47 protein-coding genes and 4 tRNA genes (2 of these 51 cut by a window edge) are annotated in these 57,427 nt (G+C 61.6%); 18 read left to right on the forward strand and 33 right to left on the reverse strand.

Annotated features, from left to right (window positions below):
• The 9 genes from PG881_RS17790 to PG881_RS17830 form a co-directional block, all read right to left on the reverse strand.
• Positions 1 to 1,768: the 5' portion of a sensor histidine kinase gene (locus PG881_RS17790; protein ID WP_017410498.1), read on the reverse strand. It extends 821 nt beyond the left edge of the window; only the first 1,768 of its 2,589 coding nucleotides appear in the window; it begins with the start codon at positions 1,766 to 1,768; its stop codon lies beyond the left edge, outside the window.
• A gap of 103 nt (positions 1,769 to 1,871) precedes the next feature.
• Entirely contained in the window at positions 1,872 to 2,399 is a 528-nt protein-coding gene (locus PG881_RS17795) for a potassium-transporting ATPase subunit C (RefSeq protein ID WP_039214110.1), read from the reverse strand.
• Between the two features lie 60 nt (positions 2,400 to 2,459).
• Positions 2,460 to 4,517 (reverse strand): potassium-transporting ATPase subunit KdpB, encoded by a 2,058-nt coding sequence (gene kdpB / locus PG881_RS17800; RefSeq protein ID WP_270801777.1) that lies wholly within the window; start codon positions 4,515 to 4,517, stop codon positions 2,460 to 2,462.
• Positions 4,518 to 4,572: 55 nt separating this feature from the next.
• Positions 4,573 to 6,255, reverse strand: a complete 1,683-nt coding sequence (gene kdpA / locus PG881_RS17805) for a potassium-transporting ATPase subunit KdpA (RefSeq protein WP_270801778.1) — start codon at positions 6,253 to 6,255, stop codon at positions 4,573 to 4,575.
• 444 nt (positions 6,256 to 6,699) lie between these two features.
• On the reverse strand, positions 6,700 to 8,049 hold the full coding sequence (gene gorA, locus PG881_RS17810; RefSeq protein ID WP_270801780.1) for a glutathione-disulfide reductase: 1,350 nt from the start codon (positions 8,047 to 8,049) through the stop codon (positions 6,700 to 6,702).
• Positions 8,050 to 8,125: 76 nt separating this feature from the next.
• Positions 8,126 to 10,093 (reverse strand): ATP-binding protein, encoded by a 1,968-nt coding sequence (locus PG881_RS17815; RefSeq protein ID WP_175044303.1) that lies wholly within the window; start codon positions 10,091 to 10,093, stop codon positions 8,126 to 8,128.
• 122 nt (positions 10,094 to 10,215) lie between these two features.
• Entirely contained in the window at positions 10,216 to 13,296 is a 3,081-nt protein-coding gene (locus tag PG881_RS17820) for a multidrug efflux RND transporter permease subunit (RefSeq protein ID WP_270801782.1), read from the reverse strand.
• A 15-nt stretch (positions 13,297 to 13,311) separates the two neighbouring features.
• Positions 13,312 to 14,418, reverse strand: a complete 1,107-nt coding sequence (locus tag PG881_RS17825) for an efflux RND transporter periplasmic adaptor subunit (protein ID WP_011704066.1) — start codon at positions 14,416 to 14,418, stop codon at positions 13,312 to 13,314.
• A gap of 32 nt (positions 14,419 to 14,450) precedes the next feature.
• Positions 14,451 to 15,014: a TetR/AcrR family transcriptional regulator gene (locus PG881_RS17830; RefSeq protein ID WP_016348886.1), complete on the reverse strand. Its 564-nt coding sequence runs from the start codon at positions 15,012 to 15,014 to the stop codon at positions 14,451 to 14,453.
• Between the two features lie 260 nt (positions 15,015 to 15,274).
• On the opposite strand from PG881_RS17830, the gene PG881_RS17835 reads away from it, so the two are divergent.
• The 5 genes from PG881_RS17835 (at position 15,275) to PG881_RS17855 (ending at position 16,427) form a co-directional block, all read left to right on the forward strand.
• Positions 15,275 to 15,351 (forward strand) — tRNA-Arg (locus PG881_RS17835).
• Positions 15,352 to 15,401: 50 nt separating this feature from the next.
• Positions 15,402 to 15,477: transfer RNA gene (locus PG881_RS17840), tRNA-His, on the forward strand.
• 20 nt (positions 15,478 to 15,497) lie between these two features.
• Positions 15,498 to 15,583, forward strand: a tRNA-Leu gene (locus PG881_RS17845).
• 72 nt (positions 15,584 to 15,655) lie between these two features.
• Positions 15,656 to 15,732: transfer RNA gene (locus PG881_RS17850), tRNA-Pro, on the forward strand.
• Positions 15,733 to 15,917: 185 nt separating this feature from the next.
• Positions 15,918 to 16,427: an RICIN domain-containing protein gene (locus tag PG881_RS17855; protein WP_270801783.1), complete on the forward strand. Its 510-nt coding sequence runs from the start codon at positions 15,918 to 15,920 to the stop codon at positions 16,425 to 16,427.
• Positions 16,428 to 16,510: 83 nt separating this feature from the next.
• Here the strand turns inward: PG881_RS17855 and PG881_RS17860 are convergent, their stop codons facing one another.
• From PG881_RS17860 to PG881_RS17890, 7 genes are all read right to left on the reverse strand, one after another.
• Positions 16,511 to 17,323, reverse strand: coding sequence for a Cof-type HAD-IIB family hydrolase (locus PG881_RS17860; protein ID WP_029305093.1), 813 nt, complete (start codon positions 17,321 to 17,323; stop codon positions 16,511 to 16,513).
• Between the two features lie 93 nt (positions 17,324 to 17,416).
• Positions 17,417 to 18,457 (reverse strand): alpha/beta fold hydrolase, encoded by a 1,041-nt coding sequence (locus PG881_RS17865; protein WP_270801784.1) that lies wholly within the window; start codon positions 18,455 to 18,457, stop codon positions 17,417 to 17,419.
• On the reverse strand, positions 18,447 to 19,190 hold the full coding sequence (trmH, locus tag PG881_RS17870; protein WP_024945900.1) for a tRNA (guanosine(18)-2'-O)-methyltransferase TrmH: 744 nt from the start codon (positions 19,188 to 19,190) through the stop codon (positions 18,447 to 18,449). Before trmH ends, PG881_RS17865 begins: the two co-directional genes overlap by 11 nt.
• A 224-nt stretch (positions 19,191 to 19,414) precedes the next feature.
• Complete coding sequence (spoT, locus tag PG881_RS17875) at positions 19,415 to 21,532, reverse strand: bifunctional GTP diphosphokinase/guanosine-3',5'-bis pyrophosphate 3'-pyrophosphohydrolase (RefSeq protein WP_011704079.1); 2,118 nt, start codon at positions 21,530 to 21,532, stop codon at positions 19,415 to 19,417.
• A gap of 137 nt (positions 21,533 to 21,669) precedes the next feature.
• The gene (rpoZ, locus tag PG881_RS17880) at positions 21,670 to 21,945 is read right to left on the reverse strand and encodes a DNA-directed RNA polymerase subunit omega (protein WP_005307060.1); all 276 of its coding nucleotides are present in this window, start codon (positions 21,943 to 21,945) and stop codon (positions 21,670 to 21,672) included.
• A 79-nt stretch (positions 21,946 to 22,024) separates the two neighbouring features.
• The gene (gene gmk / locus PG881_RS17885; RefSeq protein WP_181014929.1) at positions 22,025 to 22,651 is read right to left on the reverse strand and encodes a guanylate kinase; all 627 of its coding nucleotides are present in this window, start codon (positions 22,649 to 22,651) and stop codon (positions 22,025 to 22,027) included.
• Between the two features lie 271 nt (positions 22,652 to 22,922).
• On the reverse strand, positions 22,923 to 24,005 hold the full coding sequence (locus tag PG881_RS17890) for a glycosyltransferase family 9 protein (RefSeq protein WP_270801789.1): 1,083 nt from the start codon (positions 24,003 to 24,005) through the stop codon (positions 22,923 to 22,925).
• A 164-nt stretch (positions 24,006 to 24,169) separates the two neighbouring features.
• On the opposite strand from PG881_RS17890, the gene PG881_RS17895 reads away from it, so the two are divergent.
• The gene (locus tag PG881_RS17895) at positions 24,170 to 24,883 is read left to right on the forward strand and encodes a 3-deoxy-D-manno-octulosonic acid kinase (protein WP_011704082.1); all 714 of its coding nucleotides are present in this window, start codon (positions 24,170 to 24,172) and stop codon (positions 24,881 to 24,883) included.
• Between the two features lie 70 nt (positions 24,884 to 24,953).
• Positions 24,954 to 25,817: a GGDEF domain-containing protein gene (locus PG881_RS17900; RefSeq protein ID WP_270801791.1), complete on the forward strand. Its 864-nt coding sequence runs from the start codon at positions 24,954 to 24,956 to the stop codon at positions 25,815 to 25,817.
• Between the two features lie 7 nt (positions 25,818 to 25,824).
• Here the strand turns inward: PG881_RS17900 and PG881_RS17905 are convergent, their stop codons facing one another.
• Positions 25,825 to 26,679 carry a carboxylate/amino acid/amine transporter gene (locus tag PG881_RS17905; protein ID WP_011704084.1) on the reverse strand — a complete coding sequence of 285 codons (855 nt, stop codon included), beginning with the start codon at positions 26,677 to 26,679 and terminating at the stop codon, positions 25,825 to 25,827.
• Between the two features lie 43 nt (positions 26,680 to 26,722).
• Between PG881_RS17905 and PG881_RS17910 the strand changes: the two genes are divergently transcribed.
• Complete coding sequence (locus PG881_RS17910) at positions 26,723 to 27,181, forward strand: DUF6314 family protein (protein ID WP_270801793.1); 459 nt, start codon at positions 26,723 to 26,725, stop codon at positions 27,179 to 27,181.
• A 138-nt stretch (positions 27,182 to 27,319) separates the two neighbouring features.
• Here PG881_RS17910 and PG881_RS17915 read toward each other — a convergent pair whose 3' ends face one another.
• Positions 27,320 to 27,481 carry a hypothetical protein gene (locus tag PG881_RS17915; RefSeq protein WP_016348904.1) on the reverse strand — a complete coding sequence of 54 codons (162 nt, stop codon included), beginning with the start codon at positions 27,479 to 27,481 and terminating at the stop codon, positions 27,320 to 27,322.
• Positions 27,466 to 28,365 carry a DMT family transporter gene (locus PG881_RS17920; RefSeq protein ID WP_016348905.1) on the reverse strand — a complete coding sequence of 300 codons (900 nt, stop codon included), beginning with the start codon at positions 28,363 to 28,365 and terminating at the stop codon, positions 27,466 to 27,468. The genes PG881_RS17915 and PG881_RS17920 overlap by 16 nt, the downstream gene beginning before the upstream one ends.
• A 91-nt stretch (positions 28,366 to 28,456) precedes the next feature.
• Here PG881_RS17920 and PG881_RS17925 point away from each other — a divergent pair, with 91 nt between their 5' ends.
• Positions 28,457 to 29,431 carry a LysR family transcriptional regulator gene (locus tag PG881_RS17925; protein WP_270801795.1) on the forward strand — a complete coding sequence of 325 codons (975 nt, stop codon included), beginning with the start codon at positions 28,457 to 28,459 and terminating at the stop codon, positions 29,429 to 29,431.
• On the opposite strand, the gene trpS is transcribed toward PG881_RS17925, so the two are convergent.
• The gene (trpS, locus tag PG881_RS17930; RefSeq protein WP_270801797.1) at positions 29,410 to 30,423 is read right to left on the reverse strand and encodes a tryptophan--tRNA ligase; all 1,014 of its coding nucleotides are present in this window, start codon (positions 30,421 to 30,423) and stop codon (positions 29,410 to 29,412) included. The genes PG881_RS17925 and trpS overlap by 22 nt on opposite strands.
• Before the next feature lie 191 nt (positions 30,424 to 30,614).
• The gene (locus PG881_RS17935; protein WP_010635648.1) at positions 30,615 to 31,049 is read right to left on the reverse strand and encodes a universal stress protein; all 435 of its coding nucleotides are present in this window, start codon (positions 31,047 to 31,049) and stop codon (positions 30,615 to 30,617) included.
• Between the two features lie 466 nt (positions 31,050 to 31,515).
• On the opposite strand from PG881_RS17935, the gene fabV reads away from it, so the two are divergent.
• Positions 31,516 to 32,703, forward strand: a complete 1,188-nt coding sequence (gene fabV / locus PG881_RS17940) for an enoyl-ACP reductase FabV (RefSeq protein WP_270801800.1) — start codon at positions 31,516 to 31,518, stop codon at positions 32,701 to 32,703.
• A 15-nt stretch (positions 32,704 to 32,718) separates the two neighbouring features.
• Here the strand turns inward: fabV and PG881_RS17945 are convergent, their stop codons facing one another.
• A complete protein-coding gene (locus PG881_RS17945; protein WP_270801827.1) occupies positions 32,719 to 34,509 on the reverse strand; it encodes a GGDEF domain-containing protein in 1,791 nt (596 codons plus the stop codon).
• Positions 34,510 to 34,718: 209 nt separating this feature from the next.
• Between PG881_RS17945 and ftnA the strand changes: the two genes are divergently transcribed.
• Positions 34,719 to 35,243 (forward strand): non-heme ferritin, encoded by a 525-nt coding sequence (gene ftnA / locus PG881_RS17950; protein WP_016348910.1) that lies wholly within the window; start codon positions 34,719 to 34,721, stop codon positions 35,241 to 35,243.
• Between the two features lie 160 nt (positions 35,244 to 35,403).
• On the forward strand, positions 35,404 to 36,588 hold the full coding sequence (locus PG881_RS17955) for an NAD(P)/FAD-dependent oxidoreductase (protein WP_270801829.1): 1,185 nt from the start codon (positions 35,404 to 35,406) through the stop codon (positions 36,586 to 36,588).
• A gap of 292 nt (positions 36,589 to 36,880) precedes the next feature.
• Here PG881_RS17955 and PG881_RS17960 read toward each other — a convergent pair whose 3' ends face one another.
• Positions 36,881 to 38,101 (reverse strand): MFS transporter, encoded by a 1,221-nt coding sequence (locus tag PG881_RS17960; RefSeq protein WP_158196397.1) that lies wholly within the window; start codon positions 38,099 to 38,101, stop codon positions 36,881 to 36,883.
• 275 nt (positions 38,102 to 38,376) lie between these two features.
• Between PG881_RS17960 and leuE the strand changes: the two genes are divergently transcribed.
• The gene (gene leuE / locus PG881_RS17965) at positions 38,377 to 39,015 is read left to right on the forward strand and encodes a leucine efflux protein LeuE (RefSeq protein ID WP_041216145.1); all 639 of its coding nucleotides are present in this window, start codon (positions 38,377 to 38,379) and stop codon (positions 39,013 to 39,015) included.
• A gap of 43 nt (positions 39,016 to 39,058) precedes the next feature.
• Here leuE and PG881_RS17970 read toward each other — a convergent pair whose 3' ends face one another.
• The 5 genes from PG881_RS17970 to ecpA all read right to left on the reverse strand — a co-directional run bounded on the left by PG881_RS17970 (position 39,059) and on the right by ecpA (position 45,199).
• Positions 39,059 to 39,745: a fimbrial biogenesis chaperone gene (locus tag PG881_RS17970; RefSeq protein WP_270801801.1), complete on the reverse strand. Its 687-nt coding sequence runs from the start codon at positions 39,743 to 39,745 to the stop codon at positions 39,059 to 39,061.
• Between the two features lie 2 nt (positions 39,746 to 39,747).
• Positions 39,748 to 41,373 (reverse strand): hypothetical protein, encoded by a 1,626-nt coding sequence (locus PG881_RS17975; protein ID WP_270801802.1) that lies wholly within the window; start codon positions 41,371 to 41,373, stop codon positions 39,748 to 39,750.
• The gene (locus PG881_RS17980) at positions 41,373 to 43,820 is read right to left on the reverse strand and encodes a fimbrial biogenesis outer membrane usher protein (RefSeq protein ID WP_270801804.1); all 2,448 of its coding nucleotides are present in this window, start codon (positions 43,818 to 43,820) and stop codon (positions 41,373 to 41,375) included. The genes PG881_RS17975 and PG881_RS17980 overlap by 1 nt, the downstream gene beginning before the upstream one ends.
• Positions 43,821 to 43,901: 81 nt before the next feature.
• Entirely contained in the window at positions 43,902 to 44,567 is a 666-nt protein-coding gene (locus tag PG881_RS17985) for a hypothetical protein (RefSeq protein ID WP_201887395.1), read from the reverse strand.
• A gap of 59 nt (positions 44,568 to 44,626) precedes the next feature.
• On the reverse strand, positions 44,627 to 45,199 hold the full coding sequence (gene ecpA / locus PG881_RS17990) for a common pilus major fimbrillin subunit EcpA (protein ID WP_043851709.1): 573 nt from the start codon (positions 45,197 to 45,199) through the stop codon (positions 44,627 to 44,629).
• 599 nt (positions 45,200 to 45,798) lie between these two features.
• Between ecpA and PG881_RS17995 the strand changes: the two genes are divergently transcribed.
• Both PG881_RS17995 and PG881_RS18000 read left to right on the forward strand, forming a co-directional pair.
• Positions 45,799 to 46,422 carry a response regulator transcription factor gene (locus PG881_RS17995; protein WP_041216171.1) on the forward strand — a complete coding sequence of 208 codons (624 nt, stop codon included), beginning with the start codon at positions 45,799 to 45,801 and terminating at the stop codon, positions 46,420 to 46,422.
• Between the two features lie 2 nt (positions 46,423 to 46,424).
• Entirely contained in the window at positions 46,425 to 50,012 is a 3,588-nt protein-coding gene (locus PG881_RS18000; protein WP_270801808.1) for an ATP-binding protein, read from the forward strand.
• A gap of 35 nt (positions 50,013 to 50,047) precedes the next feature.
• Here the strand turns inward: PG881_RS18000 and PG881_RS18005 are convergent, their stop codons facing one another.
• The gene (locus tag PG881_RS18005; protein ID WP_166464658.1) at positions 50,048 to 50,488 is read right to left on the reverse strand and encodes a hypothetical protein; all 441 of its coding nucleotides are present in this window, start codon (positions 50,486 to 50,488) and stop codon (positions 50,048 to 50,050) included.
• Positions 50,489 to 50,660: 172 nt separating this feature from the next.
• Between PG881_RS18005 and PG881_RS18010 the strand changes: the two genes are divergently transcribed.
• From PG881_RS18010 to PG881_RS18020, 3 genes are all read left to right on the forward strand, one after another.
• The gene (locus PG881_RS18010; protein WP_162275801.1) at positions 50,661 to 52,334 is read left to right on the forward strand and encodes a sensor histidine kinase; all 1,674 of its coding nucleotides are present in this window, start codon (positions 50,661 to 50,663) and stop codon (positions 52,332 to 52,334) included.
• Positions 52,335 to 52,463: 129 nt separating this feature from the next.
• Positions 52,464 to 53,195 carry a LytR/AlgR family response regulator transcription factor gene (locus PG881_RS18015; protein WP_042064388.1) on the forward strand — a complete coding sequence of 244 codons (732 nt, stop codon included), beginning with the start codon at positions 52,464 to 52,466 and terminating at the stop codon, positions 53,193 to 53,195.
• A 109-nt stretch (positions 53,196 to 53,304) separates the two neighbouring features.
• Positions 53,305 to 54,495, forward strand: coding sequence for an L-lactate MFS transporter (locus PG881_RS18020; RefSeq protein ID WP_016348936.1), 1,191 nt, complete (start codon positions 53,305 to 53,307; stop codon positions 54,493 to 54,495).
• Positions 54,496 to 54,569: 74 nt separating this feature from the next.
• Here PG881_RS18020 and PG881_RS18025 read toward each other — a convergent pair whose 3' ends face one another.
• The 4 genes from PG881_RS18025 to PG881_RS18040 all read right to left on the reverse strand — a co-directional run.
• Complete coding sequence (locus PG881_RS18025) at positions 54,570 to 55,694, reverse strand: 5-(carboxyamino)imidazole ribonucleotide synthase (protein WP_270801812.1); 1,125 nt, start codon at positions 55,692 to 55,694, stop codon at positions 54,570 to 54,572.
• Positions 55,691 to 56,200, reverse strand: a complete 510-nt coding sequence (gene purE / locus PG881_RS18030; RefSeq protein WP_011704108.1) for a 5-(carboxyamino)imidazole ribonucleotide mutase — start codon at positions 56,198 to 56,200, stop codon at positions 55,691 to 55,693. The genes PG881_RS18025 and purE overlap by 4 nt, the downstream gene beginning before the upstream one ends.
• A 62-nt stretch (positions 56,201 to 56,262) precedes the next feature.
• Positions 56,263 to 56,565, reverse strand: coding sequence for a P-II family nitrogen regulator (locus tag PG881_RS18035; protein ID WP_005306985.1), 303 nt, complete (start codon positions 56,563 to 56,565; stop codon positions 56,263 to 56,265).
• Between the two features lie 4 nt (positions 56,566 to 56,569).
• On the reverse strand, positions 56,570 to 57,427 hold the 3' portion of the coding sequence (locus tag PG881_RS18040) for a sodium-dependent bicarbonate transport family permease (protein WP_270801814.1). 69 nt of this gene lie beyond the right edge of the window; the window shows 858 of its 927 coding nt (coding positions 70–927); the start codon falls outside the window, past its right edge; the stop codon is at positions 56,570 to 56,572.

The following is a 57,427-nucleotide window of genomic DNA, read 5'->3' on the forward strand; positions in this document are numbered from 1 at the left end:
CCAGCACTATCCCCAGCACCAGTTCGTCGCTGAGGTGGTGGTACTGGGCCTCGGCCGCGTTGAGGGTAGCGGTGTGGGCGCCGGCGCTCTGCTTCTGGGCCAGACACCAGTCGATGGCCGCCTTGTCGGTCTGCCCCGGCTTGTGCTGGGTCGAGCCGGCCCTGTGCTGGTAGTGCTGATCGAGGGCGAACACCGGCTGGCCCAGCGCCAGCGAGATGGCCTGGGATCCCTGCCTGAGCACCTCTTCCGGACTGCTGGCGGTGGCCAGCCCCTGGCTCAGCGACAGCAGGGCATTGCCCAGTTGCTGGGTCTCGCGCAGGCCAATCAGCTGTTGGCGCTGACGGGAGGCGAGCCGCCCGGCCGTGATGCCGACGATCAGCAGCACGAACAGGGTGAGCAGATCGCTGTGGCTGGCCACGCTCAAAGAGAAGTAGGGGGCGGTGAACAGCAGATTGTGGCCGACGAAGCCCAGCACGGCGGCCAGGATGGCGGGCATCAGGCTGGTGGTGAGCGCGGTGGCCAGCACCCCCAGCACGAACAGCATGGGCAGGGAGGCGGGCGGCAGCCAGTGGGAGAGGCCCCAGACGGCGGCCGAGGTGGTCCCCATGATGGCCACCGCCAGCAGGCTCTGGCGAATGTCCTTGGGGTGGAGCGGCTGCAAGCCCAGGCTGGGCTTGCGCTTCTCGGTATCCACTAGCGTGATCTCGAGCCCCTGCGCCTGCTTGAGCAGGTGTTGCACCAGCGAGCGACGCCAGGGGGCCTTGTGAGGTTTGCCCAGCAACAGTTGCGACACCTGCTGCTGCTCGGCGGTCTCCAGCAGGGTGTCAGCCACCGCCGGACTGGAGAGGGTCAACACCTTGGCCCCCAGCTGGGAAGCGAGCGCCAGTGCCTGCTCCAGCTCGACCGAGCGCTGCCCCTTGCTGTCGATGTGCACCACCAGCCAGGGCAGCTGGCGGCGCTGGGCGAAGCGGTGACCGTAGCGCACCAGGGCGGCGCCGTGCTGATCGCCGAGGCAGACCATCAGCTTGCCCCGCAGCGGCAGTGTGGTCTTGCCGGCGGCCTGCCACTGCAACTGCAGATCCCCCTCCACGTGGCTGGCGGCGGTCTGCATCGCCAGCTCGCGCAGGGCGGTCAGGTTGTTGAGGGAGAAGAAGGACTGCAGGGCGGCCTTGGCCTGATGAGGCACATAGACCTTGCCCTCCTTGAGGCGGCCGAGCAGCTCCTTGGGGGGGAGGTCTATCAGCACCAGGCTGTCGGCCTCCAGCAGCACCTGATCCGGCAGGGTCTCCTTGACCCTGACCCCGGTCAGCTGCCACACCAGATCGTTGAGGCTCTCCAGGTGCTGCACGTTGAGGGTGGTGTAGACGTCGATGCCGGCGCCGAGCAGCTCCTCCACATCCTGCCAGCGCTTCTCGTGGCGACTGCCGGGGGCGTTGCTGTGGGCCAGTTCGTCCACCACGGCGATGGCGGGCTTGCGGGCCAGCAGGCCGTCCAGATCCATCTCCTCCAGCCGCTGCTGGCGGTGCAGGTGCAGCTTGCGCGGCTGGATGGCGAGCTTGTCGAGCAGGGCCAGGGTCTCCTGGCGGCCGTGGGTCTCCACCACCCCGATCAGGATGTCGACTCCCTCCTTGGCCTGCTCCCGCACCGCCTGCAGCATGGCGTAGGTCTTGCCGACGCCGGGTGCGGCACCGAGAAATACCTTCAGCTTGCCCCTGTGCTCCTGTTCCAGGCTCGCCAGCAGGGCGTCCGCCCTCACCTCATCACGCATCCCCGCGCTCCCGTTGCATCGGCCGAACCGCGGCCGTGACCTCATTGCTCATGCTTGTCCCCGTTGTCGAAAGGGAGCCTGTCCCGAACGGCAAGGAGCGCCCTCAGGCGCCCTTTTGATGATCGAGTTGCAGGTTCAACTGGAGAATGTTGACCACCTGCGGGCCAAGGATACCAGCTTGTGCCGCCGACTTGACCTGCTCCGTCAGCTGAACGGGATCCAGCCCGCGTTGCCCGGCGACCCGCTCTACCTGAGCCAGCGCTGCAGCGAGTGGCAGATGGGGATCGAGGCCGGAAGCGGAGCGGGTCAGCAGGGCGGGGTCCCTGGCTTCCGGCTGCGCCCTGGCCGCCGCGGCGGCAAACTCGGCCCGCAGCGGCGAGCTCATCCCCAGGTTGCTGGCACCTCCGCCTATGGTGGCGAAGTCGCTGGCGGAGGGGCGGGAGTGGAAGTAGTCGGCCCGCTCGAACTTCTGTGCCAGCAGGGCGCTGCCGACCACCTGCTGTTTGGCGTTGGTGAGCAGGCTGCCGTTGGCCTGCCAGGGGAAGAGCAGCTGGGCCAGCCCGGTGACGGCCAGCGGATACGCCACCCCCAGCAGCAGGGTCAGGGTCAGCAGGGTTCTGATTGCTATCATGATTTTCTTGCTCCAAATACGTTGGTTGGATGCGGGTCTGCCCCGCATCCGGTAATGCCGTTACACCAGCCCCAGGCCGGTGACGACCAGGTCGATCAGCTTGATACCTATGAAAGGCACTATCAGGCCGCCGACGCCGTAGATCAGCAGGTTGCGGCGCAGCAGGCTGGCGGCCGAGCCCTGCAGGCTGACCCCGCGCAGGGCCAGCGGCACCAGCGCGACGATGATCAGGGCATTGAAGATGATGGCCGACAGGATGGCGCTTTCCGGGCTGCCCAGTTGCATCAGGTTCAGCACCCCCAGCTGCGGATAGGCGGCGATGAACAGGGCCGGCAGGATGGCGAAGTACTTGGCCACGTCGTTGGCGATGGAGAAGGTGGTCAGGGCGCCACGGGTCACCAGCAGCTGCTTGCCCACCAGCACCACGTCCAGCAGCTTGGTGGGGTTGGAGTCGAGATCCACCAGGTTGCCCGCCTCCTTGGCGGCCTGGGTCCCCTCGTTCATGGCCAGGCCCACGTCGGCCTGGGCCAGCGCCGGGGCGTCGTTGGCACCGTCCCCGCACATGGCGACCAGCCGGCCGTCGGCCTGCTCCTGACGGATGTAGGCCAGCTTCTTCTCCGGCGTCGCCTCGGCGATGAAGTCATCCACCCCGGCCTCGGCGGCGATGGCGGCGGCGGTCAGCGGGTTGTCACCGGTGATCATCACGGTGCGGATCCCCATGTGGCGCAAGATCTGGAAGCGGGCCTTGATGCCCGGCTTGATGATGTCCTTGAGGAACACCACCCCCAGCAGCTTCTCGTGGGTGCAGACCAGCAGCGGGGTGCCGCCCTGGCGGGCGATGTTGTCCACCGATTTGAGGATGAGCTCCGGCACCGCCTTGCGATCGAGCGAGAGGTAGCGCAGCACCGCGTCCACCGCCCCCTTGCGATAGTGATGGCCGTTGCGATCCAGCCCGCTCAGCCGGGTCTCGGCGCTGAAGGGGATGAGGATGTCGCTCTCTAGCTGGCTCGGTCTGGTGTGGCTCTTGCCCGCCAGGGTCAGGATGGATTTGCCCTCGGGAGTGTTGTCACCCAGCGAGGCCAGCATGGCGGCCTGTGCCAGCAGGGAGGGGTCCACGCCGGGGGCAGGGATCAGCTCGTCCGCCATCCGGTTGCCGAAAGTGATGGTGCCGGTCTTGTCCAGCAGCAGGGTGCGCACGTCGCCGGCGGCTTCCACCGCCCGGCCCGACTTGGCGATCACGTTGAGCTTCACCAGCCGGTCCATGCCGGCGATGCCGATGGCGGAGAGCAGACCGCCGATGGTGGTCGGGATCAGGGTGATGAACAGCGCCAGCAGATAGAGCCGGGGCACCTGGGTGCCGTTGTAGTCGAGGAACCAGGGCAGGGTGGCCACCACCAGCAGGAAGATCAGGGTCAGCCCCACCAGCAGGGCATCCAGCGCCATCTCGTTGGGGGTCTTCTGCCGCTTGGCCCCTTCCACCAGCGCAATCATGCGATCCAGCGTGCTTTCGCCCGGGTTGTTGCTGATGTGTACCCAGATCTGGTCGGAGACGACGGTGGTGTTGCCGGTCACGCCGCTGCGGTCGGTGCCCGACTCGCGGATGACGGGGGCGGATTCACCGGTGATGGCCGCCTCGTTGACCGAGGCGATGCCGGCGACCACTTCGCCGTCGGCCGGGATCATCTCGCCGCTGCGCACCAGCACCAGATCGCCCTTGAGCAGGCTGGTGGCCGGTACCCACTCGCCTTTGTCATCCTGCGGGCTGGTGACCCGACGCGCCTTGAGCTGGCTCATGCCGGCCTTCAGGCTGTCGGCCCGCGCCTTGCCGCGCCCCTCGGCCAGGGTCTCGGCGAAGTTGGCAAACCAGAGGGTCAGCCAGAGCCAGGCGGTCAGCTGCCAGGCCAGCGAAGGAGCAACGCCGGAGAGCGGCTGCCCCAGCAGCGACTCCAGGGTCGCCATCACGGCCGCCAGCCAGAGGGTGAACAGGATGGGGCTGCCAAACAGCGCCCTGGGGTTGAAGCGATAGAGGGCTTCCACCATGGCCTGCAGGATCTGTGATTTCTGTTTCTTGCCCTTCACCTGAATGGTGTCGGTGCTCATTGAAGCGGACTTGCTCATTGGAAAGCTCCCTGCATCGAATAGTTGGTCACGCAGATCAGTCGGGTGTGCAGCATCAGAAGGCACCTCCCAGCAGGCTCAGGTGTTCCGCCACCGGGCCCAGCGCCAGTACCGGCAGGAAGGAGAGACCCCCCATCAGCAGCACGGTGACGATCAGCAGGGTGATGAAGAGCGGGCCGCTGACGGGGAAGTCCCCTTCGCTCATCTCCTGGCGCGGGGCGCGGGCCAGCTGGCCGGCGATGGCCAGTACCGGAATGATGTAGCCGAAGCGGCCGAGCAGCATGGCCAGCCCGATGGCGATGCACTGCCAGCTGTCGGCGGCGGCAAAGCCGGCGAAGGCGGAGCCGTTGTTGCCGGCGGCCGAAGCGTAGGCATAGATCAGTCGTGAGAGGCCGTGGGGGCCGTCGTGACCGATGACGGTGGCGGAGTCCGGCATCAGCAGGGTAATGCCGCCGATCACCAATACCCCCACCGGCATCACCAGCATGCTGGCGACGACCCACTTCATCTCGGTGATGCCGAGCCGTTTGCCCAGATAGGTCGGAGTGCGCCCCACCATCAGGCCGCACAGGAACACGGTCAGCAGCACGAACAGCATCATGCCGTAGATACCGGCACCGACGCCGCCGAACACCACTTCACCCAGCAGCATGTTAATCATGGCGACCATGCCGGCGAGCGGGGCGAAGCTGTCGTGCATGGCGTTGACCGAGCCGTTGGAGGCGGCGGTGGTTGCCACTTCCCAGATGCTGGACAGTACGGGGCCGAAGCGGCTCTCCTTGCCTTCCCAGTTGCCGGCTTCGCTGGTGAGGTGGGCGAGGGCGGGATCCGGCTTCAGCTCCTGGCCGATGGCGAGGCAGAGCCCCAGCACCAGCATGATGGTCATGGCGATGAGGATGGCGCGGCTGTGGGCCAGATCCTTCACGTAGCGACCCAGGGTGCAGACCATGGCAGCGGCCAGCGTCAGCAGGGCGACCATCTCCAGCCAGTTGGAGAGGGCGGTGGGGTTCTCGAACGGATGGGCCGAGTTGATGCCGAAGAAGCCGCCGCCGTTGGAGCCGAGCTGCTTGATGGCGATCTGGGAGGCAGCCGGGCCGAGCGGCAGCAGCTGCTCCTGGCCTTCCAGGGCGTGGAACGGCAGGTAGGCAGACAGGCTTTGCGGCACCCCCTGCCAGACCAGCAACAGCGCCAGGATCAGCGCCATCGGCAGCAGCACGTAGAGACAGAAACGCACCAGATCCTGCCAGAAGTTGCCAAGGTGGGTGGTCTGCTGGCGGGCGATGCCGCGAAACAGGGCGATGGCGACGGCAGCGCCGGTGGCGGCGGAGACGAAGTTCTGGGTGGTCAGCCCCACCATCTGGCTGAAGTAGGAGAGGCTGGCTTCGCCGGAGTAGGCCTGCCAGTTGGTGTTGGTCATGAAGCTGACCGCGGTGTTGAAGGCGAGTTGCCAGTTCAGCCCGGGCAGCTGTTGCGGGTTGAGGGGCAGCAGCCCCTGTGCCAGCAGGATCAGGAACAGCAGGCCGAAGCCGGCGCCGTTGAAGGCCAGCAGGCTGAGGGCGTAGGACTTCCAGTCCTGCTCGCGCCCGTCCGTGCCGCAGCAGGCCAGGGTAGCGCGCTCAAGCGGGGCGAGCCAGCGACTCTTGCCTTCAAACACCCGATACAGGTAGTTGCCAAGCAGAGGCGCCGGCAGCAGCACCAGCAGCACGAACGCGACGGGATAGATGATCTCTTGCCACATATCCGGTTCCTCACTCATGGGTGCGCGCGAGGGCGCGCAGCAGATAACCCGCGAGGGCGAGGACCAGCAGCAGATATAGCCAATTCATAACGACTCCGTTGAGGTAATTAGCGTCAGGGATCGATGCATATCCGTGTCGATCCCATAGGTCTCATTGACGCTGAAAGGGTATGTAAAACGGGCGTAAAGGCGCCATAAAGCCCGATTTGGCTGGCGTAAAATCGGCGTAAAAAGGAGGGGATTGGCAGAGTGGGAGGGGTGGGGCGCGATCAAAAAACCCGGCCTGAGCCGGGTTTGGTCGCAATTGACTGAGACTGGTCTGATAGTGACAGGCCAGCTTCAAACATGCTTATCGCATCGTCACAAACTCTTCCGCGCTGGTGGGATGAAGAGGGAGAACGCAGTTGTCGAGACAGTCCTCGAGTTTCTCCCCTCACACGGCCATCAGCGCATAGTCACAAATTCTTCCGCACTGGTCGGATGGATGGCGACACAGTTGTCGAAGTCCGCCTTGGTGGCGCCCATCTTCATGGCGACGCCGAAGCCCTGCAGGATCTCGTCCATCGCAAAGCCGATGCCGTGCAGGCCGACCACCTTCTCTTCCGGCCCGACGCAGACCAGCTTCATCCGGGTAGGCTGGCGATGCTGGGTCAGCGCTGAGTACATGGCGGTGAACTGGCTGCGGTAGACCTTGACCTGATCTTCACCGTATTCGGCAACGGCTTCCGGCTCGGTCAGTCCTATGGTGCCGATGGGCGGGTGGCTGAACACCACGGTCGGCACCAGATCGTAGTTGAGGTGCTCGTTCGGCTTGTTGTTGAACAACCGCTCGGAGAGGCGGCGGCCCGCCGCAACGGCCACCGGGGTGAGCTGGATGCGGCCGGTGTTGTCGCCGACGGCATAGAGGTTGGCGACGGCGGTGTTCTGGAACTTGTCGGTCGGGATAAAGCCCTTCTCGTCCAACTCGATACCGGCGGCGGCCAGATTGAGGTTGTCGGTGGCCGGGACGCGGCCGATGGCCCAGATCAGGCAGTCGACGGTGAGGTGGCGACCATCTTCCAGCTGCAGGGTCAGGCTCTCATCGGCGTTCTTGACCACGGCTTTTGGAATGGCGTGGGTGTGCAGCTTGGGCCCTTCCTGCGCCATGATCTCCACCAGGGTCTCATGGATCATGGGGTCGAAGTTGCGCAGCGGCGCATGTTTGCGCACCACCAGGTGGGTCTCGGAGCCGAGCGCCTGCATCACGCCGGCGATCTCTACCGCGATATAGCCGGCCCCTACCACGGCAACCCGCTTGGGCTGGCTCTGCAGCTCGAAGAAGCCGTCGGAGTCGATGCCCAGCTCGGCACCCGGGATGGCCGGCACTTCAGGGCGGCCGCCGGTGGCGATCAGGATGTGATCGGCGCTGTACTGCTCGCCATTCACTTCGATGGTGTTGCTGCTGACGAAGCGGGCGAAGCCCTTGATGACGGTGATCTGGTTCTTGCCCAGCACGTTCTGGTAGGACTGATGAATGCGGCCGATGTAGGCCTGGCGGGACTCGACCAGCTTGGCCCAGTTGAAGTGGTTGAGGGTGGTGTCGAAGCCGTAGTCGGCGCCATATTTCAGGGCATCGGCGATCTGGCCGGCATACCACATGGCCTTCTTCGGCACGCAGCCGACGTTGACGCAGGTTCCACCCAACTCTTTGGCTTCAATCAGGGCAACTTTCTTACCGTACATGGCAGCCCGGTTGGCCGAGGCGATGCCGCCGCTGCCGCCGCCGATGGCGATATAGTCAAAATGCTGTGCCATTGCGAGGTTCTCCGCTCATTAAGAATGCAATCACAGCATGATGGGGATAAAGCGGCTGGCTCACAAGAGCCAGCGCTCAGTTATGTTGGATCGGCAGGCGAATATGGAACTGGGCGCCGTTGTCCGGCTCGCTGACGCAGTTGATGCGACCGCGCAGCAGCTGCACCACCAGGTTGTAGATGATGTGGGTGCCGAGCCCGCTGCCGCCCTGGCCCCGCTTGGAGGTGACGAAGGGGTCGAAGATGCGTGGCAAGATCTCGGGCGGGATGCCGCGGCCATTGTCGCTGTAGTCGATCAGCAGCTCTTCACCCTGCTGCTCCACCTTGATGGTGATCTTCTTGGGCTTGTCCCAGTTGTCGAAGCCGTGGTTGATGGAGTTGAGGATCAGGTTCGAATAGATCTGGGTGAAGCTGCCGGGAAAGGAGAAGATCGACAGCTTGGGATCGCACTGGATATCCACCTCGCACTGGGCCTTCTTCAGCTTGTGGCCGAGGGAGACCACCACCTGGTGCAGGTTGTCGGCGAGGCTGAAGTTGTAGCGTGCCTCGGACGACTGATCCACCGCCACCTGCTTGAAGCTGGCGATGAGCTCCGAGGCGCGGCGCAGGTTGCCCTGCAGCAGCTGCATGGACTCGTCGAGGTTGACGGTAAATTCGGTGAGATAGGAGCGCGACAGCTGCTTGGAGTCGATGTGCTGCTTGAAGTCGGCCACCCGCTCCTGCAGGTAGGAGGAGGCGGTCACGCTGATGCCGATGGGGGTGTTGATCTCGTGGGCCACGCCGGCCACCAGTGAACCGAGGGAGGCCATCTTCTCCGACTCCACCAGGGTCTGCTGGGCCTGTTTCAGATCGTCGTAGGCCTTGCCCAGCTGGTCGTTGGCATCGCTCAGGCTGCGGGTGCGCTCCACCACCTTGCCTTCCAGCTGTTCGTTGAGCTGGATGATCTCCCGTTCCACCTTCTTGAGGCGGGTGATGTCGTAGCCAAAGCCGATCAGATACTTGAGGTTGGGCCCCTCGTAGAAGGGGGCGAAGGTCCACTGCAACACCAGCTCGTGGCCCTGCTGGTCATGCATGATGACCTCTTTGTCCTCGATGGAGCCGTGATCGGCCAGGATGGCCGCCAGCTCGTCGCGCTGGGCCTTGCTGACGAACAGATCCAGCCAGTTGTGCTGCAGTATCTCCTGCTGGTGGTAGCCGGTCAGCAGAATGGCTGCCGGGTTGATGCTGGCGATGTTGAGGTCCGGCTCCATGCAGCAGATGACCATGTTGGCCGAGTTGATCAGGGTGGCGGAGAAGTCCCGCTCCTGTTGCAGCTGCTCGGCGGCCTGATGGCGCGCCGCAAATTCGTCGTTCAGCCGGGTACGCATCTGGTTGAGGGTGGCGACCAGAGTGTCGAGCTCGTCGGGTTTCTTGCGGGGCAGGGGGCGCCCCTCCAGAGTGAGCTCGATGGCGAGCCGGTCCAGATTGAATTTCTGGGCATAGTTGGCGATGCGGTTGAGGTGCCGCACCACCAGGTAGTAGATGATGATCAGGATGCAGAACGAGACCACCAGGGTCTTGATGGTCTGGCTGACCATGATCAGCACCGATTTCTCGATCAGGCGCTGGTAGATCTGCTCGAGGGAGGCGGCGACGAACAGCTTGCCCACCACTTCGCCCTGATAGGTGAGGTTGAACTCGCGGGAGATGTCGTAGCTTTCTCGCTCCACCCCCTGGGTCAGCAGAGGCACTTCCGAGTTGCCGAGCATCTCCTTCACCATCACGAACTGCATGTTGGGCAGGTTCATGATGCCTTCAATCTGTACCTTGACCTGCTCTTCGTCCAGGTTCCACAGGCTGGCGGCGATGGGCTGCAGGAAGGAAGCCTCGATCTGGCCGATACTGTCCTCGATCACGGCCACATCCTTGCGGTAATCCCAGGCAAGTTGCAACACCGTAATGATCATCGCCAATACGGTACTGCACACCAGAATGTAGGAGAGCAGGCGGTATGAGAGTCCGTTACGGCCGACGGCCTTAGCGGTCTTGGAGAAGAGTCCTGACATGGCGTCCTTGCGGTCTGGATATATTGCCATTTAGTTTAACTGCTTCATGCACTTATGTCGTGTTTCGTTAGCGTGATAAAAACAAGGCCCCGAAACGGGGCCTTGTTGATTAAGAACAGTTTTTAATGACTCCCTTTCGCCTTGGGCGGAATGGATTCGTCAAACACCGGCAGCGGTTTGTGTTCGGAGGCCAGGTAGGTGTAGATCACCGGCAGCACGAACAGGGTGAACAGGGTGCCGATGGCCAGACCGGCCACGATCACGATACCGATGCTGAAGCGCTGGGCAGCCCCGGCCCCCGTTGCATAGAGCAGCGGGATGAGACCGGCGATCATGGCGGCCGTGGTCATCAGGATGGGACGCAGACGTACCTTGGCGGCGGCCATCACGGCCTCCATCCGGTTGCGACCGTGCAGCAGCTGCTCCTCCTTGGCCACCTCGCAGATCAGGATACCGTGCTTGGTAATCAGGCCGACCAGGGTGATCAGACCCACCTGGGAGTAGATGTTCATGGTGGCGGCACCCCAGGCCAGCGCGATCAGTGCGCCACTGATGGCCAGCGGCACGGAGACCATGATCACCAGCGGGTCGCGGGCCGACTCGAACTGGATCGCCAGCACCAGGAAGATGATGGCCAGCGCCAGGGCGAAGGTGGCGTACAGGGCGCTGCCTTCGGTCACGAACTGGCGGGCTTCACCCATGTAGTCGTAACGGTAACCTTGCGGCAGCTTCTCGCTGGCGGTGGCATCCAGCCAGGCGATGGCGTTGCCCATGGTGGTGCCCGGCATCAGCACGGCACCTATGGTGGCCGAGTTGAGCTGGTTGAAGTGGGGCAGGGCGCGCGGTTCGCCGACCACCTCGATGCTGATCAGGCTGCCGAGCGGGATGGACTGGCCATCGGCCGCCCGCACGTAGTAACCCTTGATCGATTCGGGGTTGAGGCGGTATTTGCGCTCGACCTGCGGGATCACCTCGTAGGAGCGGCCATCCAGGTCGATCCGGTTGACGTAACCGTCCGACATCATGGTGCCCAGGGTAATGCCGATGTCCTGCATGGTGATGCCGTAGGCACCCGCCTTGTCCCTGTCGATCTTGATCTTCATGGTGGCGGAGTCGTACTGCAGGTCCAGCTCGGAGTAGACGAAGCGTCCGCTCCCCTGGGCTGCGGTCAGGATCTCGCTCGCCACCTGATAGAGGCTCTCGAAGTTGTTCGGCGTGGTGATGACGAACTGGATCGGCAGGCCGCTCGAGGCACCCGGCAATTCCGGGAACTGGAAGGTGGTGATGGACATGCCGGGCACGTTCTCGAGCAGCTTGCCAACCCGTTCCAGCACCTCTTTCTGGCTCGCTTCACGCTGGCTCCACGGCACCATGGAGGCGATACCGAACGCCTGGTTGGCGTTGAACACCCCGGAGAAGACCTGGGAGAAGGCCACTTCCGGCTGTTCGTCCAGCACCTTGTTCACCTGTTCCATGGTGCCCTGGATATAGTCCAGGTTGACGTTGGAGGGGGCGGTACCCAGCACGGCCATGACGCCCTTGTCTTCGTTCGGTGCCAGTTCGCTCGGAATGAACTTGAACAGCATCGGCAGGCTGGCGAAGACGATGACGGCGAACAGCACCACCACGATGCGCTTCTGCATCACTGCGTGCAGCATGGCATCGTAGCGGACCGTCATGCGATCGAGCAGATGATGCACCTTGCTCTCGAACTTGCCCGGCTCCTCGTTGGCCTTGAGCATCTTGGCGCACATCATGGGCGACAGGGTCAGCGCTATGATGCCCGACACGAACACGGCGCCGGCCAGGGTGAGGGCAAACTCCTTGAACAGGGAGCCGGTGATGCCCCCCATCAGGGCGATCGGCGCATACACGGCGGCCAGGGTGACCGTCATGGCGATGACCGGTACGGCGATTTCACGGGTGCCTATGATGGCGGCACGGAACGGTTCTTCCCCCTCCTTGACGTGGCGATCCACGTTCTCCAGCACCACGATGGCGTCATCCACCACCAGACCGATGGCCAGCACCATGGCCAGCAGGGTCATCAGGTTGATGGAGAAGCCGAACATCTGCATCACCATCACCACCCCGATCAGGCTGAGGGGAATGGTGATAATCGGGATGATGACTGCCCGGAACGAACCAAGGAACAGGGTGATCACCACCAGCACGATGGCGGCCGCCTCGGCGATGGTCTTGATCACCTCGCTGATCGACTCGTTGATGGCAACGGTCGAGTCATAGAGGACGTTGGCCTCCATGGTGCTCGGCATGTTGCTCTTCAGGCTCGGCAGCATCTCCAGCACGTCGTGGGCGATGTTGATCGGGTTGGCGGTCGGCGCCGCGTTGATGGCCAGTACCACGGCCTCGCGGCCGTTGGCGGTGGCGCGATAGGTATCGTGGCTCTTCTCCAGGCTGACCTTGGCGATGTCTGCCAGACGGATCACCTTGCTGTCACGGGTGGCCACTACCAGGCGTTCGAGCTCCTCGGTGGTGTTGACCTGGGTCTCGGCATTGCCGTTGTAGAGGGTGAAGTAACCGGTGGCCTGGCCGGTGGCGGACTGATAGTTGTTGCTGTTGAGCACGCTCATCACGTCCGCGGCGGTCAGGTTGAACGCCGCCATCTTGGCCGGATCCAGCCACACCCGCAGGGCGTACTTGGTACCACCGTACATGTCGACCTTGGAGACGCCGCCGACGGTGAAGAGCTGGGGCTTGATGACCCGCTCCAGGTAGTCGGTGATCTGGCTGGCGTTGAGCTCGGGGCTGGTAAAGCCGATGTAGAGCACCGCCGTGGTCGAGCCGGTCGACATGGTCACCGAGGGATCTTCAGACTCCTTCGGCAACTGGGAACGTACCGAGTTGACCTTGGCCAGAATGTCGGACAGGGCCGCATTCGGGTTGGTGTTGAGCTTCATGTAGGCAGTGATGGTCGAGCTGCCGAGCTGGGTGGACGACGTCATGAAGTCGATGTTGTCCGCCTGGGCGATGGCCTGTTCCAGTGGCTGGGTGATGAAGCCCTGGATCAGGTCGGCACTCGCGCCATAGTAGCTGGTGCTGACCGTGACGACCGTGTTGGTCATCTCGGGGTATTCCCGCACCTGCATCTTGAACACGGCCTGGACACCCAGCAACGCGATCAGAAAGCTGATCGAGATGGCCAGGATGGGCCGCTTGATGAATATATCGGTAAAGCGCATCTGTCTCTCCGCGTTTTACAGCATGGGAACCTGGTCCGGAACCTTCAGGCCCTGGTCCTGCACGATTTTCACTTTGGCGCCGTTGCTCAGGCGTACCTGGCCGGACATAACCACTTCGTCACCCGCCTTGATGCCGGAGACCACGTGCGCATCGTTGCCCTTGCGCTCGCTGACCTTGACCACCACCTGTTCGACGCGCTTCACGCCATCCTTCTCCTTGACCAGGTAGACGTTCTCGCCATACAGGGTAAAGGTGATGGCGGTCTGCGGCAGCACGATCTGGTCCTTCTGGGCCGGCAGCAGAATGCTGGCGCGGGCAAACATGCCGGAGCGCAGCTGGCCATCGTTGTTGGGGATGTCCGCCTGCACCTGGATCAGGCCGCTCTGGTAGTTGACGGCCGGTTCGATGGCGCTGATGTGGCCCTTGAACTGGCGATGCGGGTAGGAATCCACGTTGATCAGGATGTCCTGATTCAGGCGAATGCGGGAGATATCGGTCTGCGGCACGGTGAAGCGCAGGCGCATCACGCTGGTGTCTTCCAGCCGGACGATGTCGGTACCCGGTTGCAGGTACTGGCCGAGGAAGACGTTGCGCAGGCCGACTACGCCGGCAAACGGTGCGCGCACTTCGCGGCGGGCGATGGTCGATTTCAGACTCTCGATATCGGCCTCGAGGGAGCGGTAGGTCGCCTCGGTGTCATCCAGCTGGTCGCGGGAGATGGATCCCTTGGTGAACAGGTTCTGATAGCGATCGAACTTGGCCTTGGCCGCCGGCAGCTTGGCCATGGAGGCGCGCAGGTTGGCCTTCTCGACGCTGGCATCCAGGCTCAGCAGCAGCTGATCCGGCTTGACGGTATCACCCGACTCGAAGGAGATGCTGTCGATGGTGCCGGATTGCTCGGTTGACAGGGTTACCCCCTGGTTGGGTTCGATGAAACCGATGGCCTCGATGGTCGGCACCCAGTCGCGGGTCTCCACCTTGTGGGTGGTGACCGGAAACTCGGGCTCCGGCATGTTGGCCATGTAGTTGGCTATCATCTTTTGCTTGAACAGGTTGAAGCCAATCACGCTGCCGAACAGGGCCAGCGCGATGAGCAACATGATGCTCATCCACTTTTTCATGAACTCTCGCTCCTGAGATATGAGTGCAATGTTTAAGGGGTCAAAATAGCTCGCCAGCAGGCCCGGATCACGGCTTCCAGCTGGTCTTGCGTCAGTTCGAATTGGTGCACCTGGCTTTGCAGCGCCATATTTGCCACGCAATCCAGGCTCAGCACCTGCAGTACCCGGACGGGCAGGTCGATAAACAGACCCTGCTCCAGACCCCGTTCGAAGAAGCGATCCAGCGGGGCCCAGGCAGCCTTGATGACCGGGTCCTGCTCCAGCTCCGCTCCCAGCGGGGACGTTTCATACTGCAATTTGCATTTGAGCGCGTTCGGTTCGTCGACAAAGATGGCGTGGATGTTGAGCCACAAACGCCGAAATTGTTCGAACGATACCTCCTCTGTCTGCACGCCTTCCATGACCAGGGGATGACACTGGAGGATGGTGTGCCGATAGAGTTGGCGGATCAGGTCATCCTTGTCGCTGAAATAGCGATAGATGGTGCCTGCCGCCACCCTGGCTTTCTTGGCCACCACGGCAATGGAGAGGCCGTGGAAACCCTGTTCGCCGAGTACTTCATGAGCCGCATCGAAAATGCGTTCTTTCTTGTTCATGACGGGATGATCACAACGGCTGAATGAACGTTCATTCATTCTAGGGAGGCTTTGAGGCAAGTCAAGTTTTGCCCATCATCGGATTGCTATGTGGGGGGAACCAAAAGTAGCGGAGCGGGGCTGGATCCAGCCTGAATGAAACAAAAACGCTTAAAAAAAGCCAGAAGTGATGGAAAAACAAGCGGTTGATTCTGCGAGATAAAAAAATAGTAGACAAGGTGGGTCCCCATCATTAATATTGCGCCCCGTTCGACAGCGTAGCGCCCGTAGCTCAGCTGGATAGAGCGCTGCCCTCCGGAGGCAGAGGTCACAGGTTCGAATCCTGTCGGGCGCACCATCAAAAGTGCGCCGGTTAAGCGGGCGAGTTGAAGAACGAAAACAGCTGTGGTGGCTGTAGCTCAGTTGGTAGAGTCCCGGATTGTGATTCCGGTTGTCGTGGGTTCGAGCCCCATCAGCCACCCCATTTTACAGCTTGTCAGGTATGCGAAGGTGGCGGAATTGGTAGACGCGCTAGCTTCAGGTGTTAGTGCCCCCCGGGTGTGAGGGTTCGAGTCCCTCTCTTCGCACCATACTTGCTGTATGACGAGGATGACCGTTCATGGTCGTCTTTGTGTTTTGAAAAGAAAGCTTTTTTAAAGCCTCGGTGATTAGCGCAGCCCGGTAGCGCATCTGGTTTGGGACCAGAGGGTCAAAGGTTCGAATCCTTTATCACCGACCACATTCTGAAAAACCCCGCTCAGGCGGGGTTTTTTGCTTTCTGTCGTCTGCCAGCCTGCTGCCGCAGGTTTCTGTCACGTCTGTTTACATTTCTGTTGGCACTTTCTCGCTGTCGCTTCGGGTATGCTGGGACGCAGACCCACGGCAAGTGGGCGTTATTGAACACAATTCAGGCCAACATGTCATATGCACCCAAATTCTTTGCGCGTCAGTACACTGGCGCTGGTTGTCGTGGCCCTCAGCGGCTGCTCATACAAACCCAAACCCGACGAGATCCTGATGGGGGCTGCCCCCATGCAGAGTACCGCCACCTCTGCGCTGGTAACCGATGCCGGATTCTGCGTGGCCCTCAATGACCACAATCAGCTGATCACCCAGCCTTGCGACCAGACTGTTCGCCAGCAGTTCAGCTGGGATGCCGGTGCCTTGCAGCTTGACCAGCGTTGCCTGGTGGCCAAAGGGGTGAGCGAGCTGACCATGGCCGAGTGCCAGGATGAGAGCCGGCAATGGCAGTGGCAGGAAGATCGGCTGTTCAACAGTAAGGCTGACCGCTGTCTGGATGTGGCCGGCCGTCGTCATAAGCCGGGCACCCCGCTGCGGCTGGCCGACTGTTTCGGTGGGGCTAACCAGAGCTTCGCATGGCAAAACAAGGGCAGCATGTTCGACAAGCTGAACCTGAAAAGCCTCATCTGGTAGGGCGTCAGGCAACAAGAAGGGAATTTAGCGGATGTGAACCTCATGGATACGGCCGAGGCGTGTATCCATGAGGTTCAGAAGCATCAGGCGACGTTGACGCCCTGCAGGGCGAACAGCTGCTCCAGATAGACGGCAACGCCATCCTCGTCGGAGCTCAGGGTCTGTTCGTGATTGGCCAGCGCCAGCTTGAGCCGGTCGTGGGCATTGCCCATCACCACGCCGCGGCCGACCATGCTCAGCATCTCGAAGTCGTTCATGCCGTCGCCAAAGGCCACCGCCTGGGACATCTCCAGCCCATGCTGCTCCAGCACGGCGCGCACGGCATTGCCCTTGTGCACCCCGGCGTGCATCACCTCGAGACAGTCCGGCAGGGAGAAGGTGACGTTGAGCCGATCACCATAACGTTGGTTCAGCTCTGCCTCGATCTGCAGCAGCTTCTCGTGTTCGCCGATGTAAAACACCTTGTTGACCTTGTCCAGCGGGTGGCTGGCGAGATCGGTCAGGCGATAGCTGAAGCCGGATTCATGATGGAATTGCAGCAGCCAGGGCATCTCTTCTTCAACCAGCCACTCGTCGCCGTAGTAGAGGTTGATATGGATGGAGGGGTCGCGCTCCAGTGCGATCAGCTCGGCCGCCACGCTGTCCGGCAGGGCCTGGTTGAAGATCAGCTGATCCTGCTTGTCGTGCACCACGGCGCCATTGGAGGTGATGAGATAGATGTCGAGCCCGAGCGTGTCGCGGATGCTGCGCACATCCACATGGTGACGGCCGGTGGCCACCACGAACTTGATCCCCTGATCCACCAGACGGTGCAGGGTATCGCGGGTGCGGGGGGAGATCTGGTGCTGCCCGTTGAGCAGGGTGCCATCGAGATCGGATACAACGACCTTATACATCATCACCTCGGGGTTACGAATGAAAGCGGGAGCAGTGTACAGCAACCGCTCCCGCGACCCCATTTATTTAGGGATACAAAAAATAACCAGCCGCTAGTAGCGTGCGAAGAAGGCTAGAGTCGCGTTGAGCGCGGCCTGGCGCTGGGGATCGGCCTCCATGAATAGCTCGTGCCAGGCCCCTTCTATGCGCAGCGGCTTGCCTCCCTCGCAGCGAGCGAGCGCACAGAAGGCGTCCTGCGCGGCGTTGTCCACCACGCCGTCGTCACCGGCCTGCAGCAGCAGCAGCGGCGTCTTGATGGCACCGGCCTCGGCCACGGCGGCGTCCGCCCCCGTCAGCCCCTGATAGATCCAGTGGGCGGTGGCACCCCCCAACTTGATCTGCGGGCGCTGCTCATAGAGCTCGCGAAAGGCCTGATAGCGGGCTGCGCTGTGGCTCAGACCGTTGTCGGCAAAGTCGTGGCTCTCGTACGGGCCCTGGCCCGGGCCATAGGGAGGCTCGCCCAGCCAGCCGCCGACCGTGCCGATGGTGGCCGCCAGCCCCTTGGCCAGCCACTTGGGCAGGCCGCCGAGATTGATGCCCATCATGGGGGAGGAGAGCACGGCCGCCTCGATATCATCGGGCCAGCGCTCCAGATAGCGGGCCGAGATGGCGCCGCCCATGGAGTGGGCCAGCAGAAACAGCTTGGCGGGCTGGTCCTGGGCGATCACCTCGTCATGAAACTGCTTGAGATCGAGCACATAATCGTCGAACTGGTCGACATATCCCTTCTCCTGGTCGGCCAGCAGCCGATCGGACAAGCCCTGGCCGCGGTGATCGATGAGGTAGAGGCTGTAGCCCTGACGCCACAGATCCCAGGCCAGCTCCTGATACTTGAGGTAGCTTTCGACCCGGCCGTTGACGATGAGGATGGCGCGATCGACCTTGGCCTGGCGCAGGGCGGCATAGCGGATGGTGACCCCGTCCTTGCCCTTGAAGGCGCTCTCGACGGCGTGCTGGCGCCAGAAGTCGGGCAGGGTCTGCTGATGAAGGGTGGCGACGTCGGCTTCCGGCGTCAGCTGATAGGGATTGTTCACGGCGAGGGCTCCGGCAGAAAACAGGGTCAGGGCCAGCAGGGGCAGGTGGTTAAGCTTCATCAGCGTACTCTTCCGAGGGGTCATCCGATTGCTGGGCGGCCCAGCCCTTGCGGGTCAGCTGCATCTGCTGCCACCACTGCTCGTCCGCCAGGATTTCGCCGGCCGGGCCGAGCTGGGGATAGGGCATCTCTTTCTCTTTGCAGAGCTGGGCATAGATGGGGTAGCCCCCCTCGAACAGTATGCTGTTCTGCTCCTCCAGGTCGAGCGGGCAGCCGCGCTGGTAGCAGCCGGCCAGTTCGCGCTGGCGTTGGGCCTCATAGAGGATGGCGGCGGCGGCCACCGAGACGTTGAGGGACTGCACCATGCCCACCATGGGGATGACGATATGGTGATCGGCCAGGGCCAGCGCCTCTTCGCCGATGCCGTGCTTCTCCTGGCCCACCAGGATGGCGGTGGGCTTGGTGTAGTCGATGGCACGAAAATCTACCGAGCTGTCGGAGAGGTGGGTCGCCAGGATCTGCATGCCGGAGGCTTTCAGCTCGGCCACCGCGCTGCCGATGTCCGGGTGCAGCTTCACGTCCACCCAGTTCTGGCTGCCGCGAGCGGTACCCTTGCGCTTGTGGATCCAGGTTTTGGGCCAGACCGCGTGCACCCGATGGATGCCGATGGCATCGGCGGTGCGCACGATGGCTGCCAGGTTGTGCGGCTTGTGGACCTCTTCCATGCAGACGGTCAGATCGAGCTGGCGCTGGGCCAGCATGTCGGTGATGCGCTTGAAGCGTTCAGGAGTCATATCGGTTTCTATGTCGTGAGGTGTGTGCACGCATCGCTTGCATGCACAGGATCAAATCGGGCTGGCGCCGGGCCAGCCTGTCGTAAATTCGTTCGACGCGTTCCGCTGTCATGCCGGCTCTGCTGGCGCCGGGCTTGTCCACTCGCCAAGGCGAACGGGTATGCCTGCGGCGGTGGGCCAAGCTTGTCTCTTGAAAAGCAGCAGGCGGCTTGCGCCGCCTGTGGTCAGTTTTTCTGTCGGCTCACTTTGAGCACGTTCGGCATCACCCGGATCTTGCGCATGATGTTGGCAAGGTGGATCCGGCTCTTGGTAGTGATGAGCAGGGTGACCAGATAGACCCGGCCATCCTTCTCCTCGGTGCTGATGGCGTGAATGTTGGCGCCAGTGGCGGCAATCACGTTGGCCAGCTCCGCCAGGGCGCCCTGGTGGTTGACGATCTCGATGCTGATGCCAGTGCGGAACTCCTGTTCCTGCTCCTTGTCCACTTCCCACTGCACCGGCAGGTACTTGTCCGGCTCCTTGCTGTAGCCCTTGATGTTGCGGCAGGCTTCCTGGTGGATCACCAGCCCCTTGCCTGGGCTGATGTGGGCAATGATGGCGTCCCCCGGGATCGGGCGGCAGCAGTTGGCGAAGGTGACCAGCATGCCGTCGGCACCCTTGATCGGCATCTTCTTGCTGCTGGACTTGGGCTGCTCTTCCGGCGGCAGTTCATCCCCCAGCATGCGGCGCGCCACCATCACGCTCATGGCGTTGCCAAGGCCCACGTCGGCCAGCAGGCCCTGCAGGTTCTCGTGCTTGGTGTCGGCCAGCACCTGCTTGATGCGCGGCTCCGGGATGTCTTCGATGTTCTTGGCGCCGAGCGCATGGTTGAGCAGGCGGCGACCCAGCACCACCGACTCTTCAGTGCGCAGGTTCTTGAGGAACTGGCGGATCTTGGAGCGGGCCTTGGTGGTCACCACGAAGTTGAGCCAGGCCGCGTTGGGGCGAGCCCCCGGCGCCGTGATGATCTCCACCGTCTGGCCGGAGTGCAGCGGGCTGCTCAGCGGATAGGGGTGGCGATCGACCCGCGAACCGACGCAGGCGTGGCCGATGTCGGTGTGCACCGTGTAGGCGAAGTCCACCGGGGTAGCCCCGGCGGGCAGCTCCATGATGCGCCCTTCCGGCGTGAACACGTAGATCTCGTCGGGGAAGAGGTCGGTCTTGACCCCCTCGATGAATTCAAAGGAGCTGCCGGCACTCTGCTGCAGCTCGAGCAGGCTCTGCATCCAGCGCTGGGCGCGGATCTGGGCGGTGGTACCCGAGCTGTCGCCATCCTGCTTGTAGGCCCAGTGGGCGGCGACGCCCTTGTCGGCCATCTGATCCATGAATTCGGTGCGGATCTGCACCTCCACCGGCACCCCGTGCGGCCCCACCAGGGAGGTGTGCAGCGACTGGTAGCCGTTGGTCTTGGGAATGGCGATGTAATCCTTGAAGCGGCCGGGGCGGGGCTTGTAGAGACTGTGCATCTGGCCCAGCACCCGGTAACAGGTATCTATGTCCTTCACCCTCACACGAAAGGCGTAGATATCCATTACCTCATGAAATTGCAGCTCTTTTTTCTCCATCTTGTTGTAGATGGAGAACAGGTTCTTCTCGCGGCCGCTGACTTGGGATTCGATGCCAGCCTCGCGCAGCCGGCCTTCAATCTCGCTCTGGATGGAGTCGATGATTTCGCGGCGATTGCCGCGGGCGCGGCGCACTGATTCGCGCAACACGCGCGAGCGCATGGGGTAGAGCGCCTCGAAGCCCAGCTCTTCCAGCTCGTTCTTCATGGTGTGAATACCGAGGCGGTTGGCGATGGGGGCGAAGATCTCGAGGGTTTCCCGGGCGATGCGGCGGCGTTTGTCCGGCCGCAATGAGCCGAGCGTGCGCATGTTGTGGGTGCGGTCGGCCAGCTTGATCAGGATGACCCGGATATCCTGGGTCATGGCCATCACCATCTTGCGGAAGTTCTCGGCCTGGGCCTCCTTGCGATCGCGAAACTTCAGCTTGTCGAGCTTGGAGACGCCCGCTACCAGCTCGGCGACGGCATCGCCAAACAGCTCGGCCAGATCGGCCTTGGTGACAGGGGTATCTTCGATGACGTCGTGCAGCACGGCAGCCATCAGGGTTTCATGATCGAGGCGCATGTCGCCAAGAATGCGGGCAACGGCAACCGGGTGGGTGATATAGGGCTCGCCGCTGGAACGCATCTGTCCCTGGTGAGCATCACGGGCCACCACATAGGCTTGCCTGAGCTTCTCCACCTGCTCTGGTGGCAGGTAGGAACTGGCTATTTCTTTAAGATTTTCAAATAAATACAAGACAGTCCCCGCAGCGGTGAAACGGCAATCCGTGGATATAGAGGGTATAGTCCTGAGTTTGCGAGGTTTTCGAGCGGTTGTAAATGGGGGAGAACAGTCGGCACCCGGGCGGGCGCCGACTATAAGAAATAACTGACTTAACCGCGGCCTTCGGCGATGGCAGCAACGGCAGCCAGCTCGGCGGCTTCCTGCTCTTGCTGCTCGTAACGGTCCTGGGTGTCCATCACCTGGTTGTTCACCAGACCCAGTTCGATCTCGCGCAGGGCGATCACGGTCGGCTTGTCGTTCTCTTCGTCAACCAGGGGATCTTTGCCTTGAACCGCGATTTGGCGGGCGCGGCGGGCGGCGACCAGCACCAGGTCAAAACGGTTACCTACCTGTTTTACAGCATCTTCTACAGTAACGCGTGCCATGCAGGACTCCAGTGTTTGGGCTTTCTCGGTTTAAAAAAGCGGTGTTTAAAAATGACGCAAAAGTTTACTTGTTTTTGGCCTATTCTGCCAGTAGCTGTTGCAGCAAGTTTTGTTGGGCCTGCTGCTGCTGGCGCAATTCCAGCCGTTGGCACTCGATGACAGCCCTCAGCTGGAACAGTGCCTGCTCAAAGTCTTCGTTGATGATGACATAGTCATACTCGTCATAGTGCACCATTTCGGCAATGGCTTTCTCCATTCGGCCCTTGATCACCTCGGCACTGTCCTGGCCGCGGCCGATCAGGCGGCGCTCCAGCTCTTCGCGGCTGGGCGGCAGGATGAAGATGGACTTGGTCGGCATCTGTGCGCGGATCTGGCGGGCGCCCTGCCAGTCGATATCGAGGAACACGTCGATCCCCTGCGCCAGGCAGGCTTCGATGGCCGCGCGGGAGGTGCCGTAGTAGTTGCCGAACACCTCGGCCCACTCCAGAAAATCGCCGCGCTCGATCAGCGCCTTGAACTCTTCCACCTTGACGAAGTGGTAGTGCACCCCGTGCTCTTCGCCGGGACGGGTGGCGCGGGTGGTGTGGGAAATCGACAGCTGCATCTTGCCTGCGCTGTTGTGCTGGGTCAGCAAGGCATTGAGCAGGCTGGATTTACCCGCTCCGCTCGGGGAGGAGATGATATAGAGAGTGCCTTGTTGCGCCATGTCTGTACCTTTAAGCGAGACCGTGTTTTGGTTGTAGCAGAGGCCGCCGTCTTGTGCCCGAAAGGGAGACAGCCAAATCCGAAACGCGGAAAATTCTTGAATTAAGAGGGATGTAAAGGCGGCGAATTTTAACAGAAGGTGGCGGATAAAAAAACGGCCGGAATCATATTCCAGCCGATCAAAGTATTCGTAGCTTGCTGCGGGAGCGTCACCCACATCAGCCGCCATTCTGCCTGCCGCCGTGTGGGCGGGCCAGCAGATTATCCCTGCTTCACTGCTCGGAAATTCCGAGTTGCTGCCCGGCGGGCAGCTGGCGATCGGCGCAGAGCCGGTCGAAGGCGGCGATGACCCGCTCGCGGGTGATCTTGCTCATGGCGTCCGGATCCTTGAGGCGGGTGCGCCAGCCGAGCTCGGCCAGCGGTTTGCCGGTCTCTTGCTCGACCAGCTCCTGATAGACGCTGACCGCGTAGTCACGGCACAGATAGGGGCCGGTACGGTCCGGGTTGTGGTGGGCATAGAGGCCGAGCACCGGCGTACCCACCAGGGTCGCCATGTGGGTGGGGCCGGTATCGGGGGCCAGCACCAGGTTGGCCTCCTTGATCAGCGCCAGCAACTGCTTGAGGTTGGTATGCCCCACCAGATCCACCGGCTTGCTGTGGCTCAGCCGTTGAATGTCGGCGGCCAGATCCCGCTCCAGTTTGGCCGGCCCGCCGCACAGATAGACCTGAAAACCCTTGTCTGCGGCGTGATCCGCCAGCGCGGCATAACCGGCGGCAGTCCAGTTCTTGAATGCCTTGCTGGCGGCGGCGCAGATGAGCAGGGTCGGCTTGCCGTCAATCTTCTCTTTCGCCCAGGCCTGGTGCTCGGCGCTGATGGGCAGTTGCCAGTCCGGGGTCAGATCCTGGATGCCGAGCTCTTTGGCGAAGGCGAGAAAGCCGTCCAGTACGTGGGGCGAGGCGGGGGATGGCACCTTGTGATTGGTGAACAGCCACTGGCCGTCGCTGGCCCGCTCCCGATCAAACCCCAGTTTGACCTTGGCCTTGATCCCGAGGGTGGCGATGCTGGCCCGCATGGCCGCCTGCAGGTGCAGCAGGGCATCGAATTGGCGTCCCCTGAGGGTCTGCCAGAGCTCGCGATAGCCGCGCCAGCCCTTGCTCTTGTCGAAGGCGATGACTTCGACCCCAGGCAGATCGGCAAAAAGCGTCGCTTCAATCTTGCCGGTGATCCAGGTGATGCGGGTCGTCGGCCAGGCCCGCTGGATGACGTGCACCAGCGCCAGCGCGTGGCAGCAGTCGCCGATGGCGGAGAGCCGCAGGATGCAGATGGAGGAGGGCGGCGTTTGGAACAGCGGCATGATGTGGCGCAATGGTGGCAAAATGGATGGATGGCATTATGCAAACTCCCCCGTGGATTGTAAAATTGCGCACGACCGGCAGCCGCTGCTCCTGACAGGGCCCCTGTTGCCGTTGCCTGCCCTTGCCTTGTGTAGCCATGACTGACCGACCGGAATCGCCAAAAATGCAAATTCAGACCGAACACAACCAGATCTGCTGGTACGCCGAAGGGGCGTTTCGCGACCCTTCTCCCGAGCTGTTTGATCCGGCCTGGTGGCAGACACATCGCCAGGTGGTGGGGTCTTCCATCGGCCGCGGAGTGACCTGGTTCGTCAAGGATGAATCCCGCCATCTGGTGCTGCGTCACTACTATCGCGGTGGCATGGTGGGCAAGGTGGTGCGGGATCGCTTCTGGTTCGAAGGGGTTGAATCGAGCCGTGCCATGGCCGAATACACGCTGCTGGCCAAGTTGAGCGCCCAGGGATTGCCGGTGCCGCGCCCGTTTGCCGCCCGGATGGCCAAGCAGGGCCCCTTCTATCGGGCCGACATCCTGATCGAGCGCATCCGTGGCGCCAAGGATCTGGTGGCCCTGCTCAAGCAGGGGCCGATCGCCGGCGAGGTGTGGCACAAGGTGGGCCAGACGGTGCGCCGGTTGCACGACGCCGGGGTCTATCACGCCGATCTCAACAGCCACAACCTGCTGCTCGACAAGGAGGGCAAGGTGTGGGTGATCGACTTCGACAAGGGCGCCATCCGCTCCCCCGGCAACTGGCAGCAGGCCAACCTGGAACGGCTGCTGCGCTCCTTCAACAAGGAGTCCCAGTTGCATACCAGTTTTCACTTCGTACCGGAGAACTGGCAGGCCCTGATGAACGGCTATCAAGGAAAAGCGAGCTGACCCTGTTGCTCGGCGCGAGAGCCAATGTTACTTATTGAGAAGGTCTTCAGATTCGGTGTCGAGGCGCTCGATGGACATGCTCAAGGCTCCCCTCAGGGAGGCAATTACCCGGTTTGATCTGGCGCTGATGGCGGATGCCATCGCCTTGCTGGAGGCAGGGCTCTGGAGCTGGAGCCCGCAGCAGGGCGTGCAGCGGGATCTCTCCTGTCTGCGGCTGCTGGGATTGAACGAAGCCGGTCTGGACGATCTCGGCTGGCTGGAGCGGGTGCACCCCGACGACGTGGGGAGCCTGCAGGAGGCGCTGACCACCTGCCAGAGCGGGCGGGTGGCCCAGATCCGGCTCGAATACCGCATCCTGCATCATGACGGCCACTATGTCCGGCTGGAGGAACGGGCCAGGCGCGATGTTCACGGCCAGGTGCTGGGGGTGGTGCGTCTGCTCGACTCACAGACACTGCTGGTGGAAGAGCGGCACGGTACCGATCCCCTCACCGGGCTGGAGAGCCGCAGCCACTTCGAGCTGTTGCTCGATGAGCGACTGGCCAGCGAGAGCGGCAGCTTCAGCCTGCTGCAATTCAGCGTCGACCACAGGGCCAAGATCCAGCAGCTGTTCGGCGAAGTGGCCTGCGATGCCATGCTGGCCAAGCTGGCCCGCATCGTGCGTCACGAGCTACGGCGGGAAGACCCCTTCGCCCGCTGGGACGAAGACGGCTTCATCCTGATGCTCTCCCAGACCGATCGGCTGAGCGGCCTCGAGATTGCCGAGCGGCTGCGGCTCGAGATCGCCGATGCCAGCCTGCTGCCGCAGCGACCGGTGACCGTCAGCATCGGCCTGGTGCAGAGCCAGGCTGGCGAGCAGATCGATCACCTGCTGGCCCGGCTGGCCACCTGCCACGGCCAGGCCAGACGGGAGCACAACACCGTCGTTGGCTGATTTTTAGTCAGCGCTCACTTACCCCATGACGCTGGCATACCCAGAGGGAGGCCAGCATCAGCAGGCCGCCCAGGGTGAGCCTGAGCAGGTCGGTATCCTTGCCCCACAGCAGCAGATTGACCAGCAGACCCGCCGGGATCAGGGCGTTGTTCATGATGGCCAGCACACCGCTGCTGACCTGGGTCGCCCCCTTGTTCCACAGGAAGTAACCAAGCCCGGAAGCGCCTATCCCCAGCCACAACAGAATGCCCCACTGCAGGGTACTGGTGGGGTATTGCGGCGTGCCCAGCAGCAGCCAGGCGGGCAGGGCCACGACCAGGGCGCCCAGATAGAAGCAACCGAACACGGCGAGCTGGGGGGGCTGTTCCTTCTCCCGTGCCAGCAATACCTTGTAGCCGACCTGGCCGATGGCGAAGCAAATGTTGGCACCCTGCACCACCAGGAAGCCCAGCACGTAGCTCTCGGTCAGCCCGTCGAAGCGGATGACGGCCGCCCCCAGCACCGCCAGCAAGGCTCCCCACAGATAGGTGGGCTTGAAGCGCCGCTCCAGCAGGTCATGGATCAGGGTGACGTAGATGGGGGTGAAGATGGTGAACACCAGCACTTCCGGCACCGTCAGCAGCAGAAAGGAGTGGTAATAGAACAGATACATAATGCCGAGCTGGGTGGCGCCGAGGGCCATCAGCTTGGCCACCAGGTCGGGCCGCAACCAGCGCCGTCTGAGAAAGGGCAGAAACACCAGGCTGGCGAGCACGATGCGGGTCAGTACCGAGAAGTAGGCATCCACCTGACCGGCGAGGTAGACCCCGATCAGGCTGAAAGAGAATGACCAGAGCAGGGTAACCCCTATCAAGTAGTTCATGTGGTTGATTTGTCGTCAGTTGTCAATTTTGAAGGGGGCTATGATGGCCGAGATGGAAGCCTTGATCCAGCGTTTATGGCGCCAGTTGCCACAGATCGGAGCATTTGCCTTTACCGCGAGCAACGGGGAAGGCTCGGCCACCGATTGGTGTGGCAGTGGTGAGGGGGAAGTGACGGTGACCGATCATCATGGTGGCTGGCTGTTTGCCGAGCAGGGCCGCTACACCACGCCCCATGGCCGGGTGCTGACCATGCACAACCGCTTCTGGTGGCAGCGCTGCGAGCAGGGGATCCGGCTCTCCCATCTGCGCTACGAGCAGCCGGTGGTGCTGTTCGAGCTGCTGCCTCAGGCGGGTGGTCGCTGGCTCACCGCCGAGCCTCACCTGTGCGGTCAGGATCACTACAGCGCCGAGCTGACGCCGACCGGGGACGGCTTTCTGCTCGGCTGGCAGATCACCGGCCCGCGCAAGAACGAGCGACTGAGTTATCGCTATCGGGTGTGACGGGCGGCAGGACGGGGCAAGGCAGGCATAAAAAAACCGGCGCAGAGCGCCGGTAGAAGGGACAAATCGGAGGTTTTTTTGAAAAACGGTCCCAAAAACAGGAGAGATACACTCTCGTCACACATTCAGAGATGGGCTTCAGGCACTCAGCGCATAGCTCAGCATGGCTTGCAGCTTGCTGTCGAAGAACCAGGGCAGCAGCACCATCAACAGCCCGAGCAGACCCATCAGCCGCTGGCGATACTGCCAGCCGGCGATCACCACCAGACCGCCGCAGAGCGTGGTCAGGATGCCTGACATAGGGCAGCCTCCCGCTGGACGCGGCGCTGCTGGGCCCACTGGTTGAGGGCGACCGAGCCCAGGATCAGGGCCAGTGCCACGCCGGTGGTGGACTGGATCTGTTCGCCGAGGAACAGGGCACCCAGCATGACGCCGAACAGCGGCACCAGGTAGTTGCTGAAGGAGGCGAAGGTCGGGCCCGCCTTCTGGATCAGCGCCATGTAGAGGAAGTAGACCAGACCGGTACAGAACACCCCGAGCACCGCGACGGCGCCGATGGCATGCTGGCTCGGCATGGTGAGCGCGCTCAGATCGGTGACGAACGGCGCGGCCAGCAGCAGCTGGATGGCCGAAGAGATCAGGATGTTGCGTGCCACGACCACCGGGTGGTCCTTGGCGAAGCGCTTGATCATCAGCAGGCCGATGGCGAAGCAGCTGGCACCGAACAGGATGGCCATGGCGCCGAGCAGGCCGGCATTCATGCCGCTGGCCAGTTTCGGCCAGAACAGCACCAGCACGCCGACGAAGCCGATGACCACGGAGACGAGACCGCCCTTGGTGATTTTTTCACCGGAAACCAACAAGGGTGCCATCAGGATGGTGACAAACGGGATACAACCCATTACCACTGCGGCGATGGCGCTATCCACATACTGTTGGCCCCAGGCCACCATGATGAAGGGCAGGGTGGCATCGAGCAGGGCGATCAGCATATAGGTACGCCACGGGGTGTGTTCGCTCTTGAGACGCATGAACAGGCAGAGCAGACCCAGGGTCAGGCTGCCACACAAGGCGCGACCCGCTGCCACCATGATGGGGGGCAATTCGGTCACGGCCTGATGCATGAAAATGAACTGGGAGCCCCACAACAGGCCAATCGCCAGCAACAACAGATAGCTACGCATTTTAATCTCCGATGTAATTCGCCTGCGCATTCTATGCAATCTGCTACTATGCCAAAAATGAATTGTCGTCATTCAACCATGGCCAATATCGATGGAACTGCCCCTTTCCCGCCTCGACCTCAACCTGCTCACGGTGTTCGACATGCTGATGCAGGAGCGCAACGTCACCCGTGCCGCCGAGCGGCTGCACCTCTCCCAGTCCACCGTCAGTCATGCCCTAGGGCGGCTGCGAACGGCGCTGGACGACCCCCTGTTCGTGATGAGCCGGCGCGAGATGATGCCGACCGAGCGCGCCAAAGCGCTGGCCGGCCCGGTGCGCCAGGCGCTGGCCATGCTGGAGCAGGGGTTGCGGCAGGCCAAGGGGTTCGACCCCGCCAGTGCGCGGCGGATCTTTCGCATAGCCACTCCGGGCTCGGTGGAACATGGCCTGGTGCCGGTGCTGGTGGAGCGGCTGCACCGGCATGCCCCGCACTGCCGGCTGGAGGTATGCGAGCTGGCCGACAGCGACTACGAGCGGGAGCTGGAGAAGGGGGAGCTGGATCTGGTGATCGGCTTCGCCGATGCCAATCACCTCTCGCCCCGGCTGTGGCGCGAGCCCTGGTTCAACAACCCGCTGGTCTGTCTGTCGCCCCTTGGCAGCGAACTGCCGGACGTGCTGGGGCCGGACGATCTGGTCAGCCGGCCCCACATCCACACCTCCAGCTGGGGCCATAGCCAGGCCATGGTGGATCTCTGGCTGGCCCGCTTCGGGGTGGAACGTGAACTGGGTGTCCGATTACCGAGCTTTATGGCGGTGCCGCCGCTGATGGCCACCGGTCGCTATCTGGTGGTGGTGCCCGAGATGATCGGGCGCCACTTCTGCCGCTACTACCCGCTGCGGCTGCACCAGCTGGACCCTGACATCCCCATCGTCTATCTGATGGCGGGCCACCCGCTCACCGCCCATGACGAGGCGATCGGCTGGTTCAAGGGGCTGCTGCACCGGCTGGCGTTCGAGCGCTACGGCGCGGATGCGCTCGGCAGCCCGGCGCAGCGCGGGGCGGATCAGTTCAATCCGGCGAAGTAGTCGAGCCCCATCGCCCCCTTCACCTCGGCCAGCACCTCGTCGGTCAGGGTGCGCGCCTGCTCGGTGCCCTGTTGCAACAGGCGCAGCAGCTGGCGCTTGTCGGCGATGGCCGCCTCGCGCCGTTCCCGCATCGGGGCGAGCAAGGTCTGCAGGCAGTCGTTCAGCACCTGCTTGCAACGCATGTCCCCCAGTCCGCCGCGCTGGTAGTGGGCCTTCATCTCGGCCACCAGCCCCTTGTCGGGGTGGAAGGCATCCAGATAGGCGAACACCGTATTGCCCTCCACCTGACCCGGATCGCTCACCTTGAGGTGGTTGGGGTCGGTGTACATGGCGAACACCGCCTGCTTGATCTCCTCCGCCGACATGCCGAGCTCTATGGTGTTGCCGAGGGACTTGGACATCTTGGCCTTGCCGTCGATGCCGGGCAGGCGGCCGGTGTCGCTCAGAATGGGCTGGCACTCGGTCAGCACCTCTTTGCCCACCAGAGAGTTGAAGCGGCGAACGATCTCGTTGGTCTGCTCCAACATGGGCAGCTGATCCTCGCCCACCGGCACATGGGTGGCACGAAAGGCGGTAATGTCGGCGGCCTGGCTGACCGGATAGATCAGGAAGCCGGCCGGCAGGCTGCGCTCGAACCCTTTCTGCTGGATCTCCGCCTTGACGGTGGGGTTGCGCTCCAGCCGGGCGACGCTGACCAGGTTAAGGTAATAGGTCGTCAGCTCGGCGAGGGCGGGCAGGGCGCTCTGCAGGCAGAAGGTGGTCTTGGCCGGGTCGAGGCCGGCGGCCAGGTAATCGGCCATCACCTCCAGCACGTGGTCGGTCACCTTGGCCGGGTTGTGGCCGTTGTCGGTCAGCGCCTGCAGGTCGGCGATCATCACGAACTGGCGGTAATGGTGCTGGGCGGCCACGCGCTGGCGCAGCGAGCCGACGTAGTGGCCGATGTGCAGTTTGCCGGTGGGACGGTCGCCGGTCAGGATAACGGGGTTGTGCATGTCACTCTCTCCAGTTGGGTGAGCCGGGAGGCGACAAAGGGATGAAAACAATGACCGCCTCTCGGCGGTCACGGTGTTTTCTTTGGGAAATTTTACATAGAAAAGCAGTGCCGCCTGTTTAAGAGCGGCACCACCAGTAGTTGTGATTGAATGAGGTCATATTCATGGCAAATCAAACTACGCCTGTTTGATCACTTCTGCAAGGGGACGACCAGCAGGTCGCAGGGCACGGTATTCATCAGCTGACGCGCGCTCGAAGTGAGCAGGCTCCAGAAGCTCTGGCGGTGGCCGCACACCAGCAGATCGATCTGGTAATCCCTGACCGCCTGGTTGACCCGCTCGCTCAAATCACCGCAGATCACCAGCTTCTTCTCGATGGGGTAGTCCACCGAGGCCAAGAAGGCTTCCAGCTTCTCTTTCGCTTCGGCGATCACCTGATCCTGCACGTTGTCGATGTCAATATCGATCATCTCGGTGTAGAGATCCTTGAGGTCCACATCGACATGGATCACCGACAGCTTGGCGCCGTTGGAGCGGGCCCGGTCGACCGCCTTCTCGATCACCTTGCGGTTGTCTTCCGACAGGTCGATCGCGGCCAGTATGTGTTTGTAATAGGTTCCATTCATGGGAGTTCTCCTCACTGATCCTGAGTCCACTATACCAATGTCTGCTGAAACTAAAATGGTGTCCCCGGCACAGTTTTGGGATTTAAACGAGTTTCTTATGGAGCTTGTCGCCGACGACAGCTAATAAACTGGCTATAAATCGAACAGGAGTTTGAAGCAGGTCACACCCGCCGGCTTGCCCGCGGCCGGTGACAGGCATAGGATGTGCCCGTGCTTCGCAATGAACACAAAACAACAAAAAGCATCTGAATACCGCTTTGGGGAGCCTCGCGCTCCCTTTTGTTTTTCTGCCGCCTTCTCGCCGATATTCCGCCCGACATCAAGGTAATCCCGTCTCGCTTGGTTATGCTGTAGCCAGTTCCATTGGCAGACCGTCGCTGGCCATTGAACACCGTTTCCCGGTTGGATACGGGCCGGTCTGCGACCGTCATTTCGCGTATCGTATTGATTCCTTGGAGACTCCTTGATGATCATTCACCCACAGATCCAGGGCTGCGTCGCCCGCAACTGTCACCCCATCGGCTGCCGCGCCGCCGTGTTGCAACAGATTGCCAGCGTCAGGGCGGCGGGCTCCTTCAACGGGCCGAAACGGGTGCTGGTGCTGGGCGCTTCGTCCGGCTTCGGGCTGGCGTCGCGCATTGCCCTGACCTTCGGAGCCGGGGCCGACACCGTCGGCGTGTCATTCGAGCGGGGCCCTTCTGACAAGGGGCCGGGCAGCGCCGGTTGGTACAACAACATCTGGTTTCGCAAGGAGGCGGAGCAGGCCGGCCGCATCGCCATCAATCTGATCGGGGATGCCTTCTCCATCGGGATGCGCCAGCAGGCTATCGACACCATCCGCCAGCAGCTGGGGCAGGTGGATCTGGTGATCTACTCGCTGGCGAGCGGCATCCGGGTGTTGCCTGACGGCACGCAAGTGCGCTCCGTGCTCAAGACCACCGGCCAGCCATTCAGCGGCTGGGGACTGGATCTGGAACAGGACACCCTAGTGCAGCAGTCGCTGGATCCGGCCACCCCGGAGGAGATCCGCGACACCGTCAGCGTGATGGGCGGCGAGGATTGGCAGCTCTGGCTGCAGGCGCTGCAGCAGGCGGATTGCCTCGCGCCCGGCGCGCAAACCGTGGCCTACTCCTATATCGGCCCCGAATCCACCTACCCCCTCTATCGGGACGGCACCATCGGCTATGCCAAGGAGCATCTGCACGCCACCGCCGAGACCATCAACCTGCAGCTGGCGGAGATTGGCGGCCACGCCTGGGTGTCGGTCTGCAAGGCGCTGGTGACCAAGGCGAGCGCCTATATTCCGGTGCTGCCGGTCTATCTGGGCCTGTTGATGGGGGTGATGAAGGAGCGCGGCGTCCACGAGGGCTGCATCGAGCAGATGCAGCGGCTGTTCGCCAGCAAGATGTACGGCCCGCAAGGGGTGGTGGCCGACGGCAACCGGCTGATCCGGATGGATGACCACGAGCTGGACCCGGCCACTCAGGCCGCCGTCTCGGCGCTCTGGTCCAAGGTGACGCCGGACAACTTCCACGCGCTGGGGGACTTTGCCGGGCTGCGGCAGGACTTCATGCAGCTCAACGGCTTCGAGCTGCCGGGCGTCGACTACGGCGCGCCGGTGGATCTGGCCTCGCTCAGCGAATTGCTGCCCTGAGCCAGGGGGCTGAAGTCAGGCCACGCTGCTGGCCAGCGCCTCCGGCTGCTCCGGGTTGTTCGGTTCCGCGGCCAGAATGGTCTGGTTGCGGCCCTGGCGCTTGGCCTGATACATAGCCATGTCGGCCCGGTGGATAAGCTGGCCCAGCCCGTCGTCGGCGGTCGAACGGCCGGCTACCCCGATGCTGATGGTCATGCGGGGTTTGTCGATCTGGCCGATGCGCTGGCGTAGCTGCTCTGCCAGATACCAGCAATCCGCCGCCGGCAGCGGCACCGCCACCAGAAACTCCTCGCCGCCCCAGCGCCCGACCAGCTGCAGGTCGGGTGCCCAGGATCTCAGCTCCCGCGCCAGCCGCTGAATGGCCCTGTCTCCCGCCTGATGGCCGTGACGGTCGTTGATCTGCTTGAAGTGATCGATGTCGATGATGAGCAGGGTGAGCGGGCCCTCTTGCTGCCACTGGGTGGCCAGCCGTTCCAGCAGGGCGCGGCGATTGGGCAGCTCGGTCAGCTGATCGAAGGTGGCCAGCTTGTAGAGGTGGCGCGAGCTGTGGTGCAGCCGGTGGGTGGTGACGCCCAGCAGCAGCAGGGCGCTGGCCAGCAGGCCGACCAGCGCCAGCTGGTAGTGGCGGGCACTCTGCTGATGGAGCAGCTGCTGGCGCTTGTTCTCGTTCTCCTGTTGCAGTACCCGGTTGCTGGCCTCGCTGCGGGCCAGATCCATCTCGGCCTGGAAGGCGGCGGCATGCTGACTCAGGGTCTGGTTGAAGTGCTGCTTGTAGTCGTTCACGTATTCATTGAGCGCCTGGTAGGCCTCGGGATAGCGTCCCTGATCCGCCAGCAGGCTGGCCTGCAAGGCCTTGCTGCCGGCACCGGCAGGCCCCTGGCTGGTCAGCAGTTGCAGCGCCAGCTGCTTCTCGCCGCTGCCCTGCAGTGCCCTGGCCCGGGTCTCCAGCAGACGCACCCCGGCTTCCGGGTAGCCCAGTTGCTGATAGAGCGCCAGCGCCTCGTCCAGGGCGCGCAGGGCGCCGGCCCAGTCGCGCTCGGCATTGAGCGCCATGGCCTGATAGCCGAGGATGATGGCACGGTAGTCCGGCGCCAGCGCCGGGTTGGCCAGCAGATTGTCCAGCAGCCGTCTGGCCTGGGCGGGGCGATCGGTATCGATATAGAGCCGCGCCATGTTGGCCCGGATGATGGTCTGGCTGTTGGGTTCGTCCAGCTGCACCATGCGCTGCAGCGCCTCCAGGTAATAGCTTTCGGCCTCCCGTGCCAGATTGAGGTCGGCATAGAGGTTGCCGAGGGTCATCAGCAGGCGGGCGCACTGCAGGCTGGCGATGGTGGAGTCTGGTATCGTCTGCTTGAGGCGAAAGGCGGTCTTGAGCTCGGCGATCGCTGCACTGAGCTGCTGGGTGCGATAGAGTGCGAGCCCGTTCAGGGCGTGCCACTCGGAGGTCTGCTGCGGATGACCGGCGACGGCGGGTTTGAGCTGCTCCAGCAGGGTGAGCGCCTGATCCGGCGCTTCGGTATCCAGGGTGAGGGCGATCTGCTGCAAGCGGAAGTCGAGCAGGCGCAGGGTCTCCTGCTGGGCACTGGCCAGCCCGCGGGCACGGGCGTTGTCGAGCAGGGCTTGCGGATAGCGCCCCAGCGAGGCCTGGGCCAGGGCTCTGGCGTAAAACTGCTCCATGTCCTGCTGCGGGTTGGCGTCGAGGCGTTGCAGATAGCCAACGGGATCGCGCGCCGCCTGCAGTTCAGCCTCTTTCAGCAAGGAGGGAGTGGCCTGCAGCTGGGTCATCCAGAGCAGCGCCAGTGCCATTATGAATCTCATTGAATCCTTTCCCCGACCACTGGCGCCATCATAATGGCTGAATCCACCTACACCATGTTTCTTTGCTTCTCTATAACCGTATGGGGGATAGGATGAGGCGAAAAGCTGTCACAACTGAGAGCTTGGGCAGCGGTATCTGGTTGCTTCATAACGAAACTGTGGCGACAATCGTGACCAAATCACAGTGGAGAATCATCATGTTGGCCAAAGCCATGATCGAGAAGTTGAACGAGCAGATTAATCTTGAATTCTATTCCTCCAACCTCTACCTGCAGATGAGCGCCTGGTGCGAGGACAAGGGCTTCGAGGGGGCGGCCAACTTCCTGCGCCAGCACGCCGTCGAGGAGCGTCAGCACATGGAGCGCCTGTTCACCTACGTGAGCGAGACCGGTGCCATGCCGCTGCTGGGTGCCATCGATGCCCCTCCCCACGAGTTCAAGTCGCTGGGTGACATCTTCCGTACCACCCTCGAGCACGAATACCACATCACCAAGTGCATCAACGGCCTGGCCCACGTGGCGTTCACCACCCAGGACTACTCCACCTTCAACTTCCTGCAGTGGTACGTGGCCGAGCAGCATGAAGAGGAGAAGCTGTTCAAGAGCATCGTCGACCGCCTGTCGCTGGTGGGTGAAGACGGCAAGGGCCTCTACTTCATCGACAAGGAGCTGGCCGAGCTGGCCAAGGGCGCCCCTGCCAGCATCATGGATGGCAACGCCTGATAGTCGTGGACACTTAGTGTTCAGCCAGTACAATGACGGCCCCTCTCAACAGGGGCCGTTTTCTATTGCGGCAGCCATGAAACCGCGGTGCTGGTTTTTGCCGGATACAATGACGGTCTTCGTATAAAGGGGCCGTTTTTCTTTTGATGAGTGAGTGATGATGAAGCAGTTTGATGTGGTGGTGATCGGCGCCGGGGCGGCCGGATTGATGTGTGCGGCCCAGGCCGGTTATCGGGGCCGCTCCGTGCTGGTGCTCGACAACGCCAAGAAGCCGGGCCGCAAGATCCTCATCAGCGGCGGCGGCCGCTGCAACTTCACCAACCATCAGGCCGGCCCCCACGCCTTCCTCTCGGCCAACCCCCACTTCTGCAAGTCGGCGCTGGCGCGCTACACCCAGCAGGATTTCATCGATCTGGTGGACCGGCACGGCCTGAGCTATCACGAGAAGACCCTGGGCCAGCTGTTCTGTGACGAGAGCGCCAAGGAGATAGTCGACATCCTGCTGACCGAGTGCGACTGGGCCGGCGTGGCCCTGCAGTTCCAGACCGAGATCCTCACCGTCAGCAAGCGCGAAGAGGGGTTCATGCTGACCACCAGTCAGGGTGAGATCAGCTGCCACTCGCTGGTGGTGGCCACCGGCGGCCTCTCCATGCCGAAACTCGGTGCCACCCCCTACGGTTTCAAGCTGGCGGAGCAGTTCGGCCTCAAGGTGTTGCCGACCCGCGCCGGGCTGGTGCCCTTTACCCTGCATCAGGCCGAGAAAGAGGCCTTCGCCGATCTGGCCGGGGTCAGCCTGCCGGTGGCGGTGACTGCCGAGGATGGCACCTGTTTCAAGGAGGCCATGCTGTTCACCCATCGCGGCCTCTCCGGCCCGGCCATCCTGCAGATCTCCTCCTTCTGGCTGGCGGGGGAGAAGATCCACATCAACCTGCTGCCGGAGCTCGACATCGCCGCCACCCTCAGGGAGTGGGCCCAGGCCCATCCGGCGCAGGAGCTGAAAACCGTGCTGGGGCGCGAGCTGCCCAAGCGCTTCGTCGACAAGCTGGTGGAGCTGGGCCAGCTGGTCAGCAAGCCAATGCGCCAATACAACGAGCGGGAGCTGGAGGCAGTGGCCACCCTGCTGGGGGATTGGCAGATCCTGCCCAACGGCACCGAGGGTTATCGCACCGCCGAAGTGACCCTGGGGGGGGTGGATACCAACGAGCTCTCCTCCAAGACCATGGAGGCGCGCAAGGTGGCCGGTCTCTATTTCATCGGCGAGGTGGTGGACGTGACTGGCTGGCTCGGTGGCTACAACTTCCAGTGGGCCTGGTCCTCCGGTTGGGTAGCCGGCCAGTACTGCTGATGGAAGCTGCTTCTATATCGTCGATGAGCGCGATAGCGGCCTTTGCGATGGCAACTTCCAGTGGGGCTGTAGCCCCGGCGGTTGGGTAGCCGGCCAGTACTGCTGATGGAGGCTGCTTCTGTATCGTCGATGAGCGCGATAGCGGCCTTTGGGGGGCAACTTCCAGTGGGGCTGTAGCCCCGGCGGCTGGGTGGCTGGCCAGTACTGCTGACCTACCCTTGCCCTCATCCACTTCAGACGCGGCCGCTCAGGCCGCGTTTTTTATGGGTGGTATCCCTCGCGGGGTGGCCCGTTATCCCTTTCTAAGGGTTGGCAAGAACGCAGTCAGCAGGCCGATGAGCGGCAGGTAGGCGCAGACCTGGTACACGGTTTCGATGCTGGTGGCATCGGCCAGCTGGCCCAGCAGGGCCGCCCCTATGCCCCCCATGCCGAAGGCGAAGCCGAAGAACAGGCCTGATATGGTGCCGACCTTGCCGGGGACCAGCTCCTGGGCGTAGACCAGGATGGCGGAGAAGGCCGAGGCCAGGATCAGGCCGATGATGACCGAGAGTACCGAGGTCCAGAACAGGTCGACATGGGGCAGCAGCAGGGTGAAGGGGGCGACGCCGAGGATGGAGATCCAGATCACCCGCTTGCGGCCGATGCGATCGCCAATTGGCCCGCCGAGCACGGTACCCGCCGCGACGGCAAACAGGAAGGCGAACAGATAGAGCTGGGCGCTGTCCAGCGACAGGCTGAACTTGTCCATCAGGTAGAAGGTGTAATAGCTGCTCAGGCTGGCCATGTAGAAGAATTTGGAGAACATCAACAGGCCGAGGATGGCCAGCGACCAGCCGATCTGGCGACGGCTCAGACCATGGCCGAGGTGCGCTTTCATCCGTTTATGGAAGTTGGCGGCGTGGTGGCTGGACCAGCGCCCGACCAGGCTGAGCACGATGACGCCGACCAGGGCGAACAGCGAGAACCAGGCTGCGCTGCCCTGGCCCTGCGGCACTATGATCAGCGCGGCGAGCAGCGGGCCTATGGCCGATCCCAGATTGCCGCCGATCTGGAACAGCGATTGCGCCAACCCAGGCTGGCTGCCGGCCGCCATGCGGGCGACCCGGGAAGATTCCGGGTGGAACACCGACGAGCCGATGCCGATCAGCATGGCCGACAGCAGCACGGCGCCGAAGCTGGCCGCCTGCGACAACGACAGCAAGCCGATCATCGTAAAGCCCATGCCGAACGGCAATGAATAGGGCATGGGCCGGCGGTCGGTGTAGAGGCCGATCAGCGGCTGCAACAGCGAGCCGGTGAACTGGTAGGTGAGGGTGATGAGGCCGATCTGGGCGAACGACAGGTTGAGGCCGAGCTTGAGCAGCGGATAGATGGCCAGCAGCACCGACTGCATCATGTCGTTCAACAGGTGCGAGAAGCTGATGGCGGCGATCACCGGATAGGTGGTGCGATTCAAGGCGTCGTGCGCGGTAGCGGCGGCGAGTGGCTGATCGGTACTGAGGCTCTTTTCCATGAGGACGGGTTCTGTGAGTCTGGGTATGGCTTAACATGCCTGATCCCGATGCGTCTGGACACTACAAAGTGGGGCCGGAAGCGTGCTGTGAGCGAATGGGGCAACCGATCACGGATCGGCACTTGTGCTCGGCGGGCGGCGGATTAGTATAGAAAGCCGTCGCTGTGTTATCCGGGTCACCACCCGCCATGGAGGGAACATGTTCGAAAGCCTGGGAGTCATCAATGTCTGGACCTGTTTGAGCGGGCTGTTTTCCAGGTCCAGAGGGGCGCGCCATGTTTGAGAGTCTGGGGGTTATCAATGTCTGGACTTATCTGGTCGGGCTCTTCTTCATCATCATAGCGCCGGGGCCCAACTCGATTTATGTGCTGCGCACCGGGGCGAGCCGCGGCGTCGGCCCGGGCTACCAGGCGGCCCTCGGGGTCTTCGTCGGCGACGCCATCCTGATCTTCTGCGCCTATCTGGGCATCGCCTCCCTCATTCGCACCACCCCCTTGCTGTTTACCCTGGTGCGCTACCTGGGGGCCCTCTATCTGCTCTATCTCGGGGTGAAGATCCTGCATGCCAACTTCATCGCCAGGCGGGAAGGGCAGGCGCCGGTGGTCGAGCACGGCGAGCGCTACTTCTCCAAGGCGCTCACCTTAAGCCTTACCAACCCCAAGGCGATCCTGTTCTACGTCTCTTTCTTCGTGCAGTTTGTCGACTTCAACTACGCCCACACCTGGGTCTCCTACCTGGTGCTGGCGAGCATGCTGGAGGCCATGAGCTTCGTCTATCTCACCCTGCTGATCTTCGGTGGCACCCTGATGGCGCGCTTCTTTGCGCGCAAGGTGCGCCTCGCCAGACTCGGCAACGGCCTCATCGGCCTCTTCTTCATGGGCTTTGCCGCCCGGCTGGCCACGTTGTCATCCTGATGGCCAGGGCATTGCCCAATCCCGGTCGCCCGTTTGCGAGCGGCTAGTCAGGCCAGCAATCCTTGCCGACCCGGATGAACCGGGATTGGTAGACGATCAGCTTCTGGTTGCCTGCCTGGCCGATCCTTGGGTTCTGGTAGGTTTCGCCGGGCAGCAGGTATTTGCTGTCGGCCTCGCTGTCCGCCTGCAGACATCCCCGTTTCACCATGAATTCGAAGTAGGTGTTGCCGGTATTGGTGATGCTGCTCCTTGCCGGATCCAGCTGGTATTGAAAATGCACTTGGCGCGGGCGCACCACCAGGGTCGATTGCAGCGCGAGTTTCATCTCCAACGCACCACGGCGCCTGGCCTGGCCACTTTCATCAAGCTGGGCCGCCGGTGATTCGGTGAAGGTGATGCGATAGTAACGCTCCTGACCATCCGCCGGCCCCTTGTAGTAGAGCTTGACGTTCTGCATGCGCTTGGCGTGCAGGGTGAAGCGCTTGGGGGCGAACAGCAGCTCGCCGGGCACCGTCGGAACGCTTGTCCCCGTGGCCGTGGGATTGCTGATTTTTTCCATCTGCACTTCGTAGACCTTGGGCGAGCCGCTGTTGTTGGTGACGGTCCGGGCAATGAACTCTTCGTTCGGTGCCATGGCAATCGTCATGGCGCCGATGTCGATGGCCATGGTCTGTGAGGTCAGCGTGCCGGCCAGCAAGAGCCAGAGAATGCGATGCATGTCGTTCTTCATGGTCAGCGCCAGGTTCCTTTGATGGTAATGGTACCGCTTTGCTGTACTTCCCCTTCCCACAGGTCGTTGCCAATGGTTCGTTGTACCATGGGATCGGTCAGATCGAATTCCAGCGCCAGCTTGTAGAATCGGGTAATGCCTTTGCCGCTGACGGGATCGTTCCACTCTTGTGGTGGTTGGTTGTCTTTTATGCCCAAGGCACGGATATCTACCGAGTGTCCGCCACATTCAATGGCATGCCGGGAAGCGGCACCATGAGTCCCTGAATCAAACAACAGCCTGGTCGGAATTGGCACGGCCTGCTCGGATGATACCTTCCCGGCCGGGTAAAAAGTGCAATGCCCTTGATAAGGAACGCCTTGGTCTTGCGAAATAGATATTTCGAGCAGATCGGCACTAATAGGGCCACTATCAGAAATATTGTAGGGAAAATTCAGAATATCTTTTCCAACGCTGCCTTCCCTGTAAGGTGTGGTTATACCATCGGATGACAGAATCGATACGCTGAAGTCCCGTGGCTTGATATGTATCTCGGTTGTGCCACTGAACTCATAGTATCCACTCTCAGGTGCATACCCATTTTTCATATTGAAGTTGATCAGGCTACGAGTAAGTTGCTCTTGCAGACCCAACCTCACCACTTGTTTGAAGAAATTGCTTGATAGGAACAGATATACAGAGGATTGCCCCCTGAGGTAGCTGATATTATGGCGATAACCCTTGTATGCCCAATTCTTGAGATCCGCACTCATTTGCAAATCAGTGACGCCAATGGCGCTATTCAATGAGCTATTTCTGACATTGGTATACATATACGGTTCGATATAATTTTGGCTGCCATCGTCATTGAAGTTGTAATCAAGGAACCGACATAAAATGCCGTCTTGATTGCCTAGACGATAGTTTTCACAGCCTTGAGAACCAGGCAAGACATAAGGTACGCCATTGCTGTCAACAATGACTTCGCTAATCGCGTTGGTTTGTACGAAGCGCAGATGACCAGCCTTCTTGTGCTGCATGTTTCTCACGTACCAGTAGCCACTGTTCTGATTGATACAGCGCTCTCCAGCCGCCGCGTCGTATTTGAGCGTGGTCATGCACAAGTTCATTTCTCTGTTCAGAATGGCTCCAACTGGCATGGTGCGCAGATAGTCAAAAAAACTCGCGCTGAGCTTGCTGTGCCCCCATCCCGCGGATGCGCCAATGAGACCGAAAAAGCCAAGGTCATCTACCACGGCGGGTTTGTTGACCGCTTCTGCCGTGTCGGGATCACAGCGGGTATATGTCATGATGCAGCGCTGGTTGACATAAGGACGACGGATCGGGCCGTTTTCCCACATGTCGACGTTCCAATTGTTAATATCGGTGTTGTATCCATTATCAACATACGCCAGGCTCACTTGCCCATTCCCTTTAAGGGAGGTCCAAGCATTTGCACCGGTCAAACGTGGATCTAATCCGTCGGTAGGTGCCACAAACAGGTTGTTGTCTTCCTGGTTCTCAATAAACAGAAAGTTTCGTAGCGGAGCATTTGGCCAGACAGTTTTGGATACTGCGGCACTGGCCTGCGAGGCCCAGCTGGTGGCAATTACCATCGCCAACAGCCATTTATATGCGGGATTCATCATCAGTACTCTCTCACCATGGCATAGGTGGGCAGCCCCTGGCAGGTAATAATGCCTACCCAGGCGGCGCCGCTGTGTTGTTCAAGATCGAGCTCGGCTTCACAGAAGTCATTCCCCTGGCGGAAAGTCAGCATGGGATTGGCTTTATCCACATCCAGCGAGAATTCACCCTCCTCGTTGGTCACAGTGGTGCCGATATGGTTGTCGATGCGGGCATTGGCCAGCAAGGAACCGTCTTCCGCCCTGAGTATGCCGAAGACAGTCACCATCTCCTTGATGGTGCTGCTCGCATCCAGGGTGGCCACGTTGCCGGGAAACAGGGTGTAGCGCTGCTTGCCGGTATTGATGTCGTAGCTGTCCTTGCCCCGCTTGCTGTTGAGCAGCTCTATCTCGTATTCCCCGTAAGGGGGGAGGGCGAGGAAGGTCTGCTCGCCCTGCAGGGGGTAATCCTGTCCGTTGACCTTGGCGAGCATCTGCCCTTGGCGATCGATCCCGGTATTGATGATCAAGCCGGACCCCGAGGAGTTGCGGCTAGAGGCGACCAGTGCATCTTCGGTGGTGACCAGGGCACCGCGCGCAATCAGGTTGCCATTCATGTCGCCACCATGGCCGCGGCCCAGCGTCATGGTGCCGCCGATGACCCTGTTCTCGAACCCGAGTGTGCCGGAGAGCGCCATATTGTGTTCATCACTGCCGTGCATCATGCGCGAGGCACTGAACGAGGCCAGATTGATGACGCCGTCCATGCGTTTCTGGTAGTTGAGGTTGGCCGTGGTCTGGCCCTGCTCGTTGCTGCTCATGCCAAAGCTGAACAGGTTGTCGAACGGGATCGAGTAATCCAGCGTGATGCTCTTGTTGTTGAATCCGTTGAGCGTGCCGCTGTCGCTCTGCAGGCTGGCGCGCAGCGACAGGTTGCCGTATTTGCCGGCATAAAGGTGCTGGTAGTAATCGGCATAACTGCGATCGCTGTTCATCTGGCGGTCGTGCAAGGTGTTGAAGGTGAGCTGGCCGAAACCGCTGACCCAGCCACCCAGATTGAGCGTGATGCCGGCAGAGTAGAGTTCGGCGTTGCTTACCGTCAGGGCGCTGCCGGTCTCGAGTTTCTCCTGGCTGAGCCAAAGAGAGGCATTGTCATGGGCCTGCAGGGCGAGGCTGGATGCGAAGCGCCACGATTGGTCGGAGGCCAGCATGGTTTGCAACTGGGCACTGACACGATCGGTTGCCTGCCAGTTTGCACGGGCTTCGCCTACCGCAGCATCCTTGAAGGCATAGGTTGTGGTGGCCAGCTCCAGGGTATCCAGCGAACGTGCCAGCGATACTCCCAGCAGCGGTGAATCACCGTTGTTCTGGGCGCCTTCCATCATGCCTCCCCACCATTGCCATCCCCACTCCTGAGTAAAGCCCAGACTGCCGCCCAGCTTGGTGACGCGCTGGGTCGTGGTGCTGGTCAGCCGTCCATCGACATAGACTTCGACCGTGACGTTGTAAACGCCACTGGGGAACGCCGAGGTGTCGATATTCTGGTTGCCGATGGCCAGGTTCTGCAGGCTGATCAGACGATCCTCACGGTACACCCTGACCTCGCCATTGGCAGGCATGAAGACTTGTACCGGGGTGGTGGACGCGTCGGCCTTCTGTTTACGTGACTGGGCCTGGTTGCCATACGATGCCCCATAAATGCGGCCAGTACTCAGACCGGTCACCACCCCCAGCGTCTGCAGATCCCAGGTCGAGACCATGCCGGCCGCGATGCGGCGATCGTCAAGATCCCGCTCGTACATGGCACGATAGATGTCACCGCTCTGTTCTGGCTCCCCAAGGTTGTAGAGGGAGGCGTCCAGCGCCATGTGATGGGCACCCATCCCGACGGTACTGTCCAGTTGTAGGAAGTTGGAGTCGCTGTGACCGTTTTGCCGATTGCTGTTGAAGGAGTAGCCCAGATTGTAACGATGCACCCCGGTCAGGGCGTCAACGGTCGGGGTCAAGGTCACCCGGTTGTCCGGTTGCCTGGCCTGGCCGAATGCATCGCGTGAAACCCGGATCGTCAGCAACATGGCCACCAGGTCAAGCTGCATGCTGGCATTGGCATCTATCTGCAAGCTGCCCTCGGCAGAAAACGTGCGCTTCTCTTCACTGGCGAGCATGGCGGTCAGCTGGTCGTTGAGCAGACCTTGCTGCTGGCCAGCACCAAAATCGATGTGTAGCAGATGCAGCTTGCCGTCCTGCAGCAGCAGGGTGGTATTGCCGATCGGGTTATCGGTCAGGGTGTCGAGCCGGTTTTTTTCATCCGTGTACTGCAGACGAACGGGAACGGCCAGCCCTTCTGCCAGAGCCTGGGCAAAACTGGCCGGAATGATGACGTTGGCGATCTTGAGTGGCGCCGCGCTGTTGGCCGAGGCGGAGACCACCATCAGCAATGAGAGCGGCAACAAGCAGGTTTTCTTCAACATATCACGCACCATGGTTTCAGATTTCGGCAAAACAACACCGCCACTCGACCGGGTGGTGAAGGCAGTACCAGCACAAACGGGTTATTTGACGACGACGAATTCCTGACCCAGCCAGAGGCCAAGATGACTTTGTGGATCCTGCATATCGACTTTCTTGAAGCGGCGCTGCTTGCCGGGCAGGTCGTAGTAGGTCTCTTTGCACTGCGCCTGTGCCTTGCGGTCCAGACAGGGGCCGTAGGCCACGGTGCGGTAAGAGGCATTCCCCTGATTGCTCAACATTCCGTTTTGCAGGTTGTAGGCGAAGTGCTGCTGGCGTGGCGTGACCACCAGAATGGTGCCTATCTGGGCAGAGGTGGTGGCAACCGCCTGGCGGCGATTGTTGCTTTGGTCGTCCATCGACAGGGCGGTGTCCAGCCAGCGGATGCGGTAGTAGCGCTCCTTGCCATCCTGCGGTCCCTTGTAAAAGAAACGCACGTTGTTCTTGGCATGGGCGGGCAGCATCAGTCGGCTGGGCGAGAGCATCAGCTCGCCGGCCACTTCCATCGGGATCTCCTGGCCACCCTCTTCGGGTGAAGAGATGCGGCTGATGGAGATGGTGACCAGCCTGGCTTGAGCACTGCCATTCTCGATCTCCTTGGCTACATCCTGGTTGCCTGCATCGATGAAGGTGGTGACGGAACCAACGTTGATGGCCTGGCTGACCCCGGGAATAAACAGCATCCATGCCATCAGCATTTTCAGGTTCATGGGAACTCCTGTGATTGCAAAGGGCCCCGCAGGGCCCCGAATACTATGCGTCGCGGCAATTAGGACCAGTTGGCAACGAACTCGACGTTGACTTCCCCACTCCACAGGCCATCCGGCAGGGTCTCGAAAGCCGCTTCTGTGCCGTTGACGGTCGCGCTCTCGATGTTGAAGGTGAACGAGCCCTGGGCGGTGCTGCGCTGGGTGTCATCCTTGAAGCTGCTGGCCAGCGGAGAGAGGTTGCCGCCCGTGATGCCGGCTGCGGTATCGATCAGCGTGGTATAGGCGGTGGTGCTGACGGGAGCACCTTGCCACAGCACGCCGACGTCGACGGTGGAGCCGCCGCTCAGGTGGTTCAGGGTGCCGCTCAGCTTCTTGGCCTTCAGCGTGAAGTCGGTGGCGCTGGCATCACCCTTGATGGCAACGTCGAACAGGCCGTTCACGGTGTTGAAACCCTTGATCCCTTCCGCGTATTGGAAAGAGAGGCTGTCGAGCGGCGTGACAACCAGCGCCGACTCGGTGTCCTTTTTGGCGGTTGCCTTCCAGGTGGCAACGGATTTTGCTTCTACAGCGGCCTGAGCGGCGGCAGCGAAGCCCAGTCCTGCAACAGTCAGCGCAATCAGAGTCTTTTTCATCTTGATATTTCCTACACATTTCCTGATGGGGGCATTTGCCACCCGTTTGATTTCACGCACCCAGGGTGCATTCCCTTTCCACCTTGCCGGACGGGTTTGTCCAGGCAATCTTGCCGATCGCCGAAGGGTAATGTTTCGTCAATCAGCTCATCTTTTCGCCGGCAAAGATACTGGACGGACCTGCTCGGATCGATTGAATGCTGTGTAGGAAAAGTCCTAAAAGATGGTTGTTGTCTGCAACTTAAAATAAGCCTTGTCCATTCTCTTATCAGGGTTTTTTGTTTTTCTTATGATTTTGATTTTTAAGAGTTTTGGTGCTTTTCTTATCTAGATGGTGCGTCCCTCTGACGGGGGAGGATGGGAGGGGTTGCCGTACAGGAATGAGTACAAGAAAAAACAGAGATTCAAAAGAATATATAGCTCTGTAAGTATTTGATGAGCATAAATAAAAATATCAGATAAAAATGAATGAGGTACGAAGAGAGGAGTCGTTACTTGAATTATGTAACATATAATTAATATTCAAGCGCCATATGGTACACGTGCTGACTTTGTAGTTAATATACGTTGAATCAAATGGAGTAATGACAGGAAAGTATATGGCAAAAATATTGGTAGTAGATGATCATCCCGCCATCAGAATGGCTGTAAATATCCTGCTGCAGCAGGATGATCATCATATTGTTGCCGAAGTTGATAATGGTGTTGATGCAGTTTCGATGGCGCGAAAATATCAGCCTGATATGGTCGTTTTGGATATCGGGATTCCCAGGCTGGACGGAATTGAGGTGATCAAAAGACTGAAAGAGATGGATGCTGATATCAAGGTGGTCATATTGTCGGCACAAGCCACGCATCATATTATGGTGCGTTGCCTGCAAGCCGGTGCCAACGGTTTCATATCCAAGCTGGATGATCTTTCCTTGCTGAAAACTGTGCTGGTAAAGATAGGGAAAGGTCAGCTTTATTTCCCTCGCGATGTGATTGCTGGCGCCAAGAATGCCCATGAAGTCGATCGGAAAGATCTCTTGTCGGCACTCTCGGATAGAGAGATGAGCGTCTTGTTGCAGATATGCCAGGGGCAAACCAACAAGCAGATTGCAGAGAGCATGCTGCTGAGCGAGAAGACGGTCAGCACCTACAAGAGTCGGCTGATGCAAAAGCTCAATGTCACCACCATGGTTGATCTGATCAGCCTGGCCAAGCGTCAAGAGTTGCTGTGACCATGAGGCATTGGTTTGCAGCTCTGCTGGTCTGTTGCTGCGCTTCATGGGTTTCGGCTCATGAGCTGGCGGCGCCCTATCTGCATGTCTATGCACGCAATGACAGCGAGTACCTCGAGAAGCAGACCCTGCCGCTGCATGCGGAAGATTGGCTGTGGTTGAGAAATCGTGGCCGGTTGGTGCTCGGGGTACCCATGCCCGACAATCCTCCGATGGACATCACCCTGCGTGCCAATGCTTACGAAGGCGTCACCGCCGACATTGTCGGCATGCTGAGTCATCTGTTGCGTGTCGAGATCGTCGTAAAGAATCTGCCGTCTCGCGCCGCGGCCATTGCTGCGCTCAAGCGGGGAGAGGTCGATCTGCTGAGCACCTCCAATGCCTATGAAGAAGAGCAGCAATTATTGTTGACCGACAAATATATGCCGGATGATCCGGCCATATATAAGAATATACACGTAAAGGAGCGTGATATAAGAACGGTGGCTGTCCCGGAGTATTATCTGCCGGCGCTGGATGTGATGCGCTATCTGCCCAAGGTTCAGATAAAAATGTATTCCTCTCGTTATAGCGCACTTTCTGCGGTTGCATATGGCCAGGTCGATGCCGTCATGCTGGACATGATTTCCGGGAACTTCATCGTCAATAAATTTTATCAAGACAGCATTCAATTACTGAAACCTCTTTATATAGATACTCATGGTTTTTCTTTTTCGCTGGAAAGGAAAAATCAGCGGCTGAAAAAAATCATCAATATTGCGCTGGATGAAATTCTGGAAGGCAAGCGGGAGGAAATTGCCAAACGCTGGAATGGCGGCGGCCTCTCTATCGGGGCCAGCAAGATCGAGCTGACCAGCGAGCAGTGGGCCTGGCTGGGTCAGCAGAAAAAAATCCGGATGGCCGTCAACAGCGGGGTGCCGCCGCTGAGTTTTCTCGACATCAATGACACCTTGCACGGGGTGGTGGCCGATTTGCTGCAGGTGTTGCGAGCGAAGCTGGGGGTGGAAATAGAGGTGGTGCCGGTCAAGACGCCAGGACAGATGTTGCAGTTGCTGGATGGTGGGCAGGTGGATATCGCCGTGTTGAGCCCATCGGAAGAGCGCCGCAGTCGTTACCTGTTCAGCCGTGCCTTTGTGCTCGACCCGCTGGCCTATGTGGTGGGGGTCCGCCATGAGGCGACGGCACCGGAGACGCTGCTCAAGACCGGCACGGTCGCCATTATCAAGGACTTCATCTCCGAACAGGCGATAGAGGAGGAGTATGGCAAGCTGACCAGCAGAAAGTTCGAACGGATCGAAGATGCGCTGCGCTGCGTGGCGAGCGAGACCTGCGACGTGACCGTGTTGCCGTTGCGGGTCGCCAAGTACTACATCAACAGCAAGTTTCCGGACAGTCTGCTCATCACGGGCGAGTTGTTTGACTCCATCCCGATCGGGGCGGCGTTTGCCGTTTCGCCCAAGCAGCATATGTTGCGTGACATTCTAGATCGGGTGATTGCCATCATTCCGCCAGATGAGCTGGAGGGACTCTCCAATCGCTGGCGCGTCAGTACCCAGCAGGAGGCCATCACCTGGCAGGAGCTGGTGCGGGAATTTGGCGGCATCATTGCCTTGATCATGCTGCTGACCATCTGGATCGGCCTATGGGGCCTCTCTTTGCACAAACAGGTGCGCCAGCGCCGGGCAGCCGAGATGGCTTTGAGTGCCCAGCTCAAGTTCATCGAAGATCTGGTGGATGGCACACCTCATCCAATCTACGCCAGAGATCGAGAGGATCGGCTGGTGCTCTGCAACAGCACTTATGCCAGCTTCTTTGGCGAGGAGAAGAGCCGTCTGCTGGGCTCCACCATGGCGGACGATGTGCAGCGCTGGCCTTTTCTGGCTCCCCTGTTTGAGGATTTGAGCACCGCGCGTGCGGTGCGCTGTGCCAGGCAGGGGGATCATCGCCTCTCCATGGCGACAGGGCCCGTGGTCGTTTATCACTGGGTACAGCCCTACTATGACCTGGAGGGAAATGTTCAGGGCGGGATCGGTGGCTGGATCGACGTGAGCGAACGGCTGCGTCTGCTCGAAGAGCTGGCCCTGGCCAGTCAGGATGCCCAGGAAGCCAATCGTGCCAAGTCGACCTTTCTGGCCACCATGAGCCACGAGATCCGCACGCCCATGAATGCCATCATTGGTTTGCTGGAACTGACCCTGCGCCGCGATCGACTGCATGAAGAGGACAAGACCTCACTCTCCATCGCCCATGGTTCGGCCAGGGATCTGCTGAGCCTGATTGGCGATATTCTGGATATATCCAAGATCGAGTCCGGCCGGCTTGAACTGAGGCCGGAGCCCCATGAAATCACGGCGCTGACGGCCTCGGTGGTCACCGTATTCACTGCGCTGGCCAGACAAAAGAGCCTGCAACTGGAACTCGCCGTCGGCGAGCCCCGCTGGGTACAGATAGATGGCATCTGCTACAAGCAGATCCTCTCCAATCTCATCAGCAATGCCATCAAGTACACCGAGCAGGGATCGGTGCGGGTCGAGTTGCAATCAAAAACCAGCGACGGCTGGTGTACCTTGCAACTGGTGATCCGGGATACGGGCATAGGGATTGCGCCTGCGGAGCAAGCCAGGCTGTTTCAGCCTTTTGGTCAGGCCAGGCAGCCCGAGCACATCCAGCGCTCCGGGACCGGTCTCGGACTGATGATCTCCCGCTCGCTGTGCGAGTCGATTGGAGGCTCGCTGCTGCTGGAGAGCGAGCCTGGCCACGGCACATGCATCAGCATCGAGATGAAAGTGCCGCTGGCGAGCACCGTCGAATCAGTTACGCCCGTGGCATTGGGCACGATGACAGGGCATCACCGGCGACTGCGGGTCATGATAGTGGACGATCACCCCACCAACCGGCTGCTGGTCAGCCAGCAACTGGCATACCTCGGGCATGATGCCACGGCTGCCGAGTCGGGGCGGGAGGCGCTGGCACTGTTTGCCAACACACCCTTTGACGTGGTGATCACCGACTTCAACATGCCTGGCATGAGCGGCTTTGAACTGACCCGCCAGTATCGTGCTCTGGAGCTGAGCCGGGGTACGCATCGTTGCCTCATCCTGGGGTTGACGGCGGATGCCCGCCAGGAGCAGGTGAGCGAGGGGCTGACTGCCGGCATGGACGACTGCCTGTTCAAGCCGGTAGGGCTGGAAGAGCTGGAGCGCTGCCTGTGTCGCCACATGCAGCATGAGGAACAGCGGGAAATCGAGCGCTGCGTGCAGGAGATCAAGCAGTGTCTCGGACCATTGACCGGCAATCAGCCTGCGTTGATGCTGCCCTTGTTGCATGAGTTTGTGCGGGCCAGCGACGATGATCTGCTGGGCCTGCAGCAAGCCGCAGAGGGTGGTGAACTGGCCCGTTTTCTCGACTATGTGCACCGTCTGAAGGGCGGGGCCAGGATCATGGGAGCGATGAAACTGGTTGCCGTGTGCAGCGAGACAGAATCTGCCGGGCTTGGGCCGCAGGGATTGCCGAGGGCATTGCAGCCGTTGCAGCATGCCTACGGGATCGTCAGACAGGCCATCATGCAAATGCAGGCCGAACCGGAATGAAAATGAAGGCATGACGGGCATGCCTTCGTGGATGGTCAACCGTGCCAGTAAACCAGCAGTTCATAGGCTGCTTCACCGGTCTGGTCCGGTTTGGCAGCCGGAGCCAGATAGCTGAGGAAGTAGCGGGTGGCCTGGGTCAGAGGCAGGGCATGGTGTTGTGGCAGTGGCTGGCCGTTGAGCGCCAGCTTGAAGTCGGTGCCGGCCTGTTCGGACAAACTGGCATACAGGGTGCGAGCCTGCAATTGGTAGGTGGTGTTGAAGTCCGGATTGCTGAGGTTGATGGCCTCGGTCTGGACCGGGCTGGATGTGGAAACGGAATTGACCGGTTGCTGACCCGGGTGGGTGAGCGAAATTTCCATCCCGGTACTCTTGCTGGCGGTGGCAGGCCAGGTGAGCTGATTGGTTTGTGTGTCGGCCTGAGCCGCCATCGCGCAGCAACCAGCCAGTAGTGCCACCAGAACTCCTTTCTGAGACATATGATTATCTCCTGGATATCGAGGTTACCCCGCTGCCGGGGGTCACTCATCTATCGACCCGCCCGCGGCGAAGCTTAATCTGTACCCCACTATTCGGAATGAGCTGACACGGGATACGGGATATGATCCCGCGCCTTGTCCTCCCTTTAGTCATAGATATGGAATCCCTGCTTTGCTCGAAAATCAGATGATGTTGTTGGCGGTGTTCGAACGGGCGGCGCTGATGCTGATGACCCTGTTCTTCCTGACCCGTACCCGGCCGTTCCAGCGGCTGTTCCAGAAGCGGGACCACACCCCGGCCGAGCTGGTGCTGGTGGCGGCCATCTTCTGCCTGTTTGCGGTGTTCAGCACCTACACTGGCATTCCGGTGGAGGGGGCCCTCATCAACGTGCGGATCATCGCCATCATCTCCGGCGGCATCCTGTTTGGCCCCTGGGTCGGCATTCCGGCCGGGGTCATCTCCGGTCTGCACCGCTATCTCATCGACATGGATGGCCACACCTCGATCCCGTGCCTCATCGCCAGCATCATCGCCGGCCTGCTCGCCACCTGGCTACACCTGCGCTGTCGCAAGTCGCGGCTCTGGCTCTACGGCATTCTGGCGGGGATGTTGTGTGAAGGGCTCACCATGCTGCTCATCTGGCTGCTGACCGAGCCCCATGCGGTAGGCGTCGAGATCGTCAGCCATATTGCCTACCCGATGATCGCCGGGGCGCTCTGCATCGGCCTCATCATCAAGCTGGTGCAGGATCTGGATGACGAGAAGGAGCTGATTGCCGCCAAGCAGGCCAAGCTGGCTCTGGATATCGCCAACAAGACGCTGCCCTTCTTCCAGAACATCGATCGCCACTCCCTGAGCCAGGTCTGCGCCATCATTCGCAGCGAAATCAGCGCCGATGCGGTGGCCATCACCGATACCCGCGACGTGCTGGCCTATGTGGGGGTGGGCAAGGATTACTACGAGCTGGACGAGCACCATGCCATCAGCGACATGACCCAGCGGGCGGTGCTGCTGGACCAGATCATCATCAACAACGATCTGCGCCAGTATCACCTCTCCGATTTCCACTCGGTCATCATTATTCCGCTGCGGGAAAACGGCTCGGTGAGTGGCACCCTCAAGATCTACTACCGTCGCACCCACAGTATCACCAGCTCCCTCAAGGAGATGGCGGTGGGCCTCTCCCAGCTCATCTCCACCCAGATGGAGGTGTCGCGCATCGAGCAGCTCAAGGAGATGACCCGCAAGGCGGAGTTCACCGCGCTGCAGAGCAAGATCAACCCGCACTTCCTGTTCAACGCCCTCAATGCCATCTCGTCGCTGATCCGCATTCGGCCCCAGCAGGCGCGCCAGCTGATCGCCAATCTGGCGGACTACCTGCGCTACAACCTCAACAAGGGGGATACCCTCATCGACATCCAGGAGGAGCTGCAGCAGGTGCGCGACTACGTGGCCATCGAGCAGGCCCGCTTCGGTGACAAGCTGGAGGTGGTATTCGAGGTGGATGACGTGCACATCCAGGTGCCGAGCCTGCTGTTGCAGCCGTTGGTGGAAAACGCCATCCTGCACGGCATCCAGCCCCGCAGCGCGCCGGGTCGGGTCACCATCGAGGTGAAACAGCTGGCAGGCGGCATCCGGGTGGCGGTGCGCGACACGGGTTACGGCATCAGCCAGGAGGTGATCGACGGGGTCGCCGCCGGTCGGGTGGAGAGCCGCAGCATCGGCCTGATGAACGTGCATCAGCGGGTCAAGTTGCTCTATGGCGATGGCCTGCACCTCAAACGGCTGGAGCCGGGTACCGAAGTGAGTTTCTATCTGCCGGATCAGGAGTCGATGCCATGCTGAGTGCCATCATGATTGAAGATAAGTGTGTGCTGCGAGAGGCGTTGTCATGCTGAAAGCCATCATTGTCGAGGATGAGTATTTGATGCGGGAGGCGCTGGCCTCTCCTGCATTCCCTCAGGGGGCAATGCCATGCTGAAAGCCATCATAGTGGAAGATGAATATCTGGCTCGCGAGGAGCTGGCCTACCTGGTGGGGCAGCACAGCACCATCGAGATAGTGGCGAGCTTCGAGGACGGGCTGGAGGCGTTCAAATACCTGCAGGATCACGAGGTGGATGTGGTCTTCCTCGACATCCAGATCCCCTCCATCGACGGTCTGCTGCTGGCCAAGAACCTGCACAAGTCGAGCCACCCGCCCCACATCGTCTTCGTCACCGCCTACAAGGAGTTTGCGGTGGAGGCGTTCGAGCTGGAGGCGTTCGACTACATCCTCAAACCCTACAACGAACCGCGTCTCATCAGCCTGCTGCAAAAGCTGGAGCTGGCGGGCAAGTCGCAGGCGGGGCAGGGGAGCGAGCCGGGCACGCCGCACAATCGCACCGTCAATCTGGTGAAGGGGGAGCGCATCATCGTCACCCCCTGCGAGCAGATCTACTACGCGGAAGCCGACGAGAAGCTCACCTATGTCTACACCCGCGATGATCGCTACGTGATGACCATGACCCTCAGCGAGTTCGTAAGCCGGCTGCCCGCCGAGGGGTTCTTCCGCTGTCACCGCTCCTACTGCGTCAACATCAACAAGATCCGCGAGATAGTGCCCTGGTTCAACAGCACCTATCTCATCCGGCTCCATGACCTGCCGTTCGAGGTGCCGGTCAGCCGCAGCAACATCAAGGCGTTCCGTCAGCTGATGCGGCTCTGATTGTCATTCATTCCCGCCGATCTGCATTTCATGCCTTAATCGGTCGGCGGGAGTGGCGTCTTGCCTATAGTGGCCCCAGTTGCCTTAAGGCCATTGACCGAGACGCATCATGACCAAAGAGATGAATCGCACCCGCTACCTCACCCTGTTGGGGACCATCATCACCCAGTTCGCGCTGGGATCCGTTTACACCTGGAGCCTGTTCAACGCCCAGCTCTCCGACAAGCTGGACGAGCCGGTCAGCCAGGTCGCCTTCGCCTTCGGCCTGCTCAGCCTCTCCCTGGCGGTGGCCTCCTCCCTGGCGGGCAAGCTGCAGGAGCGGTTCGGGGTGCGCAACGTCACGCTGGGGGCTGGCGTGCTGCTCGGCATCGGCTTCTTCCTCACCGCCCACGCCAGCAACCTGGCGATGCTCTACCTCTGTGCCGGCATCCTGGTCGGTTTTGCCGACGGTACCGGCTACCTGATGACCCTCTCCAACTGCGTGAAGTGGTTCCCGGAGCGCAAGGGGCTGATCTCCGCCTGCTCCATCGGTGCCTACGGCCTCGGCAGCCTGGGCTTCAAGTACATCAACCTGCTGCTGCTCTCCAGCAACGGCCTTGAGACCACCTTCCAGCTGTGGGGACTGATCGCCATGTCCATGGTGCTGGTGGGCGGCATGCTGATGAAGGATGCGCCCAAGCAGGCGGCCGCCGTGCAGCAGAGCGAGAGCCGCGACTTCACCCTGGCCGAGGCGATGCGCAAGCCGCAGTACTGGATGCTGGCGCTGATGTTCCTCACTGCCTGCATGAGCGGTCTCTACGTCATCGGCGTGGCCAAGGACATCGGCGAGAACATGGTGGGCCTGCCGGCCGTGGTTGCCGCCAACGCCGTCGCCATCATCGCCATGGCCAACCTGGGTGGCCGGCTGGTGCTGGGCATTCTCTCCGACAAGATGTCCCGCATCCGGGTCATCACCATCGCCCAGCTGATCACCCTGGCCGGGATGGCGCTGCTGCTGTTCGTGCCGCTCAACGCCAACCTGTTCTTCGTGGCGGTGGCCTGCGTGGCGTTCAGCTTCGGCGGCACCATCACCGTCTACCCCTCGCTGGTGAGCGACTTCTTCGGTCTCAACAACCTGACCAAGAACTACGGCGTCATCTATCTGGGCTTTGGTCTGGGCAGCATCATCGGCTCCATCGTGGCCTCCCTGTTCGGCGGCTTCATGGCGACCTTCAACCTGATCCTGGTGTTGCTGGTGGTGGCGCTGGTGCTCTCCCTCACCATCCGCCTGCCGGCGCCGGTATCGGTGGAGCGGGCCTGATCACCCGCCTGTCGCAGCAAGCAATGAAAAGACCCGGGCCAGGCCCGGGTCTTTTTTTGTGCGCGGCTAAGCGCTCAGCGTGGCGGTAGCCCCAACAGCTGGCGCACCCGGTGGCAGGTCTCTTCCACCGTCGGCCAGTCGGCGGCGGTGATGGTGACATGGCCCATCTTGCGGCCGGGGCGGGGTTCCCCCTTGCCGTACAGGTGCAGATGCACGCCGGGCAGTGCCAGCAGGGCGGCCCAGTCTGGCGTGCCGGCCTGCCAGAGATCCCCCAGCAGGTTGAGCAGCATGGCGGGGCGCACGGCGATCCGCGCCGGCAGCGGCAGATCGCACAGGGCGCGCACCTGCAGCTCGAACTGGCTGCACTCGGCGTTGTCGAGGCTGGGGTGGCCCGAGTTGTGGGGGCGTGGCGCCAGCTCGTTGACCAGCAGTTTCCCTGCCACCAGGAAGAACTCCACCGTCAGCACGCCGACGTAGTCGAGGGCGGCGATCAGCTGTTCGGCGATATGTCTGGCGTCGGCTTCCAACGCCGGTACGTTGGCCGGGGAGCGGGTCTGGTCCAGAATGCCGCCGCTGTGCCAGTTCTGCACCAGCGGCAGGGCACCGATGGCACCGCTCGGGCTGCGGGCCAGGGTCAGGGAAAACTCACCCTCCAGCGCCAGCCGCTGTTCCAGCACGCAGGGTACGCCGCTGGCGGCCAGTGCTGCCGGCAGCTGGTCGGCGGCCTGAATGGTCCACTGGCCTTTGCCGTCGTACCCCTCGCGGGCGGTCTTGAGGATGGCGGGGAAGAGGGAGGCGGGCAGCGCCGGCAGCGGCTCGCCCGGCTGCAGGGTCTGGTTGGGGGCGACCGGGATGCCGGCTCTGCTCAAGAAGGCCTTCTCTTCGCGGCGATCCTGACAGATGCGCACGGCGCCGGCGGCCGGGCGTACCGGCTGGTACTGCTCCAGCAGCGCCAGGGCGGTAGCTGGCACGTTCTCAAACTCGCAGGTGACGGCGGCGCAGCGGCTGGCCAGATCGTGCAGGGCGGTCGGGTCGTCATAGGCGGCAACAATATGGTGATCGGCAGCCGCGCCGGCGATGCTGGCGGGATCGGGGTCCAGCACCACCACCTTGTAGCCGAGGCGATGGGCGGCCATCACGAAGTAGCGGCCGAGCTGGCCGCCTCCCAGCATGCCGAGGGTGGCGGGTGGCAGTATCATGCCGGGTCCTCCAGCGTGAGGGCCAGCACCCGGTCGCGTTCGTTGGCGCGAAAGCCGTCGAGCTGCTGCTGGTAGCGTGGGGCATCGCCGTCTTGCGCGACGGAGAGCAGGGAGACCGCAAACAGGCCGGCGTTGGCGGCGCCCGCCTCGCCGATGGCGAAGGTGGCGACCGGTACCCCCTTGGGCATCTGCACGATGGAGAGCAGGGAGTCCATCCCCTTGAGCTGACGGGTCGGGATGGGCACACCCAGCACCGGAATGGTGGTCTTGGCGGCCACCATGCCTGGCAGATGGGCTGCGCCGCCAGCCCCGGCGATGATGGCGCGCAGGCCACGCTCACGGGCGCTGGCGGCATATTCGAACAGCAGATCCGGGGTGCGGTGGGCCGAGACCACGCGCGCCTCGTAGGGGACGCCATGCTCCTTGAGGATGCGGGCGGCGGCCTGCATCACGGGCCAGTCGGAGTCGGATCCCATTACCAGGCCGATCAGGGGAGGGGTATTCATGGCTATGACTCCTTGCAGTCAAACGTTTGTCTCTGGTTGGCAAAAAGAGCCGGCAAGCCGGCTCAGAATTTTTCGGGTCGCACGATTTCGACCGGTTGCAAAAAGGCGACCATGGCATAGTCGGGGTAGTAGCGACTCTGCAGGTGGGCGAGCAGGCGTTCCGCCTGTTCGCGGCTGCAGATCGCCTCCAGCCGGATGTTGCCGCTCTCGCTCCAGCTGGCGTTGCGCTCACCGTGGTCACCGCGGCCTCTGGCATCGGTAATGGTGTAGCCGCGCAGCCCCTCGCGGGTGAGGGTGCGCAGCAGGGTGGGTTCCAGGTTCGCTTCCGTGATGACGGTGAGCAGGGTGCGGATCTCGGTCTGCATGTGGCTACTCCGTGAAGTGGCGGGCCCAGCTGTGGTAGAGCGGGATCCCCAGCATGATGTTGAACGGGAAGGTGACCCCCAGTACGGCGCTGAGCGACAGGCCCGGATTGGCCTGAGGCACGGCGATGCGCATGGTGGCTGGCACGGCGATATAGGAGGCGCTGGCTGCCAGGGTGGCCAGCAGGGTCAGGCCACCGAGGGAAAGCGCCATCAGCTGGCCGATCACCAGGCCGAGGCCAGCCGAGGCGAGCGGCATCAGCAGGGCGAAGCCGAGCAGGAACAGGCCGTGGCGGCGCAGGTCCTGGCATTGGCGGGCGACGATGAGGCCCATCTCGAGCAGGAACAGCGCCAGCGCCCCTTTGAACAGGTCGACGAACAGGGGTTTGAGCGGAGCGATCCCGTCGGGACCGGCCAGGTAGCCGATGGCCATGCCGCCCAGCAGCAGGGTGACCCCCTTGCCGAGGAAGGTTTCATGGGCCAGCCGGCGCCAGCGGGTCTGCCGGCTCACTCCCTGGGCCAGCACGATGCCGACCAGGATGGCGGGGATCTCCATCACCGCCAGGAAGATGGAGAGCTGGGATTCGAAGCTGATGCCGCGCTCGGTGAGCCAGTTCACCCCGACCGCAAAGGTCGCCACGCTGACCGAGCCGTAGTGGGCGGCGGTGGCGGCGGCATCGACCCGGTTCATCTTGAGGCGCAGCACGGCAAACCCGGCCAGGGTCTGCAGCATGCCGAGCAGGATCACCAGTGCCAGTTGCGGTAATAACGGTTGCAGTGATTGCTGCGCTAGGCCGACGCCGCCTTTGAGGCCGATGGCCAGCAACAGAAAGAGGGAGAGAGTATCGTAGAGCGCGGGCGGCAG

Origin of the sequence: Aeromonas sp. QDB54 (assembly GCF_027707385.1) — a bacterium.
GTDB classification, from domain to species: domain Bacteria; phylum Pseudomonadota; class Gammaproteobacteria; order Enterobacterales; family Aeromonadaceae; genus Aeromonas; species Aeromonas hydrophila.

Coding starts and splice junctions, on each gene's coding strand:
- PG881_RS18000 (WP_270801808.1), top strand. CDS start 46,425: ATGAGGCATTGGTTTGCAGCTCTGCTGGTCTGTTGCTGCGCTTCATGG.
- PG881_RS17820 (WP_270801782.1), bottom strand. CDS start 13,296: ATGCGCTTTACCGATATATTCATCAAGCGGCCCATCCTGGCCATCTCG.
- PG881_RS17890 (WP_270801789.1), bottom strand. CDS start 24,005: ATGCCGCTGTTCCAAACGCCGCCCTCCTCCATCTGCATCCTGCGGCTC.
- PG881_RS17925 (WP_270801795.1), top strand. CDS start 28,457: ATGGAACTGCCCCTTTCCCGCCTCGACCTCAACCTGCTCACGGTGTTC.
- fabV (WP_270801800.1), top strand. CDS start 31,516: ATGATCATTCACCCACAGATCCAGGGCTGCGTCGCCCGCAACTGTCAC.
- PG881_RS17995 (WP_041216171.1), top strand. CDS start 45,799: ATGGCAAAAATATTGGTAGTAGATGATCATCCCGCCATCAGAATGGCT.
- PG881_RS17905 (WP_011704084.1), bottom strand. CDS start 26,679: ATGAACTACTTGATAGGGGTTACCCTGCTCTGGTCATTCTCTTTCAGC.
- ecpA (WP_043851709.1), bottom strand. CDS start 45,199: ATGAAAAAGACTCTGATTGCGCTGACTGTTGCAGGACTGGGCTTCGCT.
- PG881_RS18005 (WP_166464658.1), bottom strand. CDS start 50,488: ATGTCTCAGAAAGGAGTTCTGGTGGCACTACTGGCTGGTTGCTGCGCG.
- trmH (WP_024945900.1), bottom strand. CDS start 19,190: ATGACTCCTGAACGCTTCAAGCGCATCACCGACATGCTGGCCCAGCGC.
- PG881_RS17910 (WP_270801793.1), top strand. CDS start 26,723: ATGGCCGAGATGGAAGCCTTGATCCAGCGTTTATGGCGCCAGTTGCCA.
- PG881_RS18015 (WP_042064388.1), top strand. CDS start 52,464: ATGCTGAAAGCCATCATAGTGGAAGATGAATATCTGGCTCGCGAGGAG.
- PG881_RS17830 (WP_016348886.1), bottom strand. CDS start 15,014: ATGAACAAGAAAGAACGCATTTTCGATGCGGCTCATGAAGTACTCGGC.
- kdpB (WP_270801777.1), bottom strand. CDS start 4,517: ATGAGCAAGTCCGCTTCAATGAGCACCGACACCATTCAGGTGAAGGGC.
- PG881_RS17945 (WP_270801827.1), bottom strand. CDS start 34,509: ATGGCACTGGCGCTGCTCTGGATGACCCAGCTGCAGGCCACTCCCTCC.
- PG881_RS18020 (WP_016348936.1), top strand. CDS start 53,305: ATGACCAAAGAGATGAATCGCACCCGCTACCTCACCCTGTTGGGGACC.
- PG881_RS17900 (WP_270801791.1), top strand. CDS start 24,954: ATGGACATGCTCAAGGCTCCCCTCAGGGAGGCAATTACCCGGTTTGAT.
- PG881_RS17795 (WP_039214110.1), bottom strand. CDS start 2,399: ATGATAGCAATCAGAACCCTGCTGACCCTGACCCTGCTGCTGGGGGTG.
- purE (WP_011704108.1), bottom strand. CDS start 56,200: ATGAATACCCCTCCCCTGATCGGCCTGGTAATGGGATCCGACTCCGAC.
- kdpA (WP_270801778.1), bottom strand. CDS start 6,255: ATGTGGCAAGAGATCATCTATCCCGTCGCGTTCGTGCTGCTGGTGCTG.
- PG881_RS17915 (WP_016348904.1), bottom strand. CDS start 27,481: ATGTCAGGCATCCTGACCACGCTCTGCGGCGGTCTGGTGGTGATCGCC.
- rpoZ (WP_005307060.1), bottom strand. CDS start 21,945: ATGGCACGCGTTACTGTAGAAGATGCTGTAAAACAGGTAGGTAACCGT.
- PG881_RS17895 (WP_011704082.1), top strand. CDS start 24,170: ATGCAAATTCAGACCGAACACAACCAGATCTGCTGGTACGCCGAAGGG.
- PG881_RS17865 (WP_270801784.1), bottom strand. CDS start 18,457: ATGAAGCTTAACCACCTGCCCCTGCTGGCCCTGACCCTGTTTTCTGCC.
- gorA (WP_270801780.1), bottom strand. CDS start 8,049: ATGGCACAGCATTTTGACTATATCGCCATCGGCGGCGGCAGCGGCGGC.
- PG881_RS17980 (WP_270801804.1), bottom strand. CDS start 43,820: ATGTTGAAGAAAACCTGCTTGTTGCCGCTCTCATTGCTGATGGTGGTC.
- PG881_RS17815 (WP_175044303.1), bottom strand. CDS start 10,093: ATGTCAGGACTCTTCTCCAAGACCGCTAAGGCCGTCGGCCGTAACGGA.
- PG881_RS17935 (WP_010635648.1), bottom strand. CDS start 31,049: ATGAATGGAACCTATTACAAACACATACTGGCCGCGATCGACCTGTCG.
- PG881_RS17955 (WP_270801829.1), top strand. CDS start 35,404: ATGAAGCAGTTTGATGTGGTGGTGATCGGCGCCGGGGCGGCCGGATTG.
- gmk (WP_181014929.1), bottom strand. CDS start 22,651: ATGGCGCAACAAGGCACTCTCTATATCATCTCCTCCCCGAGCGGAGCG.
- PG881_RS17855 (WP_270801783.1), top strand. CDS start 15,918: ATGCACCCAAATTCTTTGCGCGTCAGTACACTGGCGCTGGTTGTCGTG.
- PG881_RS18035 (WP_005306985.1), bottom strand. CDS start 56,565: ATGCAGACCGAGATCCGCACCCTGCTCACCGTCATCACGGAAGCGAAC.
- PG881_RS17975 (WP_270801802.1), bottom strand. CDS start 41,373: ATGATGAATCCCGCATATAAATGGCTGTTGGCGATGGTAATTGCCACC.
- PG881_RS17960 (WP_158196397.1), bottom strand. CDS start 38,101: ATGGAAAAGAGCCTCAGTACCGATCAGCCACTCGCCGCCGCTACCGCG.
- PG881_RS17860 (WP_029305093.1), bottom strand. CDS start 17,323: ATGTATAAGGTCGTTGTATCCGATCTCGATGGCACCCTGCTCAACGGG.
- PG881_RS18025 (WP_270801812.1), bottom strand. CDS start 55,694: ATGATACTGCCACCCGCCACCCTCGGCATGCTGGGAGGCGGCCAGCTC.
- ftnA (WP_016348910.1), top strand. CDS start 34,719: ATGTTGGCCAAAGCCATGATCGAGAAGTTGAACGAGCAGATTAATCTT.
- PG881_RS17985 (WP_201887395.1), bottom strand. CDS start 44,567: ATGAACCTGAAAATGCTGATGGCATGGATGCTGTTTATTCCCGGGGTC.
- leuE (WP_041216145.1), top strand. CDS start 38,377: ATGTTTGAGAGTCTGGGGGTTATCAATGTCTGGACTTATCTGGTCGGG.
- PG881_RS17970 (WP_270801801.1), bottom strand. CDS start 39,745: ATGAAGAACGACATGCATCGCATTCTCTGGCTCTTGCTGGCCGGCACG.
- PG881_RS17825 (WP_011704066.1), bottom strand. CDS start 14,418: ATGAAAAAGTGGATGAGCATCATGTTGCTCATCGCGCTGGCCCTGTTC.
- PG881_RS17920 (WP_016348905.1), bottom strand. CDS start 28,365: ATGCGTAGCTATCTGTTGTTGCTGGCGATTGGCCTGTTGTGGGGCTCC.
- trpS (WP_270801797.1), bottom strand. CDS start 30,423: ATGCACAACCCCGTTATCCTGACCGGCGACCGTCCCACCGGCAAACTG.